General features: G+C 45.2%; 60 protein-coding genes, 1 pseudogene and 1 riboswitch. Of the genes and pseudogenes, 32 read left to right on the top strand and 29 right to left on the bottom strand.

Annotated elements, in window-relative coordinates; translation table 11 throughout:
- Nucleotides 1-199: 199 nt before the first annotated feature.
- From KYJ26_RS20725 to KYJ26_RS20715, 3 genes are all read right to left on the bottom strand, one after another.
- Nucleotides 200-457, bottom strand: coding sequence for a GlsB/YeaQ/YmgE family stress response membrane protein (locus KYJ26_RS20725; protein ID WP_219169618.1), 258 nt, complete (start codon nt 455-457; stop codon nt 200-202).
- Nucleotides 458-529: 72 nt separating this feature from the next.
- Nucleotides 530-1,999, bottom strand: a complete 1,470-nt coding sequence (locus KYJ26_RS20720; RefSeq protein WP_257475169.1) for a phospholipase D family protein — start codon at nt 1,997-1,999, stop codon at nt 530-532.
- A gap of 134 nt (nt 2,000-2,133) precedes the next feature.
- Entirely contained in the window at nt 2,134-3,477 is a 1,344-nt protein-coding gene (locus KYJ26_RS20715) for an MFS transporter (RefSeq protein ID WP_219169616.1), read from the bottom strand.
- A 159-nt stretch (nt 3,478-3,636) separates the two neighbouring features.
- Here KYJ26_RS20715 and KYJ26_RS20710 point away from each other — a divergent pair, with 159 nt between their 5' ends.
- Entirely contained in the window at nt 3,637-4,305 is a 669-nt protein-coding gene (locus KYJ26_RS20710) for a haloacid dehalogenase type II (RefSeq protein WP_219169614.1), read from the top strand.
- A 51-nt stretch (nt 4,306-4,356) separates the two neighbouring features.
- Here the strand turns inward: KYJ26_RS20710 and KYJ26_RS20705 are convergent, their stop codons facing one another.
- On the bottom strand, nt 4,357-4,971 hold the full coding sequence (locus KYJ26_RS20705; protein ID WP_219169612.1) for an NAD(P)-dependent oxidoreductase: 615 nt from the start codon (nt 4,969-4,971) through the stop codon (nt 4,357-4,359).
- Between the two features lie 138 nt (nt 4,972-5,109).
- On the opposite strand from KYJ26_RS20705, the gene KYJ26_RS20700 reads away from it, so the two are divergent.
- Both KYJ26_RS20700 and msrB read left to right on the top strand, forming a co-directional pair.
- Nucleotides 5,110-5,439, top strand: coding sequence for a CHY zinc finger protein (locus tag KYJ26_RS20700; RefSeq protein ID WP_219169611.1), 330 nt, complete (start codon nt 5,110-5,112; stop codon nt 5,437-5,439).
- Between the two features lie 40 nt (nt 5,440-5,479).
- Nucleotides 5,480-6,418: a peptide-methionine (R)-S-oxide reductase MsrB gene (gene msrB / locus KYJ26_RS20695; RefSeq protein WP_219169609.1), complete on the top strand. Its 939-nt coding sequence runs from the start codon at nt 5,480-5,482 to the stop codon at nt 6,416-6,418.
- 289 nt (nt 6,419-6,707) lie between these two features.
- Here msrB and KYJ26_RS20690 read toward each other — a convergent pair whose 3' ends face one another.
- From KYJ26_RS20690 to KYJ26_RS20680, 4 genes are all read right to left on the bottom strand, one after another.
- Nucleotides 6,708-7,229 carry a DinB family protein gene (locus tag KYJ26_RS20690; RefSeq protein WP_219169607.1) on the bottom strand — a complete coding sequence of 174 codons (522 nt, stop codon included), beginning with the start codon at nt 7,227-7,229 and terminating at the stop codon, nt 6,708-6,710.
- Nucleotides 7,230-7,351: 122 nt separating this feature from the next.
- The gene (locus KYJ26_RS24110) at nt 7,352-7,486 is read right to left on the bottom strand and encodes a hypothetical protein (RefSeq protein ID WP_257475168.1); all 135 of its coding nucleotides are present in this window, start codon (nt 7,484-7,486) and stop codon (nt 7,352-7,354) included.
- Nucleotides 7,487-7,638: 152 nt separating this feature from the next.
- Entirely contained in the window at nt 7,639-9,180 is a 1,542-nt protein-coding gene (locus tag KYJ26_RS20685; protein WP_219169606.1) for an FAD-dependent oxidoreductase, read from the bottom strand.
- A gap of 113 nt (nt 9,181-9,293) precedes the next feature.
- Entirely contained in the window at nt 9,294-10,148 is an 855-nt protein-coding gene (locus tag KYJ26_RS20680; RefSeq protein ID WP_374939784.1) for a bifunctional 5,10-methylenetetrahydrofolate dehydrogenase/5,10-methenyltetrahydrofolate cyclohydrolase, read from the bottom strand.
- Between the two features lie 46 nt (nt 10,149-10,194).
- Nucleotides 10,195-10,290, bottom strand: a riboswitch (ZMP/ZTP riboswitch).
- Between the two features lie 195 nt (nt 10,291-10,485).
- Between KYJ26_RS20680 and KYJ26_RS20675 the strand changes: the two genes are divergently transcribed.
- From KYJ26_RS20675 to KYJ26_RS20625, 11 genes are all read left to right on the top strand, one after another.
- The gene (locus KYJ26_RS20675; protein ID WP_219169604.1) at nt 10,486-11,220 is read left to right on the top strand and encodes an SDR family NAD(P)-dependent oxidoreductase; all 735 of its coding nucleotides are present in this window, start codon (nt 10,486-10,488) and stop codon (nt 11,218-11,220) included.
- Nucleotides 11,213-12,232: an S-adenosylmethionine:tRNA ribosyltransferase-isomerase gene (locus KYJ26_RS20670; RefSeq protein ID WP_219169603.1), complete on the top strand. Its 1,020-nt coding sequence runs from the start codon at nt 11,213-11,215 to the stop codon at nt 12,230-12,232. Before KYJ26_RS20675 ends, KYJ26_RS20670 begins: the two co-directional genes overlap by 8 nt.
- Before the next feature lie 11 nt (nt 12,233-12,243).
- Nucleotides 12,244-12,594, top strand: a complete 351-nt coding sequence (locus tag KYJ26_RS20665) for a VOC family protein (RefSeq protein ID WP_219169602.1) — start codon at nt 12,244-12,246, stop codon at nt 12,592-12,594.
- Between the two features lie 307 nt (nt 12,595-12,901).
- Complete coding sequence (locus KYJ26_RS20660; RefSeq protein ID WP_219169601.1) at nt 12,902-13,546, top strand: YczE/YyaS/YitT family protein; 645 nt, start codon at nt 12,902-12,904, stop codon at nt 13,544-13,546.
- An 86-nt stretch (nt 13,547-13,632) separates the two neighbouring features.
- Nucleotides 13,633-13,785 carry a hypothetical protein gene (locus KYJ26_RS20655; protein WP_219169600.1) on the top strand — a complete coding sequence of 51 codons (153 nt, stop codon included), beginning with the start codon at nt 13,633-13,635 and terminating at the stop codon, nt 13,783-13,785.
- Entirely contained in the window at nt 13,775-14,458 is a 684-nt protein-coding gene (locus KYJ26_RS20650) for a DNA alkylation repair protein (RefSeq protein ID WP_219169599.1), read from the top strand. The genes KYJ26_RS20655 and KYJ26_RS20650 overlap by 11 nt, the downstream gene beginning before the upstream one ends.
- A gap of 124 nt (nt 14,459-14,582) precedes the next feature.
- Entirely contained in the window at nt 14,583-15,761 is a 1,179-nt protein-coding gene (locus KYJ26_RS20645; protein ID WP_219169598.1) for a MalY/PatB family protein, read from the top strand.
- 570 nt (nt 15,762-16,331) lie between these two features.
- Nucleotides 16,332-17,522 (top strand): glycine C-acetyltransferase, encoded by a 1,191-nt coding sequence (locus KYJ26_RS20640; RefSeq protein WP_219169596.1) that lies wholly within the window; start codon nt 16,332-16,334, stop codon nt 17,520-17,522.
- Nucleotides 17,523-17,601: 79 nt separating this feature from the next.
- Entirely contained in the window at nt 17,602-18,543 is a 942-nt protein-coding gene (locus KYJ26_RS20635) for an L-threonine 3-dehydrogenase (protein ID WP_219169594.1), read from the top strand.
- Between the two features lie 278 nt (nt 18,544-18,821).
- Nucleotides 18,822-20,084, top strand: coding sequence for an ATP-binding protein (locus tag KYJ26_RS20630; RefSeq protein ID WP_219169626.1), 1,263 nt, complete (start codon nt 18,822-18,824; stop codon nt 20,082-20,084).
- Nucleotides 20,085-20,212: 128 nt separating this feature from the next.
- The gene (locus tag KYJ26_RS20625) at nt 20,213-21,547 is read left to right on the top strand and encodes a cytochrome P450 (RefSeq protein ID WP_219169592.1); all 1,335 of its coding nucleotides are present in this window, start codon (nt 20,213-20,215) and stop codon (nt 21,545-21,547) included.
- Nucleotides 21,548-21,591: 44 nt separating this feature from the next.
- On the opposite strand, the gene KYJ26_RS20620 is transcribed toward KYJ26_RS20625, so the two are convergent.
- Entirely contained in the window at nt 21,592-22,953 is a 1,362-nt protein-coding gene (locus tag KYJ26_RS20620; RefSeq protein ID WP_219169591.1) for a YjiH family protein, read from the bottom strand.
- Between the two features lie 364 nt (nt 22,954-23,317).
- Between KYJ26_RS20620 and sda the strand changes: the two genes are divergently transcribed.
- On the top strand, nt 23,318-23,449 hold the full coding sequence (sda, locus tag KYJ26_RS20615) for a sporulation histidine kinase inhibitor Sda (RefSeq protein ID WP_219169590.1): 132 nt from the start codon (nt 23,318-23,320) through the stop codon (nt 23,447-23,449).
- 99 nt (nt 23,450-23,548) lie between these two features.
- Here the strand turns inward: sda and KYJ26_RS20610 are convergent, their stop codons facing one another.
- Both KYJ26_RS20610 and KYJ26_RS20605 read right to left on the bottom strand, forming a co-directional pair.
- Nucleotides 23,549-24,862 (bottom strand): short-chain fatty acid transporter, encoded by a 1,314-nt coding sequence (locus KYJ26_RS20610; RefSeq protein ID WP_219169625.1) that lies wholly within the window; start codon nt 24,860-24,862, stop codon nt 23,549-23,551.
- A gap of 126 nt (nt 24,863-24,988) precedes the next feature.
- Entirely contained in the window at nt 24,989-26,506 is a 1,518-nt protein-coding gene (locus KYJ26_RS20605) for a BCCT family transporter (protein ID WP_219169589.1), read from the bottom strand.
- Between the two features lie 159 nt (nt 26,507-26,665).
- Between KYJ26_RS20605 and KYJ26_RS20600 the strand changes: the two genes are divergently transcribed.
- Nucleotides 26,666-27,535, top strand: coding sequence for a Cof-type HAD-IIB family hydrolase (locus tag KYJ26_RS20600; RefSeq protein ID WP_219169588.1), 870 nt, complete (start codon nt 26,666-26,668; stop codon nt 27,533-27,535).
- A 58-nt stretch (nt 27,536-27,593) separates the two neighbouring features.
- Nucleotides 27,594-28,685 (top strand): PQQ-dependent sugar dehydrogenase, encoded by a 1,092-nt coding sequence (locus KYJ26_RS20595; RefSeq protein WP_219169587.1) that lies wholly within the window; start codon nt 27,594-27,596, stop codon nt 28,683-28,685.
- Between the two features lie 68 nt (nt 28,686-28,753).
- Here KYJ26_RS20595 and KYJ26_RS20590 read toward each other — a convergent pair whose 3' ends face one another.
- The 3 genes from KYJ26_RS20590 to KYJ26_RS20580 all read right to left on the bottom strand — a co-directional run bounded on the left by KYJ26_RS20590 (nt 28,754) and on the right by KYJ26_RS20580 (nt 29,722).
- Complete coding sequence (locus tag KYJ26_RS20590; RefSeq protein WP_219169586.1) at nt 28,754-28,846, bottom strand: putative holin-like toxin; 93 nt, start codon at nt 28,844-28,846, stop codon at nt 28,754-28,756.
- 72 nt (nt 28,847-28,918) lie between these two features.
- Nucleotides 28,919-29,146, bottom strand: a complete 228-nt coding sequence (locus KYJ26_RS20585; RefSeq protein WP_219169584.1) for a helix-turn-helix domain-containing protein — start codon at nt 29,144-29,146, stop codon at nt 28,919-28,921.
- Nucleotides 29,147-29,149: 3 nt separating this feature from the next.
- Nucleotides 29,150-29,722, bottom strand: coding sequence for a sigma-70 family RNA polymerase sigma factor (locus KYJ26_RS20580; protein ID WP_219169582.1), 573 nt, complete (start codon nt 29,720-29,722; stop codon nt 29,150-29,152).
- Nucleotides 29,723-30,010: 288 nt separating this feature from the next.
- On the opposite strand from KYJ26_RS20580, the gene KYJ26_RS20575 reads away from it, so the two are divergent.
- Entirely contained in the window at nt 30,011-30,346 is a 336-nt protein-coding gene (locus KYJ26_RS20575) for a hypothetical protein (RefSeq protein WP_219169580.1), read from the top strand.
- A gap of 39 nt (nt 30,347-30,385) precedes the next feature.
- Here KYJ26_RS20575 and KYJ26_RS20570 read toward each other — a convergent pair whose 3' ends face one another.
- From KYJ26_RS20570 to KYJ26_RS20535, 8 genes are all read right to left on the bottom strand, one after another.
- Nucleotides 30,386-31,180: an SDR family NAD(P)-dependent oxidoreductase gene (locus KYJ26_RS20570; protein ID WP_219169578.1), complete on the bottom strand. Its 795-nt coding sequence runs from the start codon at nt 31,178-31,180 to the stop codon at nt 30,386-30,388.
- Nucleotides 31,181-31,361: 181 nt separating this feature from the next.
- Nucleotides 31,362-32,009, bottom strand: coding sequence for a TetR/AcrR family transcriptional regulator (locus tag KYJ26_RS20565; protein ID WP_219169576.1), 648 nt, complete (start codon nt 32,007-32,009; stop codon nt 31,362-31,364).
- Between the two features lie 33 nt (nt 32,010-32,042).
- Nucleotides 32,043-33,059 (bottom strand): ABC transporter permease, encoded by a 1,017-nt coding sequence (locus KYJ26_RS20560; RefSeq protein WP_219169574.1) that lies wholly within the window; start codon nt 33,057-33,059, stop codon nt 32,043-32,045.
- On the bottom strand, nt 33,049-33,777 hold the full coding sequence (locus tag KYJ26_RS20555; protein WP_219169572.1) for an ABC transporter ATP-binding protein: 729 nt from the start codon (nt 33,775-33,777) through the stop codon (nt 33,049-33,051). The genes KYJ26_RS20560 and KYJ26_RS20555 overlap by 11 nt, the downstream gene beginning before the upstream one ends.
- 169 nt (nt 33,778-33,946) lie before the next feature.
- Complete coding sequence (gene bshB2, locus KYJ26_RS20550) at nt 33,947-34,630, bottom strand: bacillithiol biosynthesis deacetylase BshB2 (protein WP_219169569.1); 684 nt, start codon at nt 34,628-34,630, stop codon at nt 33,947-33,949.
- A 37-nt stretch (nt 34,631-34,667) separates the two neighbouring features.
- Nucleotides 34,668-35,015, bottom strand: a complete 348-nt coding sequence (locus KYJ26_RS20545) for a YojF family protein (protein ID WP_219169567.1) — start codon at nt 35,013-35,015, stop codon at nt 34,668-34,670.
- Between the two features lie 170 nt (nt 35,016-35,185).
- On the bottom strand, nt 35,186-35,995 hold the full coding sequence (gene pdxK, locus KYJ26_RS20540) for a pyridoxine/pyridoxal/pyridoxamine kinase (RefSeq protein ID WP_219169565.1): 810 nt from the start codon (nt 35,993-35,995) through the stop codon (nt 35,186-35,188).
- 508 nt (nt 35,996-36,503) lie between these two features.
- Nucleotides 36,504-36,854: a YflT domain-containing protein gene (locus KYJ26_RS20535; protein ID WP_219169562.1), complete on the bottom strand. Its 351-nt coding sequence runs from the start codon at nt 36,852-36,854 to the stop codon at nt 36,504-36,506.
- Nucleotides 36,855-37,005: 151 nt separating this feature from the next.
- Between KYJ26_RS20535 and KYJ26_RS20530 the strand changes: the two genes are divergently transcribed.
- From KYJ26_RS20530 to KYJ26_RS20510, 5 genes are all read left to right on the top strand, one after another.
- On the top strand, nt 37,006-37,755 hold the full coding sequence (locus tag KYJ26_RS20530) for a DUF4230 domain-containing protein (protein ID WP_219169560.1): 750 nt from the start codon (nt 37,006-37,008) through the stop codon (nt 37,753-37,755).
- 15 nt (nt 37,756-37,770) lie between these two features.
- Nucleotides 37,771-38,442 (top strand): uracil-DNA glycosylase, encoded by a 672-nt coding sequence (locus KYJ26_RS20525; protein WP_219169558.1) that lies wholly within the window; start codon nt 37,771-37,773, stop codon nt 38,440-38,442.
- 38 nt (nt 38,443-38,480) lie between these two features.
- Complete coding sequence (locus KYJ26_RS20520; RefSeq protein WP_219169556.1) at nt 38,481-38,657, top strand: uracil-DNA glycosylase; 177 nt, start codon at nt 38,481-38,483, stop codon at nt 38,655-38,657.
- Nucleotides 38,658-38,737: 80 nt separating this feature from the next.
- Nucleotides 38,738-39,025: a YwdI family protein gene (locus KYJ26_RS20515; protein WP_219169554.1), complete on the top strand. Its 288-nt coding sequence runs from the start codon at nt 38,738-38,740 to the stop codon at nt 39,023-39,025.
- Between the two features lie 20 nt (nt 39,026-39,045).
- Nucleotides 39,046-39,417, top strand: coding sequence for a DUF423 domain-containing protein (locus KYJ26_RS20510; protein ID WP_219169552.1), 372 nt, complete (start codon nt 39,046-39,048; stop codon nt 39,415-39,417).
- 48 nt (nt 39,418-39,465) lie between these two features.
- Here the strand turns inward: KYJ26_RS20510 and gerQ are convergent, their stop codons facing one another.
- From gerQ to hemQ, 3 genes are all read right to left on the bottom strand, one after another.
- Complete coding sequence (gerQ, locus tag KYJ26_RS20505; protein WP_219169624.1) at nt 39,466-39,912, bottom strand: spore coat protein GerQ; 447 nt, start codon at nt 39,910-39,912, stop codon at nt 39,466-39,468.
- A 51-nt stretch (nt 39,913-39,963) separates the two neighbouring features.
- A complete protein-coding gene (locus KYJ26_RS20500) occupies nt 39,964-40,386 on the bottom strand; it encodes a cell wall hydrolase (protein WP_219169550.1) in 423 nt (140 codons plus the stop codon).
- Nucleotides 40,387-40,704: 318 nt separating this feature from the next.
- Nucleotides 40,705-41,451, bottom strand: coding sequence for a hydrogen peroxide-dependent heme synthase (gene hemQ / locus KYJ26_RS20495; protein ID WP_219169548.1), 747 nt, complete (start codon nt 41,449-41,451; stop codon nt 40,705-40,707).
- A 300-nt stretch (nt 41,452-41,751) separates the two neighbouring features.
- Here hemQ and pta point away from each other — a divergent pair, with 300 nt between their 5' ends.
- A complete protein-coding gene (gene pta / locus KYJ26_RS20490) occupies nt 41,752-42,723 on the top strand; it encodes a phosphate acetyltransferase (protein WP_219169546.1) in 972 nt (323 codons plus the stop codon).
- Between the two features lie 232 nt (nt 42,724-42,955).
- Nucleotides 42,956-43,798, top strand: coding sequence for an octanoyl-[GcvH]:protein N-octanoyltransferase (gene lipL, locus KYJ26_RS20485; protein ID WP_219169544.1), 843 nt, complete (start codon nt 42,956-42,958; stop codon nt 43,796-43,798).
- Nucleotides 43,799-44,144: 346 nt separating this feature from the next.
- Here lipL and KYJ26_RS20480 read toward each other — a convergent pair whose 3' ends face one another.
- On the bottom strand, nt 44,145-44,963 hold the full coding sequence (locus KYJ26_RS20480; RefSeq protein ID WP_307514163.1) for an RsfA family transcriptional regulator: 819 nt from the start codon (nt 44,961-44,963) through the stop codon (nt 44,145-44,147).
- 245 nt (nt 44,964-45,208) lie between these two features.
- Between KYJ26_RS20480 and KYJ26_RS20475 the strand changes: the two genes are divergently transcribed.
- The 3 genes from KYJ26_RS20475 to KYJ26_RS20465 all read left to right on the top strand — a co-directional run bounded on the left by KYJ26_RS20475 (nt 45,209) and on the right by KYJ26_RS20465 (nt 47,573).
- Nucleotides 45,209-45,433 (top strand): YuzB family protein, encoded by a 225-nt coding sequence (locus KYJ26_RS20475; RefSeq protein WP_034765044.1) that lies wholly within the window; start codon nt 45,209-45,211, stop codon nt 45,431-45,433.
- A 267-nt stretch (nt 45,434-45,700) separates the two neighbouring features.
- The gene (locus KYJ26_RS20470) at nt 45,701-47,002 is read left to right on the top strand and encodes an HD domain-containing protein (protein WP_219169542.1); all 1,302 of its coding nucleotides are present in this window, start codon (nt 45,701-45,703) and stop codon (nt 47,000-47,002) included.
- Nucleotides 47,003-47,063: 61 nt separating this feature from the next.
- Nucleotides 47,064-47,573 (top strand): YwgA family protein, encoded by a 510-nt coding sequence (locus KYJ26_RS20465; protein ID WP_219169540.1) that lies wholly within the window; start codon nt 47,064-47,066, stop codon nt 47,571-47,573.
- Nucleotides 47,574-47,631: 58 nt separating this feature from the next.
- Here the strand turns inward: KYJ26_RS20465 and KYJ26_RS20460 are convergent, their stop codons facing one another.
- Both KYJ26_RS20460 and KYJ26_RS20455 read right to left on the bottom strand, forming a co-directional pair.
- Nucleotides 47,632-47,820, bottom strand: coding sequence for a Vpu (locus KYJ26_RS20460; protein WP_219169538.1), 189 nt, complete (start codon nt 47,818-47,820; stop codon nt 47,632-47,634).
- 134 nt (nt 47,821-47,954) lie between these two features.
- On the bottom strand, nt 47,955-48,140 hold the full coding sequence (locus KYJ26_RS20455; RefSeq protein WP_219169537.1) for a 2-hydroxymuconate tautomerase: 186 nt from the start codon (nt 48,138-48,140) through the stop codon (nt 47,955-47,957).
- Nucleotides 48,141-48,397: 257 nt separating this feature from the next.
- On the opposite strand from KYJ26_RS20455, the gene KYJ26_RS20450 reads away from it, so the two are divergent.
- Both KYJ26_RS20450 and KYJ26_RS20445 read left to right on the top strand, forming a co-directional pair.
- On the top strand, nt 48,398-49,003 hold the full coding sequence (locus tag KYJ26_RS20450) for a site-2 protease family protein (protein WP_219169620.1): 606 nt from the start codon (nt 48,398-48,400) through the stop codon (nt 49,001-49,003).
- Between the two features lie 14 nt (nt 49,004-49,017).
- Nucleotides 49,018-49,521, top strand: a complete 504-nt coding sequence (locus KYJ26_RS20445; protein ID WP_219169536.1) for a YwhD family protein — start codon at nt 49,018-49,020, stop codon at nt 49,519-49,521.
- Between the two features lie 685 nt (nt 49,522-50,206).
- Here the strand turns inward: KYJ26_RS20445 and KYJ26_RS20440 are convergent.
- A pseudogene (locus KYJ26_RS20440) lies at nt 50,207-52,267 on the bottom strand (transglycosylase domain-containing protein).
- Nucleotides 52,268-52,677: 410 nt separating this feature from the next.
- Here KYJ26_RS20440 and speE point away from each other — a divergent pair.
- Together speE and speB are read left to right on the top strand one after the other, a co-directional pair.
- Entirely contained in the window at nt 52,678-53,508 is an 831-nt protein-coding gene (gene speE, locus KYJ26_RS20435) for a spermidine synthase (RefSeq protein WP_219169534.1), read from the top strand.
- Between the two features lie 102 nt (nt 53,509-53,610).
- On the top strand, nt 53,611-54,483 hold the full coding sequence (gene speB / locus KYJ26_RS20430; RefSeq protein WP_034765069.1) for an agmatinase: 873 nt from the start codon (nt 53,611-53,613) through the stop codon (nt 54,481-54,483).
- Nucleotides 54,484-54,973: the final 490 nt, after the last annotated feature.

Below are 54,973 nucleotides of genomic sequence, written 5' to 3'. Positions count from 1 at the left end.
GTCGCTCCTGCGGGGTCTCACCTATTCCGCTTTTCCCGCAGGAGTCTTCGTCTTGCACTCCAATCAACAGCTGGAATCTGCTAAAAAAACTTCAGCACTGAAAATTAAAAATCCGAACGAGTTAGATTTTTATCAAATCACTCGTTCGGATTTCTCTTTATCAGAAGCCCTTTTGTCCCAGCCTCTTCTATATTCGTTATTAATGAGACGTTCTTCTCATACCTCTTAGTAGTAAGCTTAATAGGAATACGAAGATGATCGCTCCAATCAATGCCGGGACAATGGCGATTCCTGCTAGTGACGGGCCGAAGCTGCCAAGAAGCTCTCCACCGATCCATGCACCGATGATACCTGCGATGATGTTTCCGATGATTCCACCAGGGACGTTTTTACCTAATATAAGACCGGCTAACCAACCAATGATTCCACCAACAATTAAATACAAAATAATACCCATTTCTTTACCTCCATCAATGTTTTTTATTTGTGTTGTTACAAGTTAAATTCCCCTTTTTTCAGAAGTCAAAACCTAATATGTTGTCACTTGAAAAATTTTCTGAAGGATATACATTACATATTTAAAAGCCGGTAGTTTATCCTGATATTTTTCATAGTCCACGGTGTATGTACCGTTCTTGTTGTTCCAAATCCGGTCGAAATAGTCATCGACTTCCTTCATGGTTTTGCTGTCTGCCGGGGCCGTCAGTTTCACGTTTTCTTCCAAATTATAATCATCCATGTTCCGGGACGTATAGTTGCCGGATCCCCCAATTACCGTACTTTGCTTTTTTCCTTTTACATAAATAAATTTCGTATGATATTGCTCTTTATTCGTGTTATACCATCTGATTGTAATATGTTCGTTCTCGAGTTTATGAAGCTCGGCTGCAATGGGGAGATTCGGCAGACCGATTTTTTCTTGTCCAAAGGCGTTCTGGTTCGGGTCCAGGACTAAACGAATGTCCACTTCGCGTTCTGCCGCATCTTCAATGGCATCGATGATATCCCGGTCCGCCAGATAAAACATGCCGATCCATGCTTCGTCTCCTTTTTCCGCGTCATCTAATGCCTTTACCACCCCTTTTTGAATTTCTCTTTCCGTCAGGATCTGAGCGTTGACAGTCGACTCACCGGGTGGAAGGGCTTTGACGGAATCATTGACCTCTTCTTCAGAAGGGAAGGCATTTACATTTCCGCCTGAAAAAGCCGCTACCGCTTTTTCGGCTTTTACCATATCCTTCAGGATGTCTCCTTTCACCTTGAATGCGATATTCGAGTGGAAACCACTGGCGTCATGGGGATTGGCGGACAGGATGAGTCCGGATTTTTCCGTTATGACGATTTTCCGGTGATTCGCTTTGACATTCAATAGTTTCAAATATGACCTCATTGTGACCTTAGGTGCGGAGGGTGCCATGGGATTGGGCAGCCAGCCGGTACCTTCCTGCCCAAACCAGCCAAAGGCAGTCCTCCACACACCGGAATATAAGAGGTTGGGATCTCTAAGACGATTTAAGTCGGTAAAGACCACTTCAGCTCCAAGCTTTTCTAGAGGCTCAATTTGTTTCGCTGTATGGGAGCCGTAAGTCGTGTTAACGACATCACTGATGAAGACCACTTTCAGGTCGGGCTTCTTTTTCATTTGTTCTTCAATCTTCCTGGATAATGTTTCACTAATTTTAGGATAATCACGATCCCCTTTTGTATAGCCATTTACTAAGAATAAGTCCAAAATAAGAAAATCATCTGCCTCTTCAATGGTTTGATAGACTTCATCAAAGATCGACTGATCATAATGTTCTTTTCCATCCTTCTGATAGGTGAGGTCGTATAAGAATTCCACGTCCCTTTCAGGTATGGCATAGGTGTCGCTGGCGTAGGAAATCCCTTTAGGCAAAGGCTTTATGCGGTTATATATCATGACCGCCGTCAGGATTAAAATGATGGCACCGCCGATCCACCAGCTTTTCTTCTTATACCACTTTTTCTTGGTCTTCAAATGAATTCCCCTGTTCTATTGTTTTTTTTCTTACTATACCCTTAATGGCAGGAGGGAAATCCACATACAACGGGATCTGATGGGAAAAGTTCATTAAAAAAGTCCAGGCAGTAAAACCTGCCTGGACTCCTTGACTACGATGGATGAACATGTCTGCGATATATAAGTAAGAGTAAGAGAGACACCGTCATAATTCCAATCAGAACCAAAAAAGTAATCTGAAAGGAGCTCACCGGGAAATCTGCTCCGCCCATTTCCACGATGATTCCGCCAAGGACAGAGCCGGATGCGCTCCCGACAAAGTGAATCAACTGCTTCATCCCGATTCCTGAGGCAATCAATTCCTTGCTCATGACACGGGAGACTTCGTTTGTCGTGCTTGAAGAAAGACTGGAGAAACCGAAACTTGTAAACATATAGGCTAACATGATCATGTACTCACTGTGCGGTGATAAAAGATAAAAAAGGACAGTCGAAACGATGAGAAGAATATGAGCGAGAAACATCACTCTGATATTCCCGTATCGGTCGATCAGTCTTCCTACAAATATGGCTGCGACGGCAGAGAGCATCGCACCTGGGAAAATGATGAATCCGACAGCCGTCGGGTTTTTGCCGAATACATGCTGTAGCATGAGGGGCATGACGATCAAGATGGCGAAATGGGTGACAAAGCCAAGGAAGCTCATATAGAGAATCTGCCGATAGCCTTTATCCCGAATCAAGCTGGGCTGAATAAAGGGAATCTCAATCTTATGGATCCGAATCCATAATCCACCGAAGAAAACGACGGCACCTGCGAAATAGTACCAATGAAACGTCGAAATGAATAGCAGGAAGAAGGTGATCCCGATTCCGGTCAGGAAGCCTCCCCATACATCGAAGTATCCCTTTCTTGTCGTCTCATTTGGTAGAAAGCGGTACAATACGGGAATCATCCCAAGTACGCATAACGTAATCAAGAATAAATAATTCCAATTCAGGTAATCCGTGATGACGCCTCCCACAACGGGACCCAAGCCAAATCCAAGGGAAGAAGCAGAAGCGATCATCGCAAGAGCACGGCCACGCCTTTTTAAAGGCACAAAACGTCCGGCAAACACCATGGATAGACCTGGGATGGCTGCTGCCCCAGCCGCTTGAAATAACCGGGAAAGCAATAACCACGCAAACGTATTGGCAAAGAAGCCAGTTAATGAGGCTATGCCGAAGATAGTAATCCCAATGATAAGCAACCGCTTGATCGGGATGTAATCAGCCAAGCGGGTATACGTAATGGTACAAATGGCAAGTACGATTGAATACCCCGATACGATCCAGGCTCCTTCGGAAGGAGCCAAGGAGAAATCTTTCAATACATTCGGAAGGGCTACATTGAACATGGTCGTATTCATCACCACGAGCCAAATCGTCAAACTTAGAAAAAGAATTGTCTTTGTATGTGAAGGAGATGCCTGTACATGTTGTTCACCAGTCATTTTTTGACCACCTCCATGATAGATGTTGATGCTCGAAGTACTATACCATAAACAAAGACGTACTGAAAATGAATGTGCCTGCTTTTCGGGTGGGCTTGTGGAAGTTTAAGATTATGGAAATGGTCTATTATATAAGGAGAATCTATAAGGGGGATAAGTATGTCAAATCATACAATAAAAGCTTTCGTGTTTGATGCGTACGGCACGTTATTCGATGTCCATTCCGTCATTGAAAAATGTAATGAACTCTTTCCCGATAAAGGGGAGGAAATCAGTCAGGTGTGGCGTCAAAAACAATTGGAATATAGCTTTCTTCGTCAGCTGATGGGAACGTATACGACATTTTTCTCTATCACCAGGGATGCCCTGCATTACGCATGTGTCCATGTGGGAGTCGATCTTTCCGACGACAAAGAGAAGGAATTGTTGGATGCTTACCTGGAATTAACTCACTATGAGGAAGTAGAGAGTGTACTCGGGGAACTGAAATCTTATCAAACCGCCATCTTCTCAAATGGCTCTCTTGATATGCTTTCACCGCTCGTGGAGCAGTCTGCATTCGGGCACCTGCTGGATGAGGTGTTAACAGTCGATGAAGTAAAGCAGTTCAAGCCGACTCCGATGGCTTATCAGCTTGTCCTTAAGAAGCTTGGGGTCAAAAGGGAAGAAGTCTTGTTTATGTCTTCAAACCCATGGGATATTGCTGGAGCCACCAACTTTGGGTTCAATACGGCTTGGATCAACCGGCAGGATAAGGTGATGGATGAGCTTGGGGTCAAACCTCATTTTGTTTATAAGGATTTAATGGGGATACTTGAGCATAAATGATTATAGAAGGGGCTGGCATATGGACGAATGCCGAGCCTCTTTTTTACCTTTTCAGTAAGCTAAGCCAATGGATTCATTGATGTGTTTCTCTTGAAGGAGACTTTGTATTAGAAAGTGAGCGACATCTGCACGTCCTATTTTACGGCCTTTGTCCGGGATCGAATCTGGATCTTGTCGATACGTCTTTGACAGTGGCTGGGTGGTCAATTGCATAGGTCTTGCAATCGTGTATCGAACGTTATGTTTCTTTATTTCTTCTACCGCATTTCTATGGTCCCTCAATACATTGCGCAGGATGAATTGTGCAAGCTTACCCTGAATGCCGGGTATTTCTTTGTGAATCCCTGCAGATGCAACGTATGCGATGCGATCAATATGATGGGTGTTCATGGCTGTCAGGATATTCTTTGTCATCGCGGTAAGGACGGTTGTTTCCTTCAGTCCATCCGAACCCAGACAGGATATGACGGCTTCCTGTCCCGCTAATGCCCCTTCCACTTCTTTAGCGTTTAAAGCATCCCCCTGAATAGTGGTTAATAGTGGGTGATCTCCATTTAGTTTAGATGGGTTTCTTACAAAAGCTGTGATTTCATGGCCATCAGCCAAAGCTTGCTTGATGACTTCATTACCTGTACCGCCGGTTGCTCCGAATACGATTACCTTCAAGAATCTTCCCCTCCCTTTCTCTTATTATTCATTGTATAGTACAGTTAGATCATTAGACTAGTTATTCATTTTAGATCTTGGTAGGAATACGAACAATGAATATCGAAAGCTACTACATACTCATTAGGGAGGAAGAACATGACTGAAAAGTTGATTCCGGTATCTGGCGTAGATGTAGATTCTAAAACAAAATGTAAGCATTATAGAACGCAGAAGGATATTATCGCCATTAAATTTAAATGCTGTAATACCTATTATCCTTGTCATACATGCCATGAAGAAATCGCTGATCATGATCCCGTTCTATGGTCCCCGGAGGAATGGAATACGAAAGCGGTTCTTTGCGGAGAATGCAAGAATGAGTTAACCATTTTACAATATATGAATTGTCAATCGGTCTGTCCTCATTGCCGGTCTTCCTTTAACCCAGGGTGTCAAAATCACTATCACCTGTATTTTCAAGGGTGAGGTCAAAATATGTTTCACGTGAAACGAAAGGAATGATGAAATGGAGAAAGCAACGTTTGCCGGAGGCTGCTTTTGGTGTATGGTGGAACCCTTTGAGAATCAAGAAGGAATTGAAGGGATCGTTTCCGGGTATACGGGAGGGGAATCAGAAGATCCATCCTATAAAGATGTGACATCAGGCTCAACAGGGCATTATGAAGCGGTGCAGATTACGTTTGATCCTGTTTTATTTTCATATGAGAAACTCCTTGACCTTTACTGGAAACAAATTGACCCCACCGATCCCGACGGGCAGTTTAAAGATCGGGGAAGTTCATATCGTACGGCGATTTTTTATCATAATGACACTCAAAAAAGGCTGGCGGAAATATCTAAGGAAGAATTAGAGCGAAGTGGAATATTTTTAGATCCCATCGTGACAGAAATCCTTCCTGCCAGCGCGTTTTATCGAGCGGAAGAATATCACCAGGAATTCCACAAGAAAAACGCTTTCCGGTATGCTTTGTATAAGCGAAGCAGAGAAGATTTTTTGAAGAAGTATTGGCCCAAAGACCGGTCTTATCTAAAAGGACAGCTGACGGACTTGCAATATTACGTGACACAGGAAGATGGAACCGAGCCACCTTACGAAAACGCATACTGGGATAACAAGGAAGAAGGGTTATATGTGGACATCGTATCAGGGGAGCCGCTATTCACTTCGAAAGATCAGTATGACAGTGGCTGTGGCTGGCCGAGCTTTACAAAGCCGGTCATGGATGCAAGCGTCAACGAGCGATACGATCTTTCCCATCGTTCAACCCGGGTGGAAGTCAGGAGCAGGGAAGCCGATTCGCATCTTGGTCATGTATTCACGGACGGCCCGGGTCCCAAAGGGCTTCGCTACTGTATCAATTCTGCTTCGTTGCGTTTTATTCCGAAAGAAAGGCTTGAAGAAGAAGGGTATGGAGATTTTCTATTGTTGTTTCATGGTAAATAAATAGATGTCGGCCTATAAGTAAGCCGACATCTATTTATTTTTGGCTGTTTTCCCAAAGATTGTTGCTATTCGCATACAAACTAAGATTTACGATGCTCTGTCATTTAAGGTGTGGTGCAGGAGGGTGAAGGGAACTGCTCCGCTTTCCACGGACGTTCAGCCGAGCCTCCTCAGCAAAAACCGCTTCCGGGGTCTCGGCACGCCCGTTTCCCGCAGGAGTCGAGCACCTGTAGCGGAAATCAACCGCCACTCACTACATCCAAAAGCAACAATGTATACGAAAACAGCCTTATTTTTTTACTCTCTCTTCAACCTTCTCCCAGAGATTTTCAATTCCTTGTACACGTTTAATGGCTGTAATGGTTCCTTGATGTAACCCTTCATGCCAATTCGTAAAGGAGAGAACTTCTCCTAACGTGGTCAATGTCGTATGTTCACCAAGTACAAACGGTTTATCCCCCGTTTCATCTAAACGGGCTGAGAACGTCTCTTTGATCCGTAACGGTTGGGCTTCCAGTCTTTCTCGAAGTTCACTCATTGTAGGAGGCGTAACGGAATCCCAGGTTTTATGGCTGGTATTGAACCCGAATAGTTCTCTATATTCAGGTGGAAGCGATAGACGATCAGTTTCTCCTACGAAGGAATAAAGAAGATTTTCCTGTGATAATAAGATATGACCCAGGTTCCATCGAATTGAATTTCTAAATCCTTCAGGGACTTCATCCGCCATGTGTTCGGATGTCGCATCCACCACAGCCAGTGTACGCATCCGGATAAATTCCATTTGTTGAAACAGCATATGTTCGTTCATTTTCCATTCCCCCAAAAATCATCATCTCCATTAATGATTTCGGGATGAACGGAGGGAATCCTTTATAAAAATAAAAATAACCGGAAGCAATGATCCGGTTATTAGCGTATAGCGGATGGTTACTAATCCTCTGTTCGATTTTTCTTTGGATCTACCTGTCCTGTTGTGAATTCCACCAATTCAGAACTTGTGCGATTTCCCTTTTTTGCATTGGTATTGCTTTGAGCATTGCGGTTTCCTTTTTTTGTACGGCCCATTCAGAATCCCTCCCAAAATTGTAGCTCATTCATAGTGTGGGGAGAAAACAGGGAAATATTCTTCCGTACATTGCGACAAAATATGTCAAATATCTTTTTTGTTCTGTTTATTTCCCGGGCTATATTCGACAAACCTGATGGAGGTCCGTCCCTCAATCGTTTAGATCAATTTTCTTGAGGGGCTTTTTGGCGGGACCTTCGATGACTTCTCCGTCTATGGAGAAGCGGGAGCCGTGACAAGGGCAGTCCCAGGTGTGGTCTCCGTGATTCCATTCCGTTTCGCAGCCGAGGTGGGTACAGGTGGTATCCACGATGTGAAGCTCTCCGTTTTCATCCCTGAAGCCACCGCAGCGGCGGCCATTCACGTTGACGACATCGCCTTCCCCTTTTTGGAGTTCTTCAGGTTTCTTGGAGAGTACCTGCAATTTTCCTTTTATAAGCTCGCCCGCAACATTCAGATTCTCTTTGAAGAAATGTTTGATGCTCGGATCCGCCACAAACCTGGAAGGCGAGTACACGTCGGCATAGATGTGATGATTTCCCAGGATCTGATCGGAAAGAATCTGTCCGGCGAGAGTGCCGGAAGTCATACCCCATTTGTTAAACCCTGTGGCGACAAAGATGGCCGGATGTTTCTCCGTCAGTTTGCCGATGTAGGGTACTTTATCCAGGGTGATGAGATCCTGTGCCGACCAGCGGTAGCGGACTTCCTCTACACCAACCACTTCCTCAGCGAATGCCTGTAATGCCTTGTAGTGCTCCATTGTATCTTTACCCTGTCCGGTTTTATGTTTATCCCCGCCGATGAGGATGAGCTTTTCCCCATTTTCATCTTCTTCGTAACGCAAGGAACGGGTAGGGTCTTCTGCACTAATATACATTCCTCCCGGGTAATCCTTTTGTGCCTTCACCCCGAGAATATACGAACGCTCTGCATGCATCTTCGTGTAGTAAAACCCCATTCCATCATAGAAGGGGAAGTGAGAGCAAATGACGACGTATTCGCTGTCGAGGTGATAACCGTCTTCTGTCACGACCTGTGTGCTGTCTCCCTCATTGATGGTCTTTGCCATGGTTCCTTCATAGATCTGCCCACCCATCCCTGTGAAAGAGTCAATGAGGGCTTTAAGGTATTTCAATGGGTGGAACTGTGCCTGGTTCTTCATCACTAATGCATTTTTGATGGTAAGGTCGAGGGGGATATTCTCCATGATGTCCCCGTTGATCCCCAGCTTTTGATAAGCCTCATGTTCTTTCTGGACCTTATCTGCATAGTGATCAGTTGTAGCATAAACGTAAGCATCTTGTTCTGAAAAATGACACTCGATATGTTCATTTGTAATCGTGTCCTGGATAAACTGAATGGCTTTCGTTTGAGACTGGTAATATTTCTTTGCGAATTCCTCTCCGAAATGCTGGATGAGTTCATCATAGATCAGTCCATGCTGTGCGGAAATTTTCGCCGTTGTATGTCCCGTCGTGCCGTTCAATAAGTGATCAGCGTCGATGAGCGCCACCTTTTTGCCGCCTTTGGCCAAGAGGTAAGCCGTGGTGATTCCGGCGATGCCGCCTCCGACAACGGTCACGTCCACTTTCACATTCTGTTCAAGCTTTTTAAACAGTGGAAGCTTAGCACTCTCCCTCCAATAGGGCTCAGGCGTTTTGGAAAAAGCATTATGATGTTGTGAGTCCATTTGAACGCTCCTTTACGATTCGAGTCCTTACCATTTTCTCCTGAAATTCAGAAAAAATAAGTGCTGAACAGTAAAAAAAGACTGACCCTTGGAATAGAGTCAGTCTCATTCATCTATGCGTTTTGTGGCACACATCCATATTTTTCGGCGGAATCAACGGTTTGTTTTAACAACATGGAAATCGTCACAGGACCTACTCCACCAGGAACCGGTGTGATGGCACCTGCTTTTTCATAGCAAGCCTCGTAATCGATGTCCCCGACGTTCCCTTTGTTATATCCTGCATCAAGTACGACGGCACCTTCTTTGATCCAGTTCCCTTGAATGAAATTCGGTTTACCGACGGCAGCGACGACAATGTCGGCAGATGCAAGAATGTCAGGCAGGTTTTCTGTATAAGAATGGCATGTTGTCACCGTAGCATTGCGGTTCAATAACATCATGGAAACAGGCTTTCCAAGGATCGGGCTTCTTCCAACGACGACAGCGTGTTTTCCTTCAAGAGTGACATCATAGTAATCGATGATGCTCATGATCGCTGCTGGAGTACAGGATGGATACTCACCGAATCCCAACGAATTTTGACCAAACCCGTGGCTTGTGACACCATCCACGTCCTTTTCGATGGAAATCGCTTCAAAGGCAGCACGTTCGTCGATGTGATGGGGAACCGGGTGCTGCAGGAGGATCCCGTGAACGGAAGAGTCATCATTCAGCTCCTGAATCATGTCCAGGAGTTCATTCGTTGTCGTTTCTTTTGGAAGATGGATTCGTCGAGACTCCATTCCAATTTTCGCGCACGCATTCCCTTTCATCTTCACATACGTAGCAGAAGATGGATCATCTCCAACCAGCACGGTGGCTAGACAAGGGGTGATTCCCTTCTCCTTTAATCCTTCGACTCTCGATTTCAGGCTTTCCTTGACCTCAGATGCAACAAGTTTACCGTCTAATACTATTGGTTCCACTGCAATCCCTCCTGATAATAGTAAAAGAAGACAAGGGTATCCCCTTGCCTTCTGCCCAGGCGAACGGCTAATGGCTAAATATAATAAGATTCGCAGCTCCCTTGTGGTTGATTCCACATTTTCGCCAGTCACTGCTTTATTTATTTTCAAACTCATTATAACACGAATATAAAGTATTTTTCCAGTCTTAATGTTCGTGTTTTTATATAGCGTACATCAAAAGGCTGAGAGTGTGCTACATCTAATTTTCTAGAGTATTCGACTCCGAATAGACGATTTGCCGGCTTCGTTTTTTTCATAAGATGGGAGTATCAAGAAACATGAAAGGGGTATGAACATGTTTGAGAACAAAGTAGTCATGATTACAGGTGCTTCAAAAGGCTTGGGGAGGGCATTGGCCATAAAGTTCGCTGAAGAAGGTGCAAAAGTGGCCATCTGTGCGCGAAACCTCGGGCCGCTTAAGGAAGTGGAGAAAGAATTGAGGGTGATGGGGGCGGAAGTGGTGGCTTTAGAGGCGGATGTTTCCGATGCCAGGGATGTTGATCGTTTCGTGTCGGTAACAGAAGAAGCGTGGGGAAGTGTAGACGTATTATTTAATAACGCTTCTGTGTTTGGTCCTGGTCCCCGTCTGTTGGTGGACTATCCCGAGGAATCGTTCCTTGAAGTGTTAAGGATCAATACACTTAATCCTTTTCTAGTCACGAAGAGAGTGCTTCCCGGCATGATAAGCAGAGGAAGAGGTTCAATCGTTAATCTAACGTCTGAAGCGGGTCGAACAGGTTTTGCAGAGTGGGGTGCGTACGGCATTTCGAAATTTGCGGTTGAGGGCCTGACTGGGACGTGGGCGGATGAGCTGGGTGATACAGGAGTAAGGATGAATATGGTGGATCCGGGGGAGATGGATACGGAGATGCATGACAGAGCAGTCCCGGATTGTGATTACCCCTTGGCAGGTCCACAGGATCACCTTGATGTCTTTCTGTACTTGGCGTCGGATGCTTCGAAGGGTGAGAGCGGAAAGCGGTTTGAAGCTCAGGAATTCCAGTGGAAGCGGGGTGGCGGTCATGAATGAATCGGCTCGTGCATTCCATATTCCATCCCGGTTGAACGCCACGACACCAATCGAGCTTCAAGGGTTGGAGAGAGATGATGTAAAGCTGATGGTGTTGAACCGGGAAACTGGCAAGTGTGATCATTCAACCTTTAAAAGGCTGCCTGATTATCTGGATGAGGGAGATGTTCTTGTTTTGAATAATAGCAGGACCCTTCCCGCGTCCCTCAAAGGAAAACAGGGAAACCGGAATGTTGAAGTCCGTCTTTCTAGAAGAAGAGCGAAAAACACGTGGGAAGCCCTTGTGCTCGGAGATTTTCATCAGGCAGGGAAACACATCGAATTTCCGCAAGGTGTAACGGGCCGTGTGAAGGGGGAAGGAAGTGAAAGACCGCTTATACAATTGGAATTTAACAGGAGTGGCAGTGAGCTGATGGATTTCATTTTCAAGTACGGGGAGCCTGTCCGTTATGAGTATATTCATGACCCGTGGCCGCTTGATTTTTATCAGAACGTCTATGGGTCTGTTCCAGGTTCCGTTGAGATGGCTTCTGCCGGAAGGGCCTTTACATGGAGATTGTTGCAAGATTTACAGGATAAAGGTGTCGGCATTGGGTTCATACAGCTCCATGCAGGTTTAAGCTACTATGGAAGTGATCAATGGCCACACCCCCGAAACCACCCGGAAGACTATCTTATCGGTTCTGAAGCAGTGATTGAAATCCTCCGTGCAAAGAATCGGGGGAAAAGACTGATCGCAGTGGGAACGACGGTTGTTCGTGCTCTTGAAACGGTGATGACTGCATATGGGCAGCTTCAGCCCGCTGAAGGCATAACGAATCTATACATTTCCGGTGACACACCCCTCCGCATCGTAGACGGACTCATTACAGGGCTTCACGAACCGGAAGCGAGTCATTTGGATCTCTTAAAGGCGTTCATTTCTGAGGAAAGATTGAAGGATGCCTATCAGACAGCCCTTGATAAAAACTATAAATGGCATGAGTTCGGTGATATGAACCTCATTTTGTAAGGAGACAAAAGATGAAACTACATCATATCGGGATAAACGTGAAGAACTTACAGACATCGAAGAAATTCTACCAAACGTATTTCGGCTATGAAGAAGAGCTGAAGTTCAGATGGGGAAGTGAAAACATCCTTTTTTTGAGAAAGGGAGACTGTCGTTTGGAGCTTATTGAGGATCCACGAGCGGAAAGCAAATGTACATTCCTTCATATAGCGTTGGAAGTTTCCGATCTTGAAAGAGAAATTGAATTATTAAAAGAGAAGGGGTTACTCCCTGTGGAAGGCCCCCTCCTTCTTGAAAATAGCTGGAAAGTGGCCTTTTTCTTCGGTCCTGATGGAGAGATCGTTGAGTTGGTGGAAGGATAGCGGTCGAGTACTCTTGTTTTGTTGGTTTTTGAGAGGAGCATTGTGTGGAATCCAGCCGATTCGGCAAATAATCGAGCCGATTTTCGTGGGAATCCAGCGGGTTATCCCGATAATCCAGCTGATTTCAGTAAAAATCCAGCCGATAAGGTGAAAAATCCAGCCGATTAACAAAATATGTAAAATATCAAAAGGGACAGTCTCTATCCCTACCAACCCCATAGGTTTTATGAAATTTTTTTACAAGGAATTCTGTGATACAGTTATCCGGGTACTAAATGAACTGACTATGGAGTAGGAAGGGATCTTCATGAATAGAGAAAAAATGTTACGCTGGTCGTTTTTCTTTATCGGCTTACTTGTGCTGTCGTTTGGCATCAGTTTGACCATTAAAGGGAAAGATCTTGGAATCGGTCCCTGGGATGTGTTTCATTATGGGTTGTTCAAGCAGCTCGGCTTGACCATCGGGACGTGGTCCATCATTGTGGGCTTTATCATCCTGTTTGTGACGGGTGTTGGAACAAAGTCATTTCCTAAAGCCGGTGCCTTTATTAATATGTTGTTAATTGGAATTTTCATAGATTTATTCAATTTTGTTTTACCTGACCCTCATTCACTCGCAGCCCAGGCCGTCGTGTTTGCAATTGGGATCGTGGTAATCGGATATGGGATCGGCTTATATGTATCAGCAGATCTTGGAGCGGGCCCGAGGGACAGTCTCATGCTGCTGGTAGTGGAAAAAACGGGCTGGAAGGTCCAATGGGTACGGAATGGAATGGAAATCATCGTGTTCTTCCTGGGCTGGTTACTGGGCGGTCCTGTCGGAATCGGAACCGTGATCATTGCACTCGGACTCGGATCCATCGTCGGATTCTCACTGCCTCAAAGCAAAAAGCTCCTCCACTCTCTCATTGAGCGGCAGGTGACGAAAAGAGACAACTCCTTAGCAAGCTAAGGGTTGTCTTTTTTCGATTATAAAAGGTTTTTCATCCCATCATCAAGAAGTATGAAAGAGAGATTCAGAATGGGGATGGTCGTGAAATGAAAGAGCTTGTAGACTACTGTGCTTTCTGCCAAAAGCCCCTCTACTGCTTGGACGGTTTCTTTAACGGGGTTCACTTGGAGGGTGGAAAAAGCTGCTGCTTTGAATGTGAAGAACTAGAGACAAGAGGAGGAGAAGTAAATGAACCATGAATATGCGGATAAACTGATTACCCTTTTAAAAAAGAATCAAAACAGTGATAACCAGGAAGCCATGGAAGCCTATATGAGAAATCAATTGCCTTTCTTTGGGATCAGGACTCCTGAGCGTAATGTCTTATTGAGGGACTTCCTTAAGGAAAATGGCAAACCATCCATTGAAGAACTACCTGATATTGTCCGTTCCCTATGGGCGATGCCTCAAAGAGAATGTCAATACGTCGCGCTTGGTCTCATCGATAAAAGATTAAGGGATTTAACAAAAGAGCATCTCCCTCTTTTGGAAGAGTTGATTGTGACGAAATCCTGGTGGGATACGATCGATCACATCGGTCCGAATCACGTGGGGAAGATCTTTCAGACCGAAGAAGACGATACATACTTAGAGAAATGGATTCATTCAGATAACATGTGGTTGAACCGAATTGCCATCCTGTTTCAGTTGAAATACAAGGCGAAAACGGATGAAAACCGTCTCTTTCGGTACATATTAATGCATAATCAATCCAAGGAGTTCTTTATACAGAAAGCCATCGGCTGGGCTCTCAGGGAATATTCCAAAACGAATCCCGAAGCGGTAAAGGATTTCATCGCATCAGAAAAGCTTGCCCCTCTCAGTGCACGGGAAGGGTTAAAGCATCTGAATCGCAAAGCAGTTAAGAAATAGCCGGAAATGATGCGGGCGGCCGTTACAGAGATAAGAGAAAATTCCTATTTATTGTGCAGGTATTCACCCCGCCCATCATCTAGGATAAAGTAAAGGAAGATAAATGTGAGAGGGGCATAAGGACATGAATTGGAATGATTGCATCGAGAGAACGAATACTCACTCTGTGAAATGGTCGTTTCCCGATGGGGATGTGATCCCTATGTGTATTGCAGACATGGACTTTCAAGTTTCATCGGCCATTGTGGACGCACTGAACAAGAAAGCACAGCATGGTATATACGGCTATACAACGTTCAGCGATCGATACTTTGAATCCATCATTTCTTGGTGGAAGAGACGTTTCGGCATGGATATAGACAAAGAGTGGATCAGCTTCAGTCCGGGTATCATTCCGGGAATCAATGTGTTGCTGAGTGTATTGACGGATCCAGGAGACAGTGTCATCATTCAAGATCCGGTTTATTATCCTTTCTATAGCACGATCGAAAATCATGGTTGTTCAGTGATAACGAACACGCTTCTTTATGAAGATGGAGTGTATTCGATTGATTTTGAGGATCTTGAAGAAAAGGCGAGCCGTTCAAGGGCCAAAGTCCTTATTCTATGCAGTCCGCATAACCCTGTCGGCCGGGTATGGACAAGGGAAGAATTGACGAAAATCGGTGATATCGCCAAGCGTCATGATATATGGATCATCTCTGATGAAATGCACGGCGACTTGGTATATGGGGGATACGAACATATTCCCCTCTTTAAAGGCGATGAAAGCCTGCTGGAGAGAAGCATCCTTTGTGCCGCTCCCAGCAAAACCTTTAACATTGCTGGCCTTCAAACATCGATCCTTCTCATACCGAACAAAGACTTAAGGGAGAAATATCAGGATAAGCTTACGGGATATGGACTGATGAGGCCCAATGTATTCGGGATTGAAGGAACCATCGCAGCCTATGAAGAAGGGGAACCCTGGCTCAATGAGCTTTTGATGGTGCTGGAGGAGAATAAGCAGTATGTACAGAACTATCTGGAACAGCATATTCCAGAGCTTAAAGCCATCCAGCCCCAGGCTACCCACCTGATTTGGATCGACTGCACAGAGTTGGATATGAAGGGGGAAGAACTCTGCAAGTTCTTCTTAGAAAAAGCCAGAGTCAAATTTGATGAAGGATTCAAATTTGGTAATAGCGGACAAGCCTTCGTCAGAATGAACATCGCCTGCCCCAAAGAACGTGTCGACCTCGCCCTAAGAAGGATGCACGAAGCGATCCTTGAGTACAGGGTTGATCGAAAAGTGATAAAATGATGCATATGGATGAACAGAAGTGATTGACGGCTTTTGTTCATCCTTTTTAATTAGGCACTTTGTGTGTCATTTGAAAATTTCACCTATGATAATTCGGAAATGGTGGGATGTGAAATTAGGTTTAATGCTTTCTCTGTAAATGGATGTAAATCAAGCTTTCCGAAATTTTTTGAAGTAATGCTTTTACTTTAGTGAAGAACTTATACATAGCCTGTTGATTGTAGCGGAAGGTGCTCGACTCCTGCGGGAAACGCGTGAAAGTTGAGACCCCGCAGGGCAGCGCCCGAGGAGGCTCAACTCACGCCCCGCGGAAAGCGAGCACCTGGAGCGGAAATCAACCAGCACCTCGCCTCATCAAAAACTATCCTTTTGTTAAAATGCTTTTTTTACTTAAAGGGTACACTACTATTAAGGCAAAACAATTAAGATAATTTTTGTCCATCAGGAAAAAACATGTTAAACTAAAAAATAGAACAAACCTCAACAAACACAAAGAATCAACTGATAGATATTGTATTTTTAGAGTGGACATTTGTTTTTAAAACGCTTACATAACAGGAGGACGAGTACATGACAAGCAAAACATTAGATCACTTTTTACAAGAAAACCTGGAAGATTTAAAATCACGCGGTTTGTATAATGAAATCGATCCATTGCAAGGTGCGAATGGACCGGTCATTACAGTGAAAGGTAAGAAACTGGTAAACCTTTCATCTAATAACTACCTTGGACTAGCTACAGATGAACGCCTTAAGAAAGTAGCGATAGAAGCGGTGAAAGAATACGGTGTTGGGTCAGGGGCTGTACGTACGATCAATGGTACCCTTGACCTTCATGTGAAGCTTGAGGAAAAACTTGCGAAATTCAAAGGAACAGAAGCGGCGATTGCGTATCAATCCGGTTTCAACTGTAATATGGCGGCCATTTCAGCGGTAATGGACAAAAATGATGCCATCCTTTCCGATGAATTGAATCACGCATCCATCATTGACGGCTGCCGTCTTTCAAAAGCTAAGATCATTCGTTTTGGCCACTCCGATATGGAAGATCTTCGTGCGAAAGCGAAAGAAGCGAAGGAGTCCGGTCAGTACAACAAAATCATGATCATCACGGACGGCGTGTTCTCAATGGACGGAGATGTATGTAAGCTTCCTGAAATCGTTGAGATCGCCGAAGAATTCGATATCATGACGTATGTAGATGACGCTCACGGTTCAGGTGTCCTTGGAAAAGGTGCCGGAACAGTTAAGCACTTTGGACTTTCTGACAAAGTCGACTTCCAAATGGGTACATTATCGAAAGCGATCGGAGTAGTCGGTGGATACGTAGCGGGAACGCAAAACCTGATTGACTGGTTAAAAGTCCGCTCCCGTCCGTTCCTGTTCTCAACTTCTTTGACTCCGGCAGACGTAACGGCTTGTACGGAAGCACTTGATCTTATTATGAATTCGACTGAACTTCAGGATAATATGTGGGAAAACAGCCGTTATCTGAAAGAAGAACTGACGAAGCTCGGGTTTGATATCGGAAACAGCGAAACGCCGATCACACCTGTCATCATCGGTGAAGAGCAGGCCACACAGGACTTTAGTAAACGCCTGTATGAAGAAGGGGTATATGCAAAATCCATCGTATTCCCGACGGTACCGAGGGGAACAGGCCGTGTAAGAAATATGCCTTCCGCTGCCCATACGAAGGAAATGCTTGATCAAGCCATTGCAGCCTATGAGAAGGTCGGAAAAGAAATGGGAATTATTTAAGAAACCAGCATAGGGTCTGGCATACAGTCAGCCCTATCTTTTTATGAAATCACCAAAGGTAAATGCAGGAGGAAAGACGATGAAAAAGATTCTAGTAACGGGTGCCTTGGGCCAAATCGGTTCTGAGCTCACCAATAAACTGCGCGAAGTATACGGTTCAGATAATGTCATCGCGACGGATATCCGTGAAACGGACAGTCCGGTCGTGAAAAATGGACCATTTGAACAACTTGACGTCACGAATGGCGAGAAGATGTTCGATATTGCCAAAACGAATAATGTGGATACGGTTATTCATTTAGCCGCTTTATTATCTGCCACGGCGGAAGCAAAACCGCTGCTTGCATGGAATTTAAACATGGGAGGACTTGTGAATGCCCTTGAAACGGCAAGAGAATTGGGCTGCCAGTTCTTTACGCCAAGTTCAATCGGTGCATTCGGTCCATCGACACCGAAGGACTCCACCCCACAGGACACGATCATGCGTCCGACGACGATGTATGGGGTGAACAAGGTATCAGGCGAGCTTCTTTCAGACTACTACTTCACGAAATTCGGGGTGGATACAAGAGGACTTCGCTTCCCTGGCCTGATTTCTTATGAAACCCTTCCAGGTGGCGGGACGACGGATTATGCTGTAGAGATCTATTACGAAGCCATCAAGAACAATCAGTATACGTCCTATATCGGAGAGGGAACATACATGGATATGATGTACATGCCTGACGCCCTCAATGCCATCATCGACTTGATGGAAGCGGACGGCTCGAAGCTTGAGCATCGCAATTCCTTCAATGTGTCAGCCATGAGCGTGGCGCCCGAAGATATTGCCAAGGCGATCCGTGTACATCAGCCTGACTTTACCCTCGATTACAACGTAGATCCTGTTCGCCAAAGCATCGCTGAAAGCTGGCCAAATGCCATTGATTCAAGTGCTGCCAAGAACGAATGGAACTTCAAAGCGGAATATGATTTGGCTAAAATGACGGCAGATATGCTGGATAAACTGAAAACAAAGTAATAGTAAAGGTCCCTGTGAAACCATTCATGGGGATTTTTTTATGAAATACTAAACGCCATTATCAACTGAAAATGCGACAAAAAATGACAATTGTGAATGAGGAAATGATATACTTCAATTAATAAGACAAAGAAATACATGTTTAGTTGTGTAAAAATTCAGAAATTGATGGTTTCTTATAAAACGTATGGTGGTACATATGAACTATAGGGAGCCACTCTTCAACAATATAGATATCCATTTTAGAAATGAAAGTAAGAATGAGGCTGGTGATTTTGATGGCAGGTAATAAGAATGGTAAGGCGCAGGCCTTTCACAAACTGATCATGATACTTATGGCACTTTCCGTATTCCAGGTCTTCGCTATCCTCATGCTTGACTCACCATGGAACGTAATCGCCTCAATTCTTCTGTTATTTGCCGTTATAGCGGCTCTTCTCATCCTTTTACAAAAGGGAAATCAGTTTATGACTCGACACCAAAGGCTGTTGGAAGAAGAAAATCAACTATCCACCCTCCTTCATTCCCTCCCGGACTTTGTTTGTTTCAAGGATGGAGAAGGGCGCTGGTTGAAGGTCAATCAATTTGGTCGCAGGCTATACAATCTGGAAGACATTGATTATGTCGGTAAGACGGATAAGGATCTGGGTGAACTGGTGCCTTTTTTCAAAGACGCTTTCGATTATTGCATTGATTCTGATGAAGAGTCATGGAAGGCGGAACAAGTGACACGCTGTGAAGAAGGGTTCTTTCTGCCGAACGGGGAGTTTAAGACCTTCGATGTCATTAAAGTCCCACTATTCCACTCGAATCATGAAAGAAAGGGTCTGGTCATCATCGGCAGGGATATTTCCCAGCAGAAGATCGCCGAAGAAATGCTGTTGAGAAAAGAAAAGCTTTCTGTTGTGGGAGAGCTGGCAGCAGGGATCGCACACGAAATCAGGAATCCTCTCACAAGCATCAAAGGCTTTATTCAATTATTAGAAGAAAATGAGCATGTTTCCGACCATTACCTTACCGTCATGTCATCCGAGATGGACAGGATCAATCAGATTGTCGGGGAACTGCTCATTTTATCGAAACCCCAAATGAGGGAATATCAGTCCTTTGACATGAGTGAAGTGCTGAGATATGTGGTCAAGGTCATGGGGCATGAAGCACTTCTGAAGGGTATCACGTTGAATATCAAACTCCCCTCATCCCCGATTACGGTGTTCGGCGATAAGAATCAGTGCATACAAGTGTTCATCAACATTATTAAAAATGCCATCGAATCCATGGATGAAGGAGAAATTGACGTCGATTGGAAGCTCCGGAATCAATCAGTCTACGTCACCATCACGGACCAGGGGGCAGGGATTCCGTCGGAGCGATTAAAAAGACTTGGGGAGCCGTTTTTTACCCTGAAAGAGAAAGGAATGGGACTTGGTCTCACCATCAGTCAAAAGATCATTGAAGATCATAAAGGATCGCTTCACATAGAGTCGGAAGTGAATAAGGGAACGAAAGTGGAAGTCACGTTTCCTGTGGAGAATAAATAATATTCAAGGCTGTTTCTTGACGAAGCAGTCTTTATTTTTGTCTGGATTAAAAATGGATTAATGAAGAGAATGGATGAATAAGATAAAAGGAGTTTCTAAACATATAGACTGAAAGGAGCCTGAAAAGGATGACCAACGGAACTGTCCTTCATTCCCTCCATCCACTGGGTCAGTTAGACAAGTTCAGGAAAGATCCACTCTTATTTTTAGAATCACAGGCAACGAAGAATGATGAAAGGGTACAATTCCGCTTTGCGAACCGTACCGTTCATTTACTGTTGAATCCTGCATTGGTAAAAGAGGTTCTTGTCACTCAATCTAAAAGCTTTCAAAAATCTAACCAATTCAAAGAATTGTCTCTCCTGATCGGTGAAGGTCTTGTCACAAGTGAATGTCCCTTACATACAAAGCAGAGGAAAATAATGCAGCCTTATTTCACCCCCCGTCATATCAAGAAGTATGTGAGTGAAATGATCAGCTCAGCCACTGACACAATGGAAGGCTGGGAAGCGGGGACCATGAGGGATATATCCAAGGATATGATGCACGTTACATTGGCGGTCATAACGAAGACCATGTTTAATATGAACGATCACGAAGGGTATGAGAAAGTAGGGGTCCATCTGGAAAAAATTCTGGAAATGGCTACGAAGCGGATTCGCTCTTTCTTTAAGCCCCCTGTATCGTGGCCGCTTCCTGAACTGAAGCAATATAAGGCCTCTATTGGAGAACTTAAGAGAGTCGTAGAGGAAATCATTCAGCATAGAGAAAGCCTGGCTGAAGAAAAAGAGGACTTACTCCATGCCCTGCTCCGTTCCCGTGATGATGAAGGCAATCATATGAGTAAAGAACAATTGATCGATGAAGTGATGACCATTTTTGTGGCGGGACATGAGACGACGGCCAATCTCCTTTCCTGGTTTTTCTATGTGCTAGAAAATAACGAAAAAGTGAAAGAACATGTCTATGAGGAAGTCGATCGAGTAGTAGGAAATGAAGAACTATGCAGTGAGCACCTTCACCGTCTTCTTTATACGCGCCAAACCCTTGAAGAAACCTTACGTTTATACCCACCTGTATGGATGTTTGGAAGGACATCTGTAAGGGACGTGAAAATCGGTGACCATCTCATAAAGAAAGGAGAAAATGTCCTCATTTCTCCATATATCATGCATCGGAATGAAAAGTACTTCCAGGACCCATTGAACTTTGATCCGGAACGATTTCATAAATCCAGGACAGAAAGCATTCTACCGTATGCTTATTTCCCTTTTGGAGGGGGAGCGAGAGTGTGCATCGGCAATCACTTTGCCCTTCAGGAAGCATTGGTGATTGCGGCCTTATATGTTCAAAGGTTCAACTTTACATTATCAAGTGACCATAAGGTAGAATGCCACCCACTGATTACCCTGCGGCCAAAAGGCGGAATTCCCATGAACGTTGAAAGAAGAGTGGATAAGTAAAACAAGAAACCCAGGTTCAAATGCGAACCTGGGTTTCTGATTAACTAAAAGAGCATATGAGCAATGGCCACAATCACAAGTAACGTAAGGAATGTACGCTGCAGGAAGATGATGACAAGATCCTTGAAATCGACCGGGATCTTGGAACCTAATAGCAGTCCACCAACCTCGGACATGTAGATTAACTGTGTTACAGATAAGCAAGCGATGACAAAGCGAGTCAGCTCACTCTCGATACCTGAACCAAAGATGGCTGGAAGGAACATATCGGCAAATCCGACAAGGATGGAACGTGATGCTTCCGTCGCTTCAGGGATTTGAAGAAGTTCCAGGATCGGAATGAGGGGCATACCGATGTATTCGAAGAATTTCGTATTCTCCGCCACAATCAGGGCCGTTGTACCAATCGCCATAACGATTGGAGCTACGCCCATCCACATATCCAGCACGTTTTTCATTCCATCCGTAAAGAACTTGGACGCACTGTTGTTGTTCTTCGCCTGGACAAGTGCCTGTTCATAACCGTATCCAACACGGCTGTATCCTTCAGGAATCACTTCCATCGTATCCTTCCCTTCCTGACCGTTGAAGTAAGTGTCAGGCTTACGGGATAAGGGCGGGATCCGTGGCAGAATGATCGCTGCAAGGAGTCCAGACGCAGCTACCGTTAGATAGAAGGGAATGAAATATTCACCCAGATTCACCTGTGAAATGACAACGAGACAGAAGGTGATGGAGACAACAGAGAAGGTTGTCCCGATGACCGCTGCTTCCTTCTTCGTATAATACCCATCTTCATACTGCTTGCTTGTCAGTAGGACTCCGATCGTACCGTCCCCGAGCCACGACGCCAGGCAGTCAATGGATGAGCGACCAGGCAGGCCGAACACAGGACGCATGATCTTCGTTAAGAGCGCTCCGCATAATTCCAATAAACCAAAATTGAGTAATAATGGAAGGAAAAGCCCGGCAAATAAAAACACAGAGAAAAGAATGGTAAGAAGTCCGTCCGGGTTCAGTAGAAGTCCACCCGTTGCATCCGACCAGACCCACTCAGGCCCTAATTTAAATAGAGTCATAACGGCAAAGATGGCGCCGACCACCCTTACGATGGCCCATACAGGTCGAACGTCAAATAAACTCGAGAAAAACGGAGATTTTTCAATGAACGCCGGATGTGCGAGTTTAGTGATGAACGTTCCCATGACCGTCAGGATGATCAAGCCCGTCATAATGGCCGGTACATAGCTGCCGATCCAGTCTTGAAGAAGTCCTGATAAGACTGCGATGGGGATCGTGATTCCGTCTTTCCCCGGAATCGGTATCATAAATAGAAAAACTCCCAATAGGGAAGGGATGATAAATCGTAAATGACTTGATAGTGTATATCGATGCTGCTGATTCATAAATTCACCTCAGAAGTAGTTGTAACGAAAAATGAAACATTATTCATTCTAATGCATACATATAAATTTGTCCATCATAAATTCGGATATGCTGTATTCCTCAGATGATTTTCCCGCCGGCAGTAAAAGTGAAACCTAAAATGACGTATTATTTTTTAGTGAAAAGTGTATACAGAAAAGAAAGCGCTATCTTTCGTACCTTTTCTATTTTACTAAAATTTTAAAAAATTTCAATAATAACATAGGTCTGCCGGGTAGTTTAGCTACTGAAAATAAAAAGATTATTTATTTTGAAAATTAGGTTTATCTTCTATTTAAGAGGGTATTTAGAATTCATATCTTGGTTAATCAGGAGTTGTAATCGATGACATCTTTAACAAAGCTTACAGAAGAGCAATTGGTCAATGTCTATCAGCTGGCACAGGAAGAAGGATTGGAAGAAGAATTTATTGAGATGTTAGAAGGAGAAATGGAAAGAAGGGAAAATGTCCGGTAACAGATAAGTGAATATATAAATAATGAACAATCCATACATAATGGCTGGCCTTCCTTGAAGACCAGCCTTTTTATTGTAATTAAGTCATTCCATGGTCCTTTATAAGAGCAGTAATCCAAGCGAAATGACGACCCCGCTGATGACAAGGATCATGACGCAGTACCCCATGATATCCTTTGCCTTCAATCCTGCAATGGCTAATGCCGGCAACGCCCAGAACGGCTGGATCAAGTTGGTCCAGGCATCCCCCCAGGCGACGGCCATGGCGGTCTTGGCCACAGAAGCATCAAGGGTCTGGGCGGCATCGAGCATGATCGGGGCCTGAACGGCCCACTGTCCACCGCCTGACGGAACAAAGAAGTTGACGATTCCCGCGCTCAGGAAGGCAAAGAAATAAAATGTCACATCATTTGAAATCGACACGAAGGCTTCACTCATGACGACAGCAAGTCCCGACGCCGTCATCATCCCCATGATCCCGGCGTAGAAAGGGAATTGAATGACGATCCCGCTTGCCCCTTTAATCGCCTCTTGTACCGAAGCAAGAAAGCGTTTCGGAGTCCCGTGAAACAGGATGCCGAGAAATAAGAATAAAAAGTTCACGATATCTAAATTAAGGGCGAAACCATTTTTGACAAAGTATGAAAATAAAAACGAAATGCCAAGTACCGCTACAACAATCGATAATACCATGCTGTTCTCCAGACGATCTGCAGGTGTCATCCCTTCTTTTTCAAGTGCAACAGCCGTCTCGTTGAAAACCTCGGGATCCACCGTGATCGTCTCTTCCTTAGATGGCATGAGCATCCTGTTGGCGATTGGCAAAATGATAAATAGTGCGGCCACAATGATGAGAGTGGATGTAGCAAAGATCGTTTCATTCGTAGAGATGACCCCGATCAAATCTTGAAACGGATGCCCCTCAGTTGCAATCGAGAGCGGGATCGATCCGGAAAATCCTGCATGCCAGACGACAAATCCCGAATAGGCACTTGCAATCAGCAAGCGGTAATCGACGCCCTTCACACGCTTTGCGAGTTCTTTCGCAAAAAGTGCCCCGATGACAAGTCCGAATCCCCAATTAATCCAGCTTGCAATCATGGAAACGACGGTCACGATCACGATAGCGGAACCCGGGGACTTCGCAAATGACGCAAGAAAACCGAGGAACCGTTTAAACAACGGACTGCTTGCAAGCACATATCCTGTCACAAGGACAAGCACCATCTGCATGGAGAAGGCAAGCAGGCTCCAGAAACCATCCCCCCAGTATTGAACCATCTCAAGACTCGAACTATCGGTAAAAATAAGGCCAAGCCCGAAAACGACCAACGTCAATATGACCACAAATAAAAACGGATCGGGCAAATAGCGTTGCATGATTTTGTTTGATAAAGAAATAAGTCCTTTCATCATAATCCCCCTTCTAAAAATGTACACCTTATCCTATTGTTCTATAGCGATGTGTGAAAACCCTTTCAATTTCTGAAAAATGGAAAAAGCGCCTGACTCTCTTCATAAGAGTTCAGGCGCAATACATTATTTTTTTGAGGGACGGGGTTTACCCTTCCTTTCTTTCCGTAGTAGGCGGAATAAGGTCACACACATCAGGATCAGAATGACCGTAAATGGCAACGCCGAGACGAGGGAAGCGGTCTGTAATCCTTCCAGTCCACTGGACACCAGGAGGACGGCGGCTATGGCGGCGATCAGTACTCCCCAAACGATCTTTACGATCATCGGCGGATTCAAGCTACCTTCTGTTGTCATGCTGCTTAATATATACGTCGCTGAATCAGCCGATGTAATGAGAAAGGTGAAAATCAACAAAATGGATAATACGGACAAGACCATTGTAAAAGGAAGCTCCCCATACGTTGAAAATAAAGCACTCGTGACATCTTTATTGACCCCTTCGGCAATGGATGTTCCGTTAAATAAGTCCAAATGAAGGGCGGTTCCTCCAAATACGGCGATCCACATAAGGGCGATCAGAGGTGGAACGACCAATACACCGACAATGAATTCCCGGATGGTCCTCCCCCGTGAGACACGGGCAATAAAGGCACCGACAAAGGGAGACCAGGCGATGGCCCAGGCCCAATAGAAGATCGTCCAATCCTGTACCCATGTCCCGCCCTGATAAGGGGTCAGACGCAAACTGTAACGGATGAAATTGGAGATATAATCACCGATTCCAAGCGTGAAGGTATTTAAGATAAACACTGTCGGACCGACGATGAAGACAAACAGCATCAGAATCAGGGCAAGGGACAAGTTGAGGTTGCTCAGCCATTTGATCCCTTTATCAAGTCCGGTTGTCGAGGATGCTAAATAAAGGACGAGCAGAATGAGCACGATGACGAGCTGAGTCACCGTCCCACTCCCGAGACCAAATACAGAGCTAAGCCCCCCGTTGATCTGAAGGATCCCAAGTCCAAGAGACGTCGCTACACCCATGACAGTGGCAATGACAGCGAGGATATCAATGGTATCTTTAATGCCTGAAGAACCTTTACGACGCCCGATCATGGGAGAAAGGGAAGTGGAAACGAGCCCATTCTCCCCCTTCCTGAATTGAAAATAGGCGATGATCAATCCGACAATTGTAAAGACAGACCATTGACTGACTCCCCAGTGGAAGAAGGCATAGCCCATAGCAAGGCGCGCGGCTTCCTCCGTCTGAGCTTCCACACCAGGAATCGGTGTTTCAAAGAAATGACTCATCGGCTCTGCGATTCCCCAGAATACCAGTCCGATTCCAAATCCTGCAGAGAATAACATCCCGATCCAGGTGAAGAAAGGGTACTGTGGGCGTTCATCGTCCTTTCCGAGACGTACTTTCCCATACTTGCTCCCCATCAGAAACAGAAGGAACAGCACGAAGAAGAACACCGCTGCGAGATAAAACCACCCGAACGAATAGGTAGTGAAACCAAAGGCCGCATTCGCCCCTTTGGCAAAAAGTTTCGGAAACGAAGCCCCAAATATAACTAAAATGGACACAATAATTGCTGAAATCCAAAACACTTTGTTCAAATATGTACGATTACCCATGAAATAACCTCCCGAAAGAATAGACGAACGTTCTCATTATTCTCATACCCTAAATCTCGAAAGGTATTCATCTCACGAGGGTGTTCAGTACAAAACGATAAATAATTCATGATACAATGGCTAAATTAAGATTATTCAACAACAGGAAGGTGTTTATAAATGATTACATTGATTGCGACAGATATGGACGGAACACTATTGAATGAACATCAGGAAATCAGTGAAGCGAATAAACAGGCGATCCTCGATGCACAGCAGCAGGGGATTGAAGTCGTTGTTGCTACAGGCAGATCGTATGAAGAAGCACGTTACGTCATCAAGGAAGCCGGAATCTCATGTGAAATCGTCTGTGCCAATGGGGCCGAGGTGCGAAATAAGCAGGGAGAGATCATCTACCAGGCGGGAATTGAATCAGCACGGGCAAAAGAGATTGCTTCTGTCCTGAATGAAACCGGCATTTATTTTGAAATCTATACAGACCGTGGGACGTATACGGAAAATTATGACATGGGAGTCGAGCTGATCGTCGACATTTTTACGACAGCGAACCCAACTGTATCGGAAGAACAGGTAAGGCAGGCGGCGCGGGAACGATTTGAAAAAGGTCATATCAAACTTGTGGAAGATTACGGGGTTCTTTTCGAAGATGATTCACAGCTTGTTTACAAATTCCTTGTTTTCTCTTTTGACGAGAAACAGCTGGCAGAGGCGAACGAGAAACTGAATGAACTGTCAGGCATCGCCGTCAGCTCATCAGGGAAAGAAAATATTGAGGTGAACAGCATAGAAGCCCAAAAAGGGGTCGCTCTTGAAAAATTACTCAAGGACAAAGGATTGTCCCCAGAGAATAGCATGGCCATGGGCGATAATCTGAACGACCTGTCCATGATGAAAGTAGTGGGAAGACCGGTTGCCATGGGAAATGCCCTGGATCAGATTAAAGAATTCTGTCCGTTCATCACAGCAACGAACAAGGAAGACGGTGTGGCCAAGGCGATACAGGAGGCGATCAAACTTCCGGCCAAGTAATGAGAGTGGCATCCGTTGTCCATACTGGTTAAAAAAGTGAGTAAGGGGAGCTGTTGGTATGAAAAGCAAGATAAGTTGGCTCATGTTGTTCATAAGTCAGATCTTACTGCTTAGTGCGTGCTCTTTCGGACAGCGAGAATTGCAACAGGAAGAAAGCAAGTCTGTCACAAAGCCGAGTGTTGAAAGCAAAGTGGTGGCGAAGGATCTCACCATTCCCTGGTCCATCCAGAAGGTTGATGATACTTTCTATATTACACAGCGGACCGGCGGGATCGTGGAAATAACGGAAGGGAAGAAGTCCGTCATAAAAACCAATCTATCCAAGGAACTATCGGGGAGACCTGAAGCCGGGTTATTAGGGTTTGTGCTCCATCCGGATTTTAAACACAACCGGCTGGCTTTTGCCTATTATACGTATGATGACGCGGGTAACCCCTACAACCGGGTTGTTGTACTGAAACGGACAGAAAACCAGTGGTCCGAGGAAAAAATATTAATCGACCGGATCCCGGGCGGTCAGTATCACCAGGGTGGCAGGCTTGAAATCGGTCCCGATCACAAGCTCTACGTTACTACGGGGGATGCCACCAAACAGGATAAAGCTCAGGACCTCACTTATCTGGGAGGGAAAATCCTCCGTATGGACCTGGATGGAAAGATACCGTCCGATAATCCGATTGAAGATTCATATGTTTACAGCTACGGTCACCGGAATCCCCAAGGCCTTGCCTGGAATCAGGATGGAGAGCTTTATGGCACCGAACATGGTCCGAATGGATTTGATGAAATCAATCTGATCAAGGCTGGAAACAATTATGGATGGCCAAAGATCACTGGGGATGAAAAGGGAGAGTCGCTGATTTCACCACTCGCCCATTCAGGGGAACCGTCATGGGCCCCGTCAGGAGCAGACTTCTGGAACGGGGATCTCGTGTTCGCGTCCCTTGCCGGTCAAAGCGTGAAGCGATTTGATACAGAGACTCACATTGTATCAGATCTGCTTACAGGGTTTGGGCGTGTAAGAGATGTGTTGGTTGCAGGGGACACCCTTTACTTTGTGTCCAATAATACGGATGGACGGGGGATTCCCCGTGAGAATGATGATAAGCTGTTTGAGGTGGATTTGAAGTCAGTCATGAATAAAGAATAAAGTGATGGAAACCTCCCTTCGTTTTGGGGAGGTTTTTTTGCAGAAAAAAAACACGCTCTTCAGCGTGTTCATGAATGTTTATTTTCATCATTGGCTTTCAGAATCGCAATCACGAACATCCCAAAACTGAGCATCAGAGATAATACTTCGAATGTATTCATAGTATACATCGCCTCCTTAGTCTAAGGCTTCCCGAGTACAAGATTGTCCTATACACTTGAAATAAATGGGATTTATTCAGCCTGCTTCTTTTTATCAAATAATCCCGGTACATTGTCCAATGAATAGTCCCGTACATACCGGATCAATCTGATCTTTAACTCCTGTTCGAGATCGTCCCTGTTTTCGAGTCGGGTCAGGTACAATGATTTCCTGATTTTCGGTTCGAACTTCCTGATGATTTTCGTTTCATATTCTGTGTTGCCCTTAGCTTCTTTTACTAGATCGTATAAAAGTCCCATGGGTTAACATTCTCCTTTTTCTAAAATAGATTTTAATTTGCGTAACGCTTTTCGATGGGTTTTCGAGATGGCTTGTTGGGATACGCCCTGCATTCTTGCAATCTCCGTATCAGATCGTTCTTGTACATAAGCTAGGTCCAGGATATGCTTCTGTCTGTCTGTCAATGTTTTATAAGCACGCAGGAGTGCTTCGTTCTCCAGGCAATCCCCTAAGGTCGAATAATTGGTAAATGGTGCAATATCCGAGGACGGATCCGGAACAAGGTCGATGAAAGATCCGCCTTCTTCAGCCTGGTCATCCAGGGTAAGAGGGTGGCGCTCGCTGTATTTCCTTATATGCTTGTCAAAGTTCACGCTGTGATAATAAAGGGATGAACTGACGTAAGAGGTAAACCGGATATCGAAATAATGGGCTTTGAAAGCTTCGTTTAAATGTTCTTCCTTATGTGCACTGGGGTGACGTAAAAATTCTTCCACTAACTTCTGATTCTCTCCTTGACTGATGAAGGACTCAACGGCTTTATTATGTTTGAGATGAGGATAATGACGATAAAACTCTTTCACTAATGTGTCCATTTTTTCACCACCAATAGAACGTATGTTCGATTTTAAAGTAAAAAAAAGAGGAGAAAAACTCTCTCGGCTTTTACTTTATAAAGAAGCGGATCGTTCCTTTTCCACAACCTTCTTCTTTTATATCGTTCCATAGTACTATCTATTAAATCATATATTACAGAATGAGGTAAGTGATGAATGCACTAATTTTCCCTAATATCAGGTAGATTTGTGATTGATAGAGGGGTTGAAGGGTATTTTATCTAATATAGTATACAATGGTTCATTCTTTTGAAGGGAAGTGATACTGTGCGTAGTAAATGGATGTTCGCATTTTTACTCGTTCCTGTGTTATTAAACGGATGTGCTTCTGAAGAGCCAAAAGAGGAACAGGATTCTACTGAAGTCAACTCCGATGTACCTCAAGACCAGCCCGCAAACAAGATGGATGTTCTGGCCAACGATGAAAAAATCATAGAGATGTTAAAGAAGACCGGAGTCATATCGGAAGATGCTTCACATGAAGAAATTGAAAAGGCACTGCAAAAATACCTCCAGGATAAAAACAGTGACCAGCTCAGCAATGAAAAAGAAAAGCAAAAGTATATTGATGAGATCAAAAAGAAAATCCAAGAGGGCAGTTAATGGGGCAAGGGTATATACCCTGCCCTTATTTGTGATTGGTCAGCGCATCACGCTACCCCCTGAAATCTTAACCGATTCCCCGACAATGTTTTCGGCAGCATCGCTTAAAAGATAGACAATGGTGTTCGCAACCTCGACCGGGGATGTTAGTTTACCTGAAGGAATGCTGTCCTTGGCGACTTCCAACTGCTTCTCATAGCTTCGCCCTTCCCGTTCCCCTTTGGATTTAATGGCGTTACGTCCCATCTCCGTATCGACATATCCAGGGCAGATGGCGTTCACCCTGATCTTATGCTCAATTGCTTCATGGGCAAAGGCCTGGGTGAATCCTGTCACCGCAAATTTCGACGCGCTGTACGCACTGTTTCCGTGGGTGCCCCTCAGTCCTGAAAGGGAAGAGATATTGACGATCGCTCCTTTTTGATTGTCCTTCATTTGGTGGTAGACAGCCTGGGTAAGCTTGACGAGGGAGAAATAGTTGAGCTCCATGATGCTGCGGAGATCTTCTTCAGACAAGTTCTCCACCATATCTCCGCCGCCGATCCCGGCTGAATTCACGAGACCCGTAATGGGACCGTGATGCTTCGTTGCTGCTGACAGAAGTTGTTCACGGTCTTCATTGCTCGTAAGATCCGCTTTATACAGGAAGACTTGACTCGGATTCCCACACTCTGCCTTCAATTTTTTAAGCTTTTCTTCATTTCGTCCCGTAATGGTCACACGGGCACCCGCCTGAACCGCTACCTTCGCGGTTTCATAACCGATGCCGCCTGTGGCACCAGTGATAAGGATGTGATGATCTTTCAACGTATTTTCGTGAAAAAGGAAACTCATTACTGTACCTCCTTGTGATGGATAGTTGGTTTTACCCGTTGGGGGGAGGTGGGAAACGGAATGCGGGGGTTTTTGATAATAAGTTGGGTGGAATTGAAAATAAGTGCTTACGAGACTTCATTCCAACCCGAAAAAAAAGACCCCAAATCAATAGTTGGAGTCCCTTTTACATAGATTATCTTTACTGTTTCCCAATCCCATCCACAATCATCCTCACCGTCATCTCGATCTCCTTCTCATCATCCCAATCGGCTTCAGGAAGGAAAAGATACCGGACAAGGAGCAATCCGAAGATGCTGGACGCTGAAAATCGTACGACTGCGTGTGAGGGCATGTCGATGATCTGTCCTTTTTCTTTATAATGATCAACGAGCTTCACGAATTTCTCGAATACTTTTTCGCCGATATGCTCCCGGAACTGCTCTTTCAGCTCGGGATGAAAGGGGATTTCCTGTATCAAAATCTTAAAAGCGGTCATGTTCTCTTTCAAAAATTCCTGCCGGTTCAAAATCATCGCTTTCAGGAAATCTTCATACCGTTCGTATTTTGCATCGAGAACCTTATTGAGGTCGCGGATGACAAATGGTGCGATCAGTTTAGCCATCGTAGGGGAGACAATTGAAAGAAGCAGTTCCTTCTTCGTCTTGTAGTGCCGGAAGATGGTGCCTTCTGCGACGCCGGCCTTTTTGGCGATTTGACTGGTAGAGGTGGAGGCATAGCCTTTTTCCGCAAACATTTCGATGGCTGCCTCCACGATTTTCTGCTGCTTATCCGTCAGATTTTCTTCCTGGTCGAATAACTGTTTGAATATATTCTTTTCCTCAGACATTTTTAAACCCCTAACTTGTCGTTCATTCCTACCCTATATTTTACGGTATTTTCGGAGGGCTGCAACATTCAGGACGATAAAGAGTAGAGAAAAGCCGATCAGAACTGATAAATTAAAGAGTAAATCTTCGAATGCATAGCCCCGTATCATGATATCCCTTAATGCGTCGGCCGCATAATAGAGCGGGGTGAAAGGTCCGATCCAGCTCAGCCACTCAGATATGGTATCCAAATTGAATAGTCCCGAGAAGAATATCTGTGGAACGACGACAATCGGAATGAACTGCATCATCTGTAATTCATTTTTAGCAAAAGCGGACAGCAATATTCCAAGAGTAAGTGCGGTGAACGATAAGGAAACGATGATGATCAAGACGTTAAAGAAGCTGCCTTTCATCATCATATCCAGAACGTAGATCGAGTACCATGAAATCAAGGATGCCTGTAAGAGGGTCACGATTCCAAACCCGATCACGTAACTGACGACCATTTCCCAGATTTTAATCGGAGAAGCAAGCAGTCTCTCCAATGTTCCCGTTGTTCTTTCTCTTAAAAAAGATACCCCGCTGATTAAAAAGACGAAGAAAAAGACAAAAAATCCAAGTAGTACCGGTCCGAATGAATCGAACATCTCCATGTCCTTACTTCCGTGCACATACTTTACTTCATCAGAAAGGTTCTGTGAATCAGAAGGGAACAATGTCTGAATCTTTTTCATGACGGCCCCATTGACGGTAGGGTCACTGCCTTCAATGGTAATGGACGGTGAGGTGGGGTCTTCGAATGAGATATAGCCATCGAGCTCTCCACTTTTTACGTCCTTCAATGCCTGTTCGGGATCAGTGTAGGATTGGAAATCCTGTGTATCGAATTTTGCCTCCAGCTGCTGTGGAAGGTCCACTATGGCTACCTTGGCATCATAGTCCTTAGAGTTGAACACAAGGGAAAGCATGCTGAGTATAAGTAGCGGAGCCAGGAACATCAGTGCCAACGTCCGTTTATCACGGAGAAGCTGCTGAAGGATACGGACGACGAATCCTCTAATTCTCAATGGAAACACCTCCATTTTTCAAAAAGACATCTTCAATGGAAGAGACGCCATACGTTTCTTTAATGGCATCAGGGGTGTCGCTTGAAATGATTTCCCCGTGTTGCAACAGGCCGAGTTGGTCGCATCTTTCTGCCTCATCCATGACGTGGGTCGTAATGATCAGGGTCCTGCCTTCCTCTTTCAGCCGATGGAAGCTATCCCAGATGTCTTTCCGTAAGACAGGATCAATCCCGACAGTCGGTTCATCGAGGAACAGGACTTCAGGTTCGTGGAGGAGGGCGATGGCAAGGGATAATCGTCGTTTCATCCCTCCCGAATACTGATGGACCGGTTTATTGAGGTGTTCCAACAGATCGACTGTCGTCATCACCTTTTCGATTTGTTCTTTCCGTTTGGCCTTTTTTAATCCGTAGAGGGAAGCCATGAAAGATAAGTTTTCTTTTGCCGTCAATTCATCGTACAAGGCATCGGATTGAGCCATGTATCCGATGGCCGGGTACAGCTCACTCGCTTTCAGCTTGTTTCCTTTATAGGTGACACTGCCGGATGACGGCGTTTCAAGTCCGATCATCAGCTTGATTAACGTCGTTTTCCCAGACCCGGAAGGACCTAATAAACCATAGATATTCCCTTTTGGGATGTTGAGGGAAACGTTTTTGAGCACTTCCTGAGAGCCGAATGATTTCGATAGATTCTTTAGTTGGAGAATGGAATCCATATGAATCACACCTTTCTAAATAATGAGTGATTACTCATTATACTATAATTTATGTATGGTCTTTTGTAAAGTGAGTAATCACTCACTATAATATATTCTCCAAATTCATTTATAGAAGAGGACAATAAAAAAAGAGCTTGAGCCATTGGCTCAAACTCTATTCAAAAGATTATTTCACGTTGTCATTTTCCCATTGATAGCTCCAGAATCGTTCGACGGTCACCCATCTTAGCGCTTCGGGATCATTCTGCTGGATGCCTTTTTCAAGGTCTTTCAGCATCCAGGCTGTTTGAGAGATATGTGCCTTCATAGCGCCGATTTTCTGATCTTTCACCGGTCTGATATCGACGAGGACATCGGGCTTGCCCAGCTCTTCTTCACAATTCTTCGAAAATGCCAGGCAGTGCAGCTTCGGTCTTGATGCCTTCGGGAGGCGACGGACCGCACGTACGACGGCTCTTGCGGTAGCTTCGTGATCCGGATGGACAGAGTAGTCAGGGTAGAATGTGATGATAAGGGACGGATTTAATTCTTCGATTAGCTCCGTCACCATATTCGAAAGCTTTTCATCATTTTCAAATTCAAGAGTCTTATCCCGGTAGCCCATCATGCGCAGATCCTGGATCCCCATCACATCGGCAGCTTTTTGCAGCTCTTTTTTCCGGATTAAAGGGAGGGACTCCCTGGTCGCAAAGGGGGGATTCCCTAAGTTTCTTCCCATTTCCCCTAATGTGAGGCATGCATAGGTGACCGGCGTTCCATTATTTACGTACGTGGAAATCGTCCCTGATACACCGAATGCTTCATCATCCGGATGAGGAAAGATGACAAGTACCTGTCTTTCTTTTTCCATTTTTGACCTCTCCTTTTATATATAAAGTTCAAGTAGTTTAATTGAAAGGTGTCGGACTGATTTCAAGGGCGACGGCGAGCTTCCCGTCCCCGCCATGTCCGGCAAGGAGCAGGCGGCCGTGTTCATCAAGTTCATAATGAGTCAGTCCTTCGGCATAAATCCAGCCGAGTTCGATCTTCAAACCGACACGGTAAGGTCCGTCCCCGATGATTTTTCCGTGCTCATAGTTGACTTTCGCGTTGCGGATATATGCCCCCGCCGAGAAGAAGCCCTCATTGAAGTGGGATGCATAGGCCCCGTTGGTGGTTTCTAAATGTATATAAACGTCCTGACGTGCAAGCTGGGTGATGATTCCCTGCACATCGGCAATCTTGATCGGTTCCATTCTTTTTCCTCCTTAAGTACAGAAAAGACTCATAACCATTATGTACTATCTTACTAAAATTCATGAGTGAATGCGAAAAGTATGATTGAGTAGGAGAGGTCCGTCCCTCCAAAAAAAAGGTGCCAGACACGAAAGGATTCATTCGTGCCTGGCACTACCTGGCCGGGGGATTATTTTTCGAATCGGTTGTAGGCTCCGTGCATGACGGGTCCTACGTATTCGTTCAGTTTGAAGCCGTGTTTAATGGCGGCTGTGACGAATGTTTTGGCGTTTTGTACCGCTTCTTTCACTTCTTGTCCGTTGGCAAGGTTGGCGGTGATCGCTGCGGCGAATGTACACCCTGCCCCGTGATTATAGGACGTTTCTACTTTTTCTTCTTCCAGGAGGGTGAATTCATTTCCGTCATAAAATAAATCAAGAGCTTTGTCGTGTTGTAATTGCTTTCCGCCCTTGATGACGACGTTTTTCGCGCCAAGATCGTGAATCTTCCTGGCTGCTTCCTTCATCTCTTCAATTGTTTTGATCGGACCTGTTTGGGCAAGCTGACCGGCTTCAAACAGGTTGGGGGTTACGACAGTCGCACGCTGCAAGAGATGTTCCCTCATGGCGTCAGTGGTTTCAGGGTGTAGGACTTCATCCTCACCTTTACATACCATGACGGGGTCGATGACCACTTTATTTAACCCGAATGCATCGATCTTTTTCGCTGCCAGCTCGATGATTTCAACAGTGCCGAGCATCCCAGTCTTCATGGCATCGATCCCGACAGACAGGACCGTTTCCAGTTGTGCTTCAAGTGTATCGATGGACAATGGATGAACGTTGTGATGCCAGTGGTTGTTTGGGTCCATGGTCACCACGGTCGTGAGGGCAGTCATTCCGTATACACCGTGCTCCTGGAATGTTTTAAGATCGGCCTGGATCCCTGCGCCTCCGCTCGTATCGGAACCGGCAATCGTTAGTGTTTTCTTTAATGTCATGGTTGCATTCCTCCTATGAAAATAGCTCGTAAAAGTCTGACTAAAGAATATAATATCGACGGGGTAATTACAAATCCTTTTGAGTTTGTATGACGGGAAGTAAACAGCATTGCGATTGCGGCTGGGCATTTATAGCTGCTGATCACCGCATCAAGCATGGTGGCCGCACTTATCCGTTTGAGAGATCAGGCTATGTCCCAGAGCTGATTAAATAGACGGAAAAACTCCGCTTAATTCGCCATGAATAGTAAAAAATGCTGAAATAAGCGGAAGGATTCCGTCTATTGACTAAAAAAATACAAAAATTAGTGATTTTCCTGTACATAAGCGGAAAACCTCCGCTTATGTACCTCAAAACAAGTTCCATTCTCGACATAACAGGAAAAACTCCGCTTATTTTACTTCGCTGGTTCCTCAATAAAGAAACTCGCCAAATTTACTACGGCGAGTTTTACTTTCTTATACCAATGATGTTTTAAAAAATTCACTTCAAAAGGACTTGAAAAACTTAGAAAGGCTTGGCATTATTATCCGTTGCTTCCTTGGAAGCGACGATGACAAGCTTTCCTTTATCCAGTTCTTCTTCATAGGCATCGGCTTCTGCCTGATTCATGCCGACAGACTTCATTTTCGAGCGCAGTTCATCTCCGCGGCTGTTAAACATATTTCCCATGGATTCAAGGATACCCTGTTCCTTTATTCCAGTGGATTCTGTCCCGGTTGCTTCGGTAATGTGTTTAGAGCGGTGTTTGTCATGTGCGAATACGTAAATGTCATCTTTCGTGTAGCCTTCGCTTGTGAACGTTTCGATTTCTTTTTTTGCTTCTACCGCGTTTTCAGCTGTCTGGACTTTATACATGTTCAATACCCTCCAGTTTTTTGTCTTGCCCTTTCTTTTCCCGTTTATTCCATTTTGAAACTTTCCATAAAATAGAAACTCTTTCCAGCAGAATAATTGTTTCCAAGATTCTACATTATTTCCTATAATAGAAGAGAGGAAGGTGGAAGAAATGACAAGTCAATACAAAAGAATACAGGAAATGGAAGCGATTTTGGCAGATTTAAAAGCAACCGAAAGAGAAACAAGTGCCTCATTGGCGATTGACAATAGAAGCAGTAGACGGTGGAATGTGACAAGAAACATTGTGACAATGTGGAAAAAGAGAGTGGGACTGATCCTTCTGGTAGTCGCACTATTGGCGGGAGGAACATTTATCGGGATATATTCGTGGTTATCCGGTTCGACTTTCACAGAAGAAAAAGGTTCCTTTGTCGAACGGATCCAGGATATGAGCTCATTGGCTACGGCCCAAGGGTTCGTGAAGGCCGTGATCGAGCAGGAGGATAATCAATTATTCGGTAAAGAAATCAATGCGGATCTGCCCGGAACGAAACGGAAGCTTCTGATGGTTGTTCCCGGAACGGTCCTTGCGGGGGTCGATTTACAAGGGATTGATGAGAAGGATATAGTAGTGGATGATGAGAAGAAAAAAATCACACTCACCCTGCCCCACGCAGAGATCCTTCAAGAGCCGTCGATCGATACGGACAACATAAAGACGTTTTCGGTTGAAGGCATCTTCAGGAACGATGTGGATTGGAATGAAGGGTTCGCCCTTGCAGAAGTCGCTAAGGATCAAATCAGTCAGGAAGCGATCGAACAGGGCATTCTTCAGGCAGCGGAGAAGAACGCAGAAAAGTCGTTGAAGGGTTTCTTTGAACAAATCGGATACGACGTGACGATTGATTTCCGTAACTAGAAAGGGTGTCTCTTAGTGTCGGCAATTTTTCAAAATGATTGGGCACATATATTGGAAGATGAACTTCAAAAGGAATACTATCAGCATTTAAGAGAATGGTTGAAAGGGGAATATGAAGCAAACACCATATACCCTGATATGCATGACATTTTCAACGCGTTTCACTACACGGCGTATGAGGATGTCAAGGTTGTCCTGCTTGGCCAGGATCCCTATCATGGCCCACATCAGGCAGAGGGACTGAGCTTTTCAGTGAAAAAAGGGGTGAAGATCCCTCCTTCATTGCGAAATATGTACAAAGAGCTTCAAGAGGACCTTGGATGTGCGGTTCCGTCTCATGGTTCATTGGTGAAATGGGCGGAACAGGGCGTCCTGTTATTGAATACAGTGCTGACCGTGCAGGATGGAAAGGCTCACTCCCACAAAGGGAAGGGGTGGGAACGCTTCACCGACTACGTCATTTCTGTATTGAATGAGCGGGAGAAGCCGATGGTGTTTATACTTTGGGGGAAGCCTGCCCAATCGAAGCAGTCCCTCATCGATTCATCCAGGCATTGTGTTGTGTCTGCACCACACCCGAGTCCTTTATCGGCCCACCGGGGATTCTTCGGAAGCAGACCTTTTTCGAAAAGTAATGCGTTCCTCCATGAAGCTGGAATGGACGAGATCGACTGGTGCATAGAATAGAAATGTTTCACGTGAAACACTCGGGGGGAGGATGCCGCATGAAAAAAGAAGAACGGATCAACTGCTTTCAATGTCACTATTTCTATACGACGTGGGAACAGGCTCATCCCAGAGGGTGCAAAGGGTACGGGTTCAAAACGAAAGCAATGCCTTCAATGTTGGTATTTCAATCTTCGGGAAGTCCCTGTATGAAATTCAAGGCAAAACAAAGATGATATTTGCGAAATCCTTCAATAAGAATTAGGATAAAGACGTACATACTGTATGAGATACCTTGTGGAAGGAGTCAACAAGAGTGAATATCCCACATCAAACATTAATCAAGAAAATCGAACATGAACTCGGAAAGGCGAAGGCTGCAGAAAAGTCCCAGCAGATCCGTGAACATGTGTATTCAATAAAAGCCCTGTGCGAAGTATTGCTTGAGGAAAACAATGGGCCATCTGTCCAACCGACCTATTCAGGGCCCCAGCAAACCTACTTCCAGGAACCCCAGCAGGTTCAGAAACCCGTCACCATCCAAAAGGAAGAGCCTCTTGAAACGGATGACGGAGCCAATGGCAATTCATTATTTGACTTTTAAACAAACGTAGGAGGTTCACCATGAAAACATTTATCATTATCGGTGCCATCAATGCCTTTTTATCCGTTGCACTGGGAGCGTTCGGTGCTCACGCATTGGAAGGGAAGATCTCACAAAAATACATTGATACATGGAATACAGGCGTTCTCTATCAAATGTTCCATGCGATCGGGATCATCATCGTCGGGGTGTTGATGGGAAATGTAACACCTACATCCATGCTTTCCTGGTCAGGATGGCTGATGCTGATCGGTACGATTCTCTTCTCAGGAAGTCTATACGTACTGAGTCTTTCCGGCATTAAGGTGCTCGGGGCGATTACACCCCTGGGTGGAGTAAGCTTCCTCGCTGCCTGGATCCTTCTCGTCATATTTGCGGCAAAAACATTATAAACATGAAAATACCCTGTAAGGAAGTCAGCTTCCTCACAGGGTATTTTTTTAACGTTGGGAGTAACCTTGCATCGAACCACCTGCACCATATGGGTACTCATATTCAATTTCTTCATCGAATGTAATGTAATCTAAGTAAATCATCGGAATGAGGTACCGTGTCCCGGTTTGTGGATCGCTCAGGATCAGATGATCCCGTCCAGCGGCTTCAATGATCCCCTTGAATACCTTGGCATTCCATTCCTTGTTGTTCTCGAATGTCGTGTACACCGTCGCTACCTTTCCTTTGTTCAACCGAAGAATATTTTCAATGTACGATTCTTCTATCGGAAGCATCCCCGGGACATTTTGAGAAGGTGCCGGAGCATTTGTCGGTGAAGGGATCGAATAATTCCCGCCACCACCTTGCTGTTGGGGATAATACTGTCCTTGACCTTGACCACCACCGTAATACTGACCATAAGGATTATAGGCAGATTGATTATACCCTTGCATATAAGGGTTTGATTGTTGGTTCGCCAAACCGAATACCTCCTTTGAATGAAATTAATATACTTTCGGACAATCACCTTTAGTGGGTTGATAGAAACAGTGGGATTTGAATCGTCCCGCATTGGACTGGTTATACCACTCGGCCGGGCAATTGCCCGCAGGCTTAAAGAACCAAAGGGAATACGAAGCAGGGTGGTACCTGCTGCCCTTGATGGTCTTCCGCGCCAAATCGATTTCCTTTTGCCGCGCCCGTTGATAAAAGTATCCTTTCTGGGTTGCTTCGAATCCACCTGGACTTTGAAATACCATATCCTGAAGATTCGCCAACTTCTTGAAGTCAAGGCAATCGGACCGAACGCGATTCACCCCGACGTTCCCGACCATCAGCATTCCTTGCTGTCCCTCACCCTCGGCTTCAGCCCTCATCAGTCGAGCCAGGAGCTTTACTTCCTTCTCGTTATAAGGAATAACACCCATCTTCCCACCTCACTTTAGAAGATGCTATGTCTCACTATTTGATGTTTATGTAGGGGGGGAATAATATATTCTTGTGTTTTTGGAATGAAGGAGGGAGGAGTGTTTGTTTTGAAAATGGACCGTTCCTTTCCGCTCCAGGCCCAAGATTCGCGCGGGGAGGAAGTCGAGCCTCCTCGGGCGTTGCCCTGCGGGGTCTCGACCTTTCCTCTTTTCGCTCACCGCCAGCCCCGCGGAAAGCGAGCACATGGAGCGGAAATCAACCAGCTCCTATCTAATAAAAAAACGACAAGCCAAAGGGACTTGTCGTTTTTCGTATGGTTAGTTCACATGAAGGAATTTCGCAATGTTTTCTTCTTTTAACAGGTTTCCTACGTAGAAGGTACCGAATTCACCGTAGCGGGCGCTTACTTCATCAAAACGCATTTCGTATACGAGCTTTTTGAATTGAAGCACATCATCGGCGAACAGGGTGACGCCCCATTCGTAATCATCAAAGCCAACAGAACCTGTAATGATCTGTTTCACTTTTCCTGCATATTGGCGACCGATCATCCCGTGACTTCTCATCATGTCACGACGCTCTTCCATCGGAAGCATATACCAGTTATCATTACCCTGGCGACGCTTGTCCATCGGATAGAAGCAGATATGGTTCGCTTTCGGCAGGATCGGATAGATGCGTTCCTGTACGTACGGATTCTCGTAAGGGTCGCCCTCTGAAGGCATGTAGTTACCCAGTTCCACAACAGAAACATATGAGAATGTCGGGATCGTGAATTCAGCGATTTTCAGCTTGTTGAATTCATTTTCCAACTCATTTAATTCTTCCATTGTCGGACGAAGGATCATTGTCATGAAGTCCGCTTTCTGCCCGACGATCGTGTAGAGGGCATGACTTCCTTCCTTTGCATCCTGCGTACTGTTCAATCGATCTAAAAATCCGTGGAATTCTGCAATCGCAGAGTCTCTTTCTTCACTCGGAAGCATCTTCCATGAAGTCCAGTCCATCGCGCGAAAATCATGCAGGGAATACCAACCATCTAATGTTTGTGCCGGTTCTGCCAACGTAATCACTCCTTAAAGTACTATTTCCAACTTTACTATATCATAGTTTGACCTTAGAGTAAGATTACAAAACCCAATGTCGCTAAAATGGCACAAATCGTGGATAGACCGGGGAATTCTGGAACAGACTATCCTAGGTAGCATGCTTAGGATGATGAAGGAACGGGTAAAAGAGAAAAGGAATTGTTAGAAAACAAAGACTTTTCGTGTGTAACCGATATCATTTCTCCTTTTCCTTGAATTCCTATATGAGAAGAGTATTCTAAGATTGGATATGTATAAATCAAGGAGGTTCCTCTATTGAGCAACTTATTTACCACATTAACAGATAAAGTAAAAGGCAAAGAGTTAAAGATCGTATTCCCTGAGGGGACAGACGAACGTATTCTGACAGCAGCATCCCGTTTGGCAAGCGACGGCATCTTGACACCGATCGTAGTAGGAAACGTGGATGAAGTAAATACAAAAGCGGATCAGCTTGGTGTGAAGCTTGACGGATGTGACGTTGTCGATCCGGCATCATTCCCTGGAATGGACGAGCTTGTGAAAGCATTCGTAGAACGCCGTAAAGGAAAAGCGTCTGAAGAAGACGCAAAGAAAATCCTCCTGGACGGAAACTACTTCGGGACGATGCTTGTCTACACGGGACAGGCTCACGGTCTTGTAAGCGGAGCAGCTCATTCAACAGCTGATACCGTTCGCCCGGCGTTACAAATCATTAAAACAAAAGAAGGCGTCCGTAAAACATCAGGTGTATTCATCATGGTACGCGAAGACGAGAAATATGTATTTGCTGACTGTGCCATCAACATCTCACCTGACAGCCAGGACTTAGCCGAAATCGCGATCGAAAGTGCAAAGACGGCCGAAATGTTCGACATCGACCCACGCGTTGCGATGTTGAGCTTCTCTACAAAAGGTTCAGCCAAATCACCAGAAACGGAAAAAGTCGTTGAAGCCGTTTCTGTCGCAAAAGAAAAAGCACCGGAACTGACGGTCGACGGAGAATTCCAATTCGACGCTGCGTTCGTTCCATCGGTTGCAGAGAAAAAAGCACCTGGTGCCGACATCCAAGGTAATGCCAACGTATTCGTATTCCCAAGCCTTGAAGCTGGAAACATCGGATACAAAATCGCTCAACGCCTAGGGAATTTCGAAGCAGTAGGCCCGATCCTTCAAGGATTAAACGCTCCTGTGAACGATCTTTCTCGCGGATGTAACGAAGAAGATGTTTATAAGCTTGCGTTGATTACGGCGGCTCAGGCGCTGTAAGTAAATAGCATGTAATGGAAAGCCGGATCCTTTTGGAGGTCCGGCTTTTTTGTTTGACTGTTAAAGTTATTTTTAATTTTGACAGGTAAAGAATGATGGACATTCAGCTGTCAAAATGAATGCCCTTTTTAACAGGCAAACCAAAACGAACCCTGGATTGCCCCCCCTTTTTTAGCAAACTCCATTCATATGGTATAATGAGCTCGCATGTTGTCAGTGAAGGAGAAGCGTTATGGATAAAGAAAAAGCATATGCACTGCTTCGTCAAGATCGATGGAGAGTGATTGATCAATCAAGTTTAGGACCGATGTTCGGCGCATTGCAGTCGTTCGCCATGGATGACACATTATGCACGGTGATCGGAGCAGGCCAGTCAGACCCGACGGCACGCTCGTGGGTCCATCATCAAACGGTCGTGTTGGGTATACAGGATACAAAGCTGCCGTTTCTTTCGGATGCCCTGGAGGTGTTGGAAGAAGCAGGCTATCAATATATTGTGCGAAACTCCGGTGGATTAGCAGTGGTATTGGATGAAGGGGTTTTGAACCTATCATTGGTGTTCCCGGATTCAGAAAAGGGCATAGACATTAACCGGGGCTACGATGCCATGTGGTTACTCGTTCAGGATATGTTCAAGGATTTCGACGTGGAGATCGAAGCGAAGGAAATTACACAGTCGTACTGTCCGGGAAGCTATGACCTCAGCATCAACGATCAGAAGTTTGCCGGGATCTCCCAGCGGAGGATCCGGAACGGGGTAGCCGTTCAGGTATACCTCTGCGTGGACGGAAGCGGCTCTGAACGGGCGAAGCTGATTCAGCGTTTTTATGAGATAGGATTGAAGGATGCGACGACGAAATTTACGTTCCCTGACATTGTGCCTGAAGTGATGGCCTCTTTATCGGAGCTCCTGGGAGTCGAATTATCGATACAAGATGTTATGCTACGATTCCTGAAGTCGTTGAAAGGGTTCAGCGGTGAGTTTTATAGCAGCGCCCTTCAAGGGGAAGAGTATGGGATGTACGAAACGTATTATCAGCGGGTCGTGGATCGGAATGAGAAGGTGTTGGGATAAATGGGAGAGCTGGACTTCGGTGTGGATCGGGTCTGGTTTTTTATTGGGTAAAATTGGTAAAATACGCAAAAAAGAAGATAATGACGCAATTATGGTTGATTTTGACGCAATAAATTCAGAAATGACGCAATCACCCCGGATTTTGACGCAATAAAATAAAAAATGACGCAATCGAGAGGATACACGCCCCTCCTTGAACCCAATACCCACTCTATATCAGCACAAACCAGGTTTAGATAACAGTTTTTAACCAAAATGAACAAACTTTAAGTTTTGTAGAAAGAGATTCTTGGTTAATCCCAATAAAAAACCAGCACGCCCATAGGCGCACTGGTTGGGAATCCATCTATTCAGCCACTTTTTCTAAATTACCGTTACGATCCATTTTAAAACGGGGTGCCTTTGACTCGTCTTCATCGAACACGACGAGCTTTCTGGCACGATTCATAATCTGCATCAATGTTTCGTAGTCTTCCTGCATCGTGACGGAATTGTTTTCAAGGGCTTTGACTTTCTTCTCGAGCTCGGCGTTTTCCTTCCGGATATCGGAAATTTCCTGCCTCAATCGTTGATTTTCAATCTTTACGTAGTCTGAGTTCATGTTGGTTTGGGCCAGATTCTGCAGGAAGGCGATCACTTTCTCGAGTGTGACTTCCCCTTTTAATCCCGATGGCTTCACCACATGGTTAGCTGCAGGAGCCTGTTGGGCCACATAGACTTGTTCCTCACTTGCTTCCACCTCATAGTTCTGCTGCGGTTGTTCGGTTTCTTTCCCCAGTTGTTCCGTTTCCGGTACGTAGTTTTCGTACTCGGCGGCGAATTCCAGTTCTTCTTCAGCTTCAGACATTGATAGAGACATAGCATCTAAATCTTCAAATGAAGGGGTAGGTGGCTGATATAATAGCTTTTTCTTGCCGCCTTGATCTTTGCCGAGAATGCGATGGCGCTGCTTACGCTGTTTTTTTGCTAGTTGAAGAGCTTTCTCGTACTGGTGGCGAACGACGGCGTTCCAGCGGAATCCACATGCGGCGGACGTGCGGTTCAGCTTGTCTCCGACTTCTTCAAAGGCATTTAATTGTGTACTGCCTTCACGGACATGTCGCAGGACCGTTTCGGCCAATAATAGATCATTTTCTTCTGTCCAGGCATCCTGTCTTGTTTTCATCATCATTTCATCTCAACTCCCAAAGTTTTCTTAAAGTATTCGTTGATAAAAGGATGGACCATTTTCACCGTTTTTATACGAATATGCTAAAATTATTTTCTGTCTGCTAGTTTCGTTGTATCGGTGGGCTTTTGAGGAGCTGGAAATGATGTGTTCTTGCAATACATGACAGAAAACTGTATTCTATAAATCGATGTTTACGATGAATAAAATCCATTTCAATAGATAGAAAGGGTTGTGGACAGATGGCAAACGAATTTCGTGTTTGCGATGATTGTCAGGCCGTTAACTTAAAGACCTTGATTCCAAAATTAAAAGAAATCGACCCGGATGCACCGATCGACATTGCGTGCCAATCCTATTGTGGTCCAGGGCGCAAGAAAACATTCGCATTTGTGAATAATCGTCCTGTAGCGGCGTTGACAGAAGAAGAGCTCATGGAAAAAGTAATCAAGAAAATAAAGAAATAAAGAAAACTTCCACCTGAGGGAGTTTTTTCTTTTCTTTTGAAAAAAATAAAGGTTTGCGCCCTTAAGGAAAAGGAAACTAGTTAAGGGGTAGAGAATTAATTGAAGAGAGGTTTTTTGTCAAGCGTCCAACTTTTTTTGAAGAAATCGGAACGCTTGGGACTGATCATTCAGAAGAAAAATACCTATTTTTTTCGACAAAATTCGAGATGAAGACCAGGACGTAAGTCGCTATAATAGAAATATGCTAGTTTAGGAAGAGGGTAGAAGATGGAGTATGCCAAGCAGAAATTACATGAAGAAAAAGTATTTAAAGACCCTGTTCACCGCTATGTTCATGTAAAAGATCGCGTGATTTGGGATTTGATCGGGACGAAAGAGTTTCAGCGACTCCGCCGGATCAGGCAGCTCGGGACCACCTATCTGACCTTTCACGGGGCTGAGCACAGCCGTTTCAACCATTCTCTTGGCGTATATGAGATCATCCGCCGGATCGTGGACGATGTCTTCGCAGGAAGGCCGGAGTGGAATCAGGATGAACGGTTATTGTCGTTATGCGCGGCGTTATTGCACGATCTCGGGCACGGGCCTTTTTCCCATTCCTTTGAAAAGGTGTTCCACCTCGATCATGAGCACTTCACACAAGCCATCATCCTGGGAGATACCGAGGTGAATGCGGTTCTAAGCAAGGTCGCTCCGGAATTTCCGAAGCATGTGGCGGAAGTGATTGCGAAGACGTACAGTAACAAGTTGGTCGTCAGTCTGATATCAAGCCAAATCGACGCCGACCGCATGGATTATTTGCAACGTGATGCCTATTTTACAGGGGTAAGTTACGGTCATTTCGACATGGAGAGGATCCTTCGAGTCATGAGGCCGCGTGAAGATCAGGTTGTCATCAAGCAAAGCGGGATGCACGCCGTGGAAGATTACATCATGAGCCGTTATCAGATGTACTGGCAGGTGTATTTCCATCCGGTGACGAGAAGTGCAGAAGTGATCCTGACGAAGATTCTACATAGGGCGAAGGAGCTTCATGAAGAGTTTTACTCCTTCAAGCAAAGCCCGATCCATTTCTACTCCCTATTTGAGGGTGAAGTGTCGCTTCAGGACTATTTAAAGCTGGATGAAGCGGTCATCATGTATTATTTTCAAATTTGGCAGGAAGAAGAAGATCCGATATTACGGGACTTGTGCGAGAGGTTCATGAACAGGAATCTCTTCAAGTACGTCGAGTTCGATCCTGCGAAGGAGTACAAGAAGCATAGTGAGCTTGAAGCCCTCTTTAAAAAGGCGGGGATTGATCCCGATTACTACCTGGTGGTGGACTCATCTTCAGACCTTCCTTACGATTTCTACAGGCCGGGCGAGGAAGAGGAACGGCTCCCGATTCATTTGTTAATGAAGAGTGAGGAGCTTCGCGAATTGTCCAGGCAGTCGGACATCGTGGATTCCATCTCCGGAAAGCGCCGGACCGACCACAAATTATACTATCCAGTGGATTTACTATATGACGAATCGACGAAGAAGAATATTAAGAGACAAATAAGGATGATTCTAGAACTGACATAAATGACACTACAGCCAATGAGGATCTGACATATGCGATACTAGGAGTAGGAGATGAAGTACATTGTTGAAAGACCATGCAAAACTGATGAGTGCCTTCTTAGCCTCTGGCGAAGTGGTGGGAAGGAAGAAGCTTCAGAAGATGATATTTATCGCCAAGAAGCTTGAATTCCCGTTTCAGGAAAAATTTCAATTTCATTTTTATGGCCCGTATTCGGAAGAATTGACGCTTCGGGTGGAGGAACTCTGTAATATGGGGTTCATTTCGGAAGTAAAGGAGAAAAAGGGCGGATATTACCAATACCGCTACACGGTCACGAAAGAAGGGGAAGACTTCCTGCAGATTTATGAGAAGGAAATGCCCCACTTAAAGGATTGCCTCACGGATATGAACATACAATCAGCACGCTTCCTTGAATTGGTTTCAACCGTCTTATATTTTGACAACCTTCCAAAAGAAGAAGTCGTGGAGAAAGTATTCACACTCAAGAGCAAGCAGAAATACACAGAAGAAGAAATCGACGAAGCCTTCGCCTACATCGAAGGACTAAAAACGAAAAAAATCGTTCAGTAGAGAACGTTCTTATATGAGATAAGGGGGTCGCCCGTTTTGAGGCGATCCCCTTTTCACACTATTTAGGTGTCTGATCCATTTTTTCAATGATCCGATCAAGCTTTTCTTCAATTTGCTTATCTTGTTTCTGCTGCTGGATCCGCCTATTCCGCCATCCTTTTGCCACCATAAAAAAGAACACGACAATGGCTAAAAGGAGAGCCATCATGAACAGTTGGAAGACGACATCGCCGATATTGAAGTCCATATCACTCAAATCCTTTCCATATGTGTATGGTATATCGTATTCTTCAGATGAGAATGTTGCCCATTTTTTCTGAATAGATCCATTTGGAGGGATAAAGAGAAAGCCTGCCTTGAGAGCAGGTAGACTTAGATGAATTATTGATCGCTCAGTCTCTTCCCGCCGACGGCATAGTGACCTTTTGTCATTTCTTCGATGAACACGACGATTTTCTCTTCAGGTGCTCCCGTTGTTTCGCTTACGGCTGTTGTCACTTTTTCGACGAGGGCCCGTTTTTGTTCTTCTGAACGGCCTTCGAGCATTTTGACGGTGATATAAGGCATTATGATTCGCTCCTTGCTTTGGGATTTGGTACAATCTGTGGTAGGCTCGTACTCTTTAAATGTAATGGGTAGGGGATGAGAGAGCAAGTTTGATATGATAATGTCATGAATGCAGGAATTTTTCTGTATACTATGGAATAAGGAAGTAAATCATTTTTTAAAGGAGTATACATACTTTGGATACCATTAGCTCACTTTTTGAGTCGATTTCCGTCTTCCGATTGGAGGAGCTCCCGTTCGTCGTGATCGCCCTCGTCATGGCCTTTACGGTTCATGAATTCGCCCACGCTTTTGTGGCATACAAATTCGGGGATACGACAGCGAAGGATCAAGGAAGACTGACATTAAATCCGATTCAACATCTGGACCCGTTTGGGACCCTTTTAATATTAATCGCAGGCTTTGGTTGGGCACGACCGGTTCCGGTCATGAGATCCCGTTTCAAAAACCCGCGCCTGGCAGGAGTGCTCGTATCCGTTGCAGGTCCACTGAGTAACTTCCTGCTCGCGTTCATTGCCTTCGGGATCTTTTACTTTTTTGTAGGGGTGACGGGTGGTGTCGGTGTTCCACCGTTCATCATTGATCTCTTGCAGATGATCGTTTACTTAAATGTATTATTATTCGTCTTTAATTTACTGCCGTTCCCTCCACTGGATGGGTACCGGATCATAGAGGATCTGTCCCCGAATCATGTCAGGGCAAAACTGTCCCAGTATGAGCAATACGGCGTTCTGCTCTTTTTGATCATTGTGATCACGCCGCTGGACGAATTTACGATCTGGCCGTTATTACAAGGTGGTATGACTGCGACCAACCAGGCATTCAGTGCGATATTCACGACGATCTTTTCAATCTTTAGCTAAAGGAGTGAAGTTTCATGGAAAAGAAAAAGAACATTGGTTTCAACATCATCAAAAGTGATCCGACAGACGGCCACGGTGGCTACGGGGTAGGTTCATTGAGCCTTGATAATGTTTCCCCTGTCATGATTGATGTAGAAGAAGGGGAAGCAACGATCGAGATCGGTGCCATGCACGCAAGAAGCCCGATCGAAAAAGGAATCAAATTCACCAATAACCGCGAGGACTCCGCAGGCGGTAAGCCGTACTGGCTGATCTGGGTGACCATCGACCGGATGGAAGACGGCCCGTACTATGCAGGAGTGACAGCTTGTGAGCTCGTCGTGAACCGCGAAAAGCGCAGAGGCTACAAGTCCATGCCGGAGCACGTGAATAATATGGATAAGTCCATCAAACGGAAGATCGTCCTTGACCATCTGGACGACAAATCCAAAGGCATTCTCAAGGACTTTTTAACGAAGCATGATGCAGGCATGTGGGAACGCTCAAAGGATGAGCTTAAGGAAGCGTTAAAAATATAAAATCATCCTTTTGTGAACAAACTGTGACATTTATTTGAATATGTCGTTCACATCTTGCCCTTATGGAAGAAAAAAAGTACACTTAAATCACAGTTTGCACATAAACTAGGACATGAAAGACCCCGGGTTCGCACAAACCCGGGGTTTTTCGTTTTGGTTTTATAGCTATATAGTGTGTGATTAGGGGTTGGTTCGGTAAAATGGGATTTCGTTGAGCCGGTTTCGGTTTGACTTGTGTCAGTTCACGGGAAACTTGTGCCAAATGGTGAACACTCATTTTTCTAGAAAGACTACCTCCGCTTTTGGAGATGTCCAGCTCCGGCGGCTAGTCCCTCGAGGTCATAAGACAAGAACGCCAAAAAGGCAAAGAGCGCCTTTCCGACGTTCTTGTCTTATGCTTGTCGGGCCTGACCAAGCCGCCTCCGCTTTTCGAAATGTCCAGCTCCGGCGGCTAGTCCCTCGAGGTCATAAGTCAATAACGCCAAAAAGGCAAAGAGCGCCTTTCCGACGTTCTTGCCTTATGCTTGTCGGGCCTGACCAAGCCGCCTCCGCTTTTCGAAATGTCCAGCTCCGGCGGCTAGTCCCTCGAGGTCATAAGTCAAGAACGCCAAAAAGGCAAAGAGCGCCTTTCCGACGTTCTTGTCTTATGCTTGTTGGGCCTGACCAAGCCGCCTCCGCTTTTCTGTTAAAAAATCCAATCCTTTACTTTATCGTACCAAGACTTCTTCTTTTTCTCCGGTGCCTTTTCTTTCGGAGCTTCTTTTTCCCCTAAATGTTCATGGCAGTATTCCGTCGGCTCGGTTCCTTTCACGAAGTAGGTGAAGCGCTGCACCGGGCAATCTTCAGTGGCGAGCAGTCCGTTATGTGGATTCACTGCTACACCGACGACGCCTTTCGTCGGTTTGAAGTTTTTGACCGGTTCATCCTTTAAAGCTTCTTCCATGAAGTGGACCCAGATTTTCTTGGCATAGTATTTATCGTCGACGAGTGAGATTTCTTTTTCTCTGTCGTATCCGGTCCACACTCCCGCGGTCAGTTGAGGGGAGTAGCCGATCATCCAGTTGTCCGTGTTGGTCGTGCCGGATTTACCTGCGTAGGGACGGGTCGCGTCTTTTCTGATTTGGATCCCTGTCACCGTCGAGTAATCATTGAGCTTCGGATCGAATATCCCTGTCAGCATATGGGTCATGACATAGGTGAGGTCCGGATCGAGTACTTGCTCTTTTTTCGATTCATGTTCGTAAATGACGTTCCCGGACCAGTCTTCCACTTTCGTAATGAAGACGGGCTTCACTTTGTAGCCGCCGTTGGCAAAGATGCTGTAGGCGTTGACCATATCGATGACTCTTGCCCCGGATGTCCCGAGAGCCGATGAAGGGTATTTCTTCACCCTGGTCGTTAAGCCGAACTTTTCTTTTGCCGTTTCGGGCAAGGTGTCCTGGCCGATGAAGAGGTGGGTCTTCACAGCGTAGACGTTATCAGACAGTGCGATTGCCTGGGCAAGGGTGATATCACCATTTGCATATTTATTGTTGTAATTATGAGGGGCATACTTTTTTCCATTATCGAACGTGAAGGACGTCAATTCGCTCTTCATCGTGGTAGAAGGCGTAAACCCCTGCTTTAAGGCAGAATAGTAGAGAAGCGGCTTGATGGTCGATCCCGGCTGGCGGATGGCCTGTACGGCACGGTTGAACGGACTTTCTTAATAATTCCGTCCCCCGACGAGAGCCGTCACATACCCATTTTTCGGATTCATGGAGACGAATCCAAGCTGGATATCGGATTCTTCGGAAATCTGTTCCTTCACGACTTTTTCAGCAACCTTTTGATGATTGGGGTTGAGTGTCGTATAGACTTTCAAGCCGCCCATCTCGATGGTACGTTCTTCAATTCCCAAGTCCGAACGCAAGATACTTTTCACCACATCTTGAAAATAGGGGGCGGTTTCTACCTTTTCATGGGCATGTTCGCCTGTGATGCGGATCTGGGCTGCTTTGGAAACGGCTTGCTGCTCCTTAGATATGAACCCGTCCTCGGTCATGGACTGAAGGATAAGCTCCTGACGCTTCTTGGCATTGTCCATATGAGTAACGGGTGAATAGTAAGATGGTGCTTTCGGTATCCCGGCAAGCATGGCCGCTTCGGATACGGATAATTGATTGGCGTCCTTTCCGAAATAGTACTGACTGGCTGCCTGGACCCCATATGCACCGTGTCCGTAATAGATGGTATTTAAATAGCCTTCTAGAATGTCCTTCTTGGAGTAGTTCATCTCGATCCTTATTGTATAGAGGGCTTCTGAGATCTTACGTTTCCACGTCTTATCGTGGGAAAGAAATAGATTGCGAGCGTATTGCTGTGAAATGGTACTAGCTCCCTGTACCTTCGACATGGCTTTGACGTCGGCGAGTGCCGCCCCTGCCATCCGTTTTATATCAAATCCGTAATGCTCGTAGAAGCTTTTGTCTTCGATTGAAATGGTCGCTTCTATGAGGGCCGGAGAAATTTCCTTCAGCCCGACCCAATAGCGCTTCTCCCCTGTATTTGATTCTCCTATGACAGAACCGTCCTCACTGTAGATCAAAGTAGATTGAGGGACGGCGAGAGGCGGGGGACCCTGGACCTTGGCGTAGATCAAAACCCCCATTATCCCGAGCATAAAGAGGACCATAGCCGCGAGGGCCCCCACCACTGCAAATCTCGCATATTTTTTTGTCTTCTCCATTCGAGCCATCAGTTCCATACCTCTCCCTGCTTTCCCTGCAAAGGCCCGCATTTCTTGAGGGACGGACCTTGGATTTTTTTATATCAGTGCATTGGTTTATACTGATTAACGTGTAGTATTAGTATGAAAAGATTTACGAGATTTTAAACCTCAAAGGTTTAGAAAAAATTTCACTTGAAATTTTGCTAGATTCCACTATACTTTTTCTCATGTTTGTATTTATCATGATAGGGAAGGATAAAAATGACGTCCTTTGCGGATGTTTTTATAAATAGGAGTAAAGCCCGTTATGTCAGGCTTTCGCTTAACTTTGTCCTCTAGGTGAACGTGTGAAAACTCAAACTAGTGGTATACGATTTTTTTCAGCTTGGTACGGCAGCAGCGAGAAAATCGATAAAAATTGAAAAACAAGAAGGGAAGTTGAAACAATGAGTGGACTTTGGTACACAGAGAAACAAACAGAAAACTTCGGAATCACAATGAAAATCAAGAAGACTTTACATACAGAGCAAACGGATTTTCAATATCTAGAAATGGCTGAAACAGAAGAGTGGGGCAATATGCTGTTCCTTGACGGGATGGTCATGACGAGCCAGAAGGATGAGTTCGTTTATCATGAAATGGTCGCACATGTTCCATTATTCACGCACCCGAACCCAGAGACAGTATTGGTTGTAGGTGGCGGAGACGGCGGCGTCATCCGTGAAGTGTTAAAGCACCCGAGCGTGAAAAAAGCGGTTCTTGTTGAAATCGATGGAAAAGTGATCGAGTATTCGAAGAAATATCTTCCGGAGATTGCGGGAGAACTTGAAAACGAGCGCGTGGACGTACAAGTGGACGATGGCTTCATGCATATCGCGAAAAGTGAAAACGAATATGACGTAATCATGGTGGATTCCACTGAGCCAGTCGGACCAGCAGTGAACCTATTCACAAAAGGTTTCTACGCAGGAATCTCGAAAGCATTGAAAGAAGACGGAATCTTCGTCGCTCAATGTGATAACCCATGGTTCAAGGCAGATCTTATCCGCCAGGTACAAAGCGACGTGAAGGAAATCTTCCCAATCACACGCCTGTACACAGCGAATATCCCGACATACCCAAGCGGCCTATGGGCATTCACCATCGGCTCCAAAAAGCACGACCCAATCGAAGTACCTGCAGAGCGTTTCCACGACATCGAAACCAAATACTACACACCGGAACTGCACAACGCAGCCTTCGCCCTGCCGAAATTCGTTAAAGACCTGACAAAATAAGTTTGAGGGACGGACCTCAAATTTCAAGGTGAAATCCTATAATATCAAGGAGGGACGGGCCTGAACCAAGGTCCGTCCCTCTAAATAGAGAGGTTGAAGAATATGCGTTTTGATGAGGCTTATTCAGGTAATGTGTTTATTAAGAGTCATCCTTCTTATGAGGATAGCCAGGTAGTCCTTTATGGGATGCCGATGGATTGGACGGTGAGTTACCGTCCGGGTTCCCGTTTCGGTCCTGCCCGTATCCGCGAGGTGTCGATCGGATTGGAAGAGTACAGTGCGTACTTAGACCGTGAGCTTGAAGAAGTGAAATATTATGACGCAGGTGACATTCCGCTTCCTTTTGGTAACCCGCAGCGAAGCATCGATATGATAGAAGACTATATCGACGGCCTTCTTGGCGACGGGAAAATCCCATTCGGAATGGGTGGCGAGCACCTTGTTTCATGGCCGGTCATGAAAGCCATCGCGAAGAAATACCCGGACCTTGCGATTATCCATATGGACGCTCACACGGATCTTCGTGAAGAGTATGAAGGGGAGCCATTATCCCACTCAACTCCGATCCGCAAGATCGCTGAGCATATCGGACCGAAGAACGTCTATTCATTCGGAATCCGTTCAGGGATGAAGGAAGAATTCCAATGGGCAAAGGAAAACGGCATGCACATCTCTAAATTTGAAGTGCTTGAGCCGTTGAAGGAAATCCTTCCTCAGCTTGCAGGACGTCCTGTCTATGTAACGATCGACATCGACGTATTGGACCCTGCCCACGCTCCTGGCACAGGAACCGTGGACTGCGGCGGAATCACTTCGAAGGAATTATTGGCATCGATCCATGCGATCGCTCACTCTGACGTCAATGTCGTTGGTGCAGACCTTGTAGAAGTAGCGCCAATTTATGATCCATCCGAGCAGACAGCGAATACGGCCAGTAAGCTGATCCGTGAGATGCTTCTTGGTTGGGTAAAATAAAACAGCTGATAGCCCTTTCTATTTGACAGAAGGGGCTTTTCTTTTATACTATATGTTTAAAGTTTTAAACATATAAACCAATTAGAGGGACGGACCTCTTTTACAAAAGCTGTTTTTGTATACATTGTTGCTTTTGAAGTAGCGAGTGGCGGTTGATTTCCGCTACAGGTGCTCGCTTTCCGCGGGGCTGGCGGTGAGCCTCCTCGGCTACGCCTGCGGGGTCTCACCTGTCCAGCGTTTCCCGCAGGAGTCGAGCACCTTCCGCTCCAATCAACTGACGAAAAGTTTGACTGTTACAAAGTGTGGAGATTGCGTATGCCACTGCTTTTTCATTCGTTGCAGTGTCTGATTTTATTTAATAGTCCTTTACTCTTTTTAAACGGATGGTCACACACCATTTTGCTCTGTCAATTACTTACTACTTTAGAGGGTGAAGGGAACTGCGTAGACTCCTACGGAAAACGGGCGTGCCGAGACCCCGGAAGCGGTT

Origin of the sequence: Rossellomorea orangium (genome assembly GCF_019334305.1) — a bacterium.
Taxonomy (GTDB): domain Bacteria; phylum Bacillota; class Bacilli; order Bacillales; family Bacillaceae_B; genus Rossellomorea.
Note: the sequence above shows the minus strand (reverse complement) of the source record. Positions and strands in the feature narration are given on the sequence as shown.

Excerpts from the sequence above, each read along its gene's own strand:
- KYJ26_RS20725 (WP_219169618.1), bottom strand. The coding sequence starts at position 457 with ATGGGTATTATTTTGTATTTAATTGTTGGTGGAATCATTGGTTGGTTA.
- KYJ26_RS20715 (WP_219169616.1), bottom strand. The coding sequence starts at position 3,477 with ATGACTGGTGAACAACATGTACAGGCATCTCCTTCACATACAAAGACA.
- KYJ26_RS20710 (WP_219169614.1), top strand. The coding sequence starts at position 3,637 with ATGTCAAATCATACAATAAAAGCTTTCGTGTTTGATGCGTACGGCACG.
- KYJ26_RS20700 (WP_219169611.1), top strand. The coding sequence starts at position 5,110 with ATGACTGAAAAGTTGATTCCGGTATCTGGCGTAGATGTAGATTCTAAA.
- msrB (WP_219169609.1), top strand. The coding sequence starts at position 5,480 with ATGGAGAAAGCAACGTTTGCCGGAGGCTGCTTTTGGTGTATGGTGGAA.
- KYJ26_RS20690 (WP_219169607.1), bottom strand. The coding sequence starts at position 7,229 with ATGAACGAACATATGCTGTTTCAACAAATGGAATTTATCCGGATGCGT.
- KYJ26_RS24110 (WP_257475168.1), bottom strand. The coding sequence starts at position 7,486 with ATGGGCCGTACAAAAAAAGGAAACCGCAATGCTCAAAGCAATACCAAT.
- KYJ26_RS20685 (WP_219169606.1), bottom strand. The coding sequence starts at position 9,180 with ATGGACTCACAACATCATAATGCTTTTTCCAAAACGCCTGAGCCCTAT.
- KYJ26_RS20675 (WP_219169604.1), top strand. The coding sequence starts at position 10,486 with ATGTTTGAGAACAAAGTAGTCATGATTACAGGTGCTTCAAAAGGCTTG.
- KYJ26_RS20670 (WP_219169603.1), top strand. The coding sequence starts at position 11,213 with ATGAATGAATCGGCTCGTGCATTCCATATTCCATCCCGGTTGAACGCC.
- KYJ26_RS20665 (WP_219169602.1), top strand. The coding sequence starts at position 12,244 with ATGAAACTACATCATATCGGGATAAACGTGAAGAACTTACAGACATCG.
- KYJ26_RS20660 (WP_219169601.1), top strand. The coding sequence starts at position 12,902 with ATGAATAGAGAAAAAATGTTACGCTGGTCGTTTTTCTTTATCGGCTTA.
- KYJ26_RS20655 (WP_219169600.1), top strand. The coding sequence starts at position 13,633 with ATGAAAGAGCTTGTAGACTACTGTGCTTTCTGCCAAAAGCCCCTCTAC.
- KYJ26_RS20650 (WP_219169599.1), top strand. The coding sequence starts at position 13,775 with ATGAACCATGAATATGCGGATAAACTGATTACCCTTTTAAAAAAGAAT.
- KYJ26_RS20645 (WP_219169598.1), top strand. The coding sequence starts at position 14,583 with ATGAATTGGAATGATTGCATCGAGAGAACGAATACTCACTCTGTGAAA.
- KYJ26_RS20640 (WP_219169596.1), top strand. The coding sequence starts at position 16,332 with ATGACAAGCAAAACATTAGATCACTTTTTACAAGAAAACCTGGAAGAT.
- KYJ26_RS20635 (WP_219169594.1), top strand. The coding sequence starts at position 17,602 with ATGAAAAAGATTCTAGTAACGGGTGCCTTGGGCCAAATCGGTTCTGAG.
- KYJ26_RS20630 (WP_219169626.1), top strand. The coding sequence starts at position 18,822 with ATGGCAGGTAATAAGAATGGTAAGGCGCAGGCCTTTCACAAACTGATC.
- KYJ26_RS20625 (WP_219169592.1), top strand. The coding sequence starts at position 20,213 with ATGACCAACGGAACTGTCCTTCATTCCCTCCATCCACTGGGTCAGTTA.
- KYJ26_RS20620 (WP_219169591.1), bottom strand. The coding sequence starts at position 22,953 with ATGAATCAGCAGCATCGATATACACTATCAAGTCATTTACGATTTATC.
- sda (WP_219169590.1), top strand. The coding sequence starts at position 23,318 with ATGACATCTTTAACAAAGCTTACAGAAGAGCAATTGGTCAATGTCTAT.
- KYJ26_RS20610 (WP_219169625.1), bottom strand. The coding sequence starts at position 24,862 with ATGAAAGGACTTATTTCTTTATCAAACAAAATCATGCAACGCTATTTG.
- KYJ26_RS20605 (WP_219169589.1), bottom strand. The coding sequence starts at position 26,506 with ATGGGTAATCGTACATATTTGAACAAAGTGTTTTGGATTTCAGCAATT.
- KYJ26_RS20600 (WP_219169588.1), top strand. The coding sequence starts at position 26,666 with ATGATTACATTGATTGCGACAGATATGGACGGAACACTATTGAATGAA.
- KYJ26_RS20595 (WP_219169587.1), top strand. The coding sequence starts at position 27,594 with ATGAAAAGCAAGATAAGTTGGCTCATGTTGTTCATAAGTCAGATCTTA.
- KYJ26_RS20590 (WP_219169586.1), bottom strand. The coding sequence starts at position 28,846 with ATGAATACATTCGAAGTATTATCTCTGATGCTCAGTTTTGGGATGTTC.
- KYJ26_RS20585 (WP_219169584.1), bottom strand. The coding sequence starts at position 29,146 with ATGGGACTTTTATACGATCTAGTAAAAGAAGCTAAGGGCAACACAGAA.
- KYJ26_RS20580 (WP_219169582.1), bottom strand. The coding sequence starts at position 29,722 with ATGGACACATTAGTGAAAGAGTTTTATCGTCATTATCCTCATCTCAAA.
- KYJ26_RS20570 (WP_219169578.1), bottom strand. The coding sequence starts at position 31,180 with ATGAGTTTCCTTTTTCACGAAAATACGTTGAAAGATCATCACATCCTT.
- KYJ26_RS20565 (WP_219169576.1), bottom strand. The coding sequence starts at position 32,009 with ATGTCTGAGGAAAAGAATATATTCAAACAGTTATTCGACCAGGAAGAA.
- KYJ26_RS20555 (WP_219169572.1), bottom strand. The coding sequence starts at position 33,777 with ATGGATTCCATTCTCCAACTAAAGAATCTATCGAAATCATTCGGCTCT.
- bshB2 (WP_219169569.1), bottom strand. The coding sequence starts at position 34,630 with ATGGAAAAAGAAAGACAGGTACTTGTCATCTTTCCTCATCCGGATGAT.
- KYJ26_RS20545 (WP_219169567.1), bottom strand. The coding sequence starts at position 35,015 with ATGGAACCGATCAAGATTGCCGATGTGCAGGGAATCATCACCCAGCTT.
- pdxK (WP_219169565.1), bottom strand. The coding sequence starts at position 35,995 with ATGACATTAAAGAAAACACTAACGATTGCCGGTTCCGATACGAGCGGA.
- KYJ26_RS20535 (WP_219169562.1), bottom strand. The coding sequence starts at position 36,854 with ATGTATAAAGTCCAGACAGCTGAAAACGCGGTAGAAGCAAAAAAAGAA.
- KYJ26_RS20530 (WP_219169560.1), top strand. The coding sequence starts at position 37,006 with ATGACAAGTCAATACAAAAGAATACAGGAAATGGAAGCGATTTTGGCA.
- KYJ26_RS20520 (WP_219169556.1), top strand. The coding sequence starts at position 38,481 with ATGAAAAAAGAAGAACGGATCAACTGCTTTCAATGTCACTATTTCTAT.
- KYJ26_RS20510 (WP_219169552.1), top strand. The coding sequence starts at position 39,046 with ATGAAAACATTTATCATTATCGGTGCCATCAATGCCTTTTTATCCGTT.
- gerQ (WP_219169624.1), bottom strand. The coding sequence starts at position 39,912 with ATGCAAGGGTATAATCAATCTGCCTATAATCCTTATGGTCAGTATTAC.
- KYJ26_RS20500 (WP_219169550.1), bottom strand. The coding sequence starts at position 40,386 with ATGGGTGTTATTCCTTATAACGAGAAGGAAGTAAAGCTCCTGGCTCGA.
- lipL (WP_219169544.1), top strand. The coding sequence starts at position 42,956 with ATGGATAAAGAAAAAGCATATGCACTGCTTCGTCAAGATCGATGGAGA.
- KYJ26_RS20480 (WP_307514163.1), bottom strand. The coding sequence starts at position 44,963 with ATGAAAACAAGACAGGATGCCTGGACAGAAGAAAATGATCTATTATTG.
- KYJ26_RS20475 (WP_034765044.1), top strand. The coding sequence starts at position 45,209 with ATGGCAAACGAATTTCGTGTTTGCGATGATTGTCAGGCCGTTAACTTA.
- KYJ26_RS20470 (WP_219169542.1), top strand. The coding sequence starts at position 45,701 with ATGGAGTATGCCAAGCAGAAATTACATGAAGAAAAAGTATTTAAAGAC.
- KYJ26_RS20460 (WP_219169538.1), bottom strand. The coding sequence starts at position 47,820 with ATGGACTTCAATATCGGCGATGTCGTCTTCCAACTGTTCATGATGGCT.
- KYJ26_RS20455 (WP_219169537.1), bottom strand. The coding sequence starts at position 48,140 with ATGCCTTATATCACCGTCAAAATGCTCGAAGGCCGTTCAGAAGAACAA.
- KYJ26_RS20450 (WP_219169620.1), top strand. The coding sequence starts at position 48,398 with ATGGCCTTTACGGTTCATGAATTCGCCCACGCTTTTGTGGCATACAAA.
- KYJ26_RS20445 (WP_219169536.1), top strand. The coding sequence starts at position 49,018 with ATGGAAAAGAAAAAGAACATTGGTTTCAACATCATCAAAAGTGATCCG.
- speE (WP_219169534.1), top strand. The coding sequence starts at position 52,678 with ATGAGTGGACTTTGGTACACAGAGAAACAAACAGAAAACTTCGGAATC.
- speB (WP_034765069.1), top strand. The coding sequence starts at position 53,611 with ATGCGTTTTGATGAGGCTTATTCAGGTAATGTGTTTATTAAGAGTCAT.